The organism is Pseudomonas sp. 13B_3.2_Bac1 (assembly GCF_025466205.1).
Lineage (GTDB): Bacteria > Pseudomonadota > Gammaproteobacteria > Pseudomonadales > Pseudomonadaceae > Aquipseudomonas > Aquipseudomonas fluorescens_H.
Genome location: NZ_JANLOG010000108.1, coordinates 1 through 52,163, shown reverse-complemented (window position 1 = coordinate 52,163; position 52,163 = coordinate 1). Strand labels below are relative to the sequence as shown.

48 protein-coding genes are annotated in these 52,163 nt (G+C 60.3%); 19 read left to right on the top strand and 29 right to left on the bottom strand.

Features of this window, described 5'->3' with window-relative positions; genetic code table 11:
• Positions 1 to 56: 56 nt before the first annotated feature.
• The 5 genes from NTD85_RS17500 to NTD85_RS17480 all read right to left on the bottom strand — a co-directional run bounded on the left by NTD85_RS17500 (position 57) and on the right by NTD85_RS17480 (position 5,596).
• Complete coding sequence (locus tag NTD85_RS17500) at positions 57 to 1,199, bottom strand: HlyD family secretion protein (RefSeq protein ID WP_103484665.1); 1,143 nt, start codon at positions 1,197 to 1,199, stop codon at positions 57 to 59.
• Complete coding sequence (locus NTD85_RS17495) at positions 1,196 to 2,851, bottom strand: MFS transporter (RefSeq protein WP_003224008.1); 1,656 nt, start codon at positions 2,849 to 2,851, stop codon at positions 1,196 to 1,198. The genes NTD85_RS17500 and NTD85_RS17495 overlap by 4 nt, the downstream gene beginning before the upstream one ends.
• A gap of 180 nt (positions 2,852 to 3,031) precedes the next feature.
• On the bottom strand, positions 3,032 to 3,832 hold the full coding sequence (locus NTD85_RS17490; RefSeq protein ID WP_262142792.1) for a sulfite exporter TauE/SafE family protein: 801 nt from the start codon (positions 3,830 to 3,832) through the stop codon (positions 3,032 to 3,034).
• 9 nt (positions 3,833 to 3,841) lie between these two features.
• The gene (locus NTD85_RS17485) at positions 3,842 to 5,086 is read right to left on the bottom strand and encodes an FAD/NAD(P)-binding oxidoreductase (RefSeq protein ID WP_262142791.1); all 1,245 of its coding nucleotides are present in this window, start codon (positions 5,084 to 5,086) and stop codon (positions 3,842 to 3,844) included.
• 168 nt (positions 5,087 to 5,254) lie between these two features.
• On the bottom strand, positions 5,255 to 5,596 hold the full coding sequence (locus NTD85_RS17480; protein ID WP_003224002.1) for an ArsR/SmtB family transcription factor: 342 nt from the start codon (positions 5,594 to 5,596) through the stop codon (positions 5,255 to 5,257).
• Between the two features lie 91 nt (positions 5,597 to 5,687).
• Here NTD85_RS17480 and NTD85_RS17475 point away from each other — a divergent pair, with 91 nt between their 5' ends.
• Complete coding sequence (locus tag NTD85_RS17475) at positions 5,688 to 6,551, top strand: MBL fold metallo-hydrolase (RefSeq protein WP_262142790.1); 864 nt, start codon at positions 5,688 to 5,690, stop codon at positions 6,549 to 6,551.
• Positions 6,552 to 6,677: 126 nt separating this feature from the next.
• Positions 6,678 to 7,535, top strand: a complete 858-nt coding sequence (locus NTD85_RS17470) for a tyrosinase family protein (RefSeq protein WP_262142789.1) — start codon at positions 6,678 to 6,680, stop codon at positions 7,533 to 7,535.
• A 3-nt stretch (positions 7,536 to 7,538) separates the two neighbouring features.
• On the opposite strand, the gene bkdR is transcribed toward NTD85_RS17470, so the two are convergent.
• Positions 7,539 to 8,027, bottom strand: a complete 489-nt coding sequence (gene bkdR / locus NTD85_RS17465; protein ID WP_016985245.1) for a Bkd operon transcriptional regulator BkdR — start codon at positions 8,025 to 8,027, stop codon at positions 7,539 to 7,541.
• A gap of 185 nt (positions 8,028 to 8,212) precedes the next feature.
• On the opposite strand from bkdR, the gene NTD85_RS17460 reads away from it, so the two are divergent.
• From NTD85_RS17460 to NTD85_RS17440, 5 genes are all read left to right on the top strand, one after another.
• A complete protein-coding gene (locus NTD85_RS17460; protein WP_003224001.1) occupies positions 8,213 to 9,448 on the top strand; it encodes a 3-methyl-2-oxobutanoate dehydrogenase (2-methylpropanoyl-transferring) subunit alpha in 1,236 nt (411 codons plus the stop codon).
• A gap of 1 nt (position 9,449) precedes the next feature.
• Positions 9,450 to 10,508, top strand: a complete 1,059-nt coding sequence (locus NTD85_RS17455; RefSeq protein WP_003224000.1) for an alpha-ketoacid dehydrogenase subunit beta — start codon at positions 9,450 to 9,452, stop codon at positions 10,506 to 10,508.
• Complete coding sequence (locus NTD85_RS17450; protein ID WP_262142788.1) at positions 10,509 to 11,789, top strand: dihydrolipoamide acetyltransferase family protein; 1,281 nt, start codon at positions 10,509 to 10,511, stop codon at positions 11,787 to 11,789. It abuts the gene before it with no gap.
• Between the two features lie 4 nt (positions 11,790 to 11,793).
• A complete protein-coding gene (gene lpdA, locus NTD85_RS17445; RefSeq protein WP_262142787.1) occupies positions 11,794 to 13,167 on the top strand; it encodes a dihydrolipoyl dehydrogenase in 1,374 nt (457 codons plus the stop codon).
• Between the two features lie 319 nt (positions 13,168 to 13,486).
• Positions 13,487 to 14,506, top strand: a complete 1,020-nt coding sequence (locus NTD85_RS17440; protein WP_003223996.1) for a branched-chain amino acid aminotransferase — start codon at positions 13,487 to 13,489, stop codon at positions 14,504 to 14,506.
• A gap of 160 nt (positions 14,507 to 14,666) precedes the next feature.
• Here NTD85_RS17440 and NTD85_RS17435 read toward each other — a convergent pair whose 3' ends face one another.
• The 3 genes from NTD85_RS17435 to NTD85_RS17425 all read right to left on the bottom strand — a co-directional run bounded on the left by NTD85_RS17435 (position 14,667) and on the right by NTD85_RS17425 (position 17,611).
• Positions 14,667 to 15,488, bottom strand: a complete 822-nt coding sequence (locus NTD85_RS17435; protein WP_262142786.1) for a TIGR03915 family putative DNA repair protein — start codon at positions 15,486 to 15,488, stop codon at positions 14,667 to 14,669.
• Positions 15,485 to 16,705 (bottom strand): putative DNA modification/repair radical SAM protein, encoded by a 1,221-nt coding sequence (locus tag NTD85_RS17430; protein ID WP_262142785.1) that lies wholly within the window; start codon positions 16,703 to 16,705, stop codon positions 15,485 to 15,487. Before NTD85_RS17430 ends, NTD85_RS17435 begins: the two co-directional genes overlap by 4 nt.
• Before the next feature lie 147 nt (positions 16,706 to 16,852).
• The gene (locus tag NTD85_RS17425; RefSeq protein WP_262142784.1) at positions 16,853 to 17,611 is read right to left on the bottom strand and encodes an ArsR/SmtB family transcription factor; all 759 of its coding nucleotides are present in this window, start codon (positions 17,609 to 17,611) and stop codon (positions 16,853 to 16,855) included.
• Positions 17,612 to 17,689: 78 nt separating this feature from the next.
• Between NTD85_RS17425 and NTD85_RS17420 the strand changes: the two genes are divergently transcribed.
• Positions 17,690 to 18,793: a cytochrome P450 gene (locus NTD85_RS17420; RefSeq protein WP_262142783.1), complete on the top strand. Its 1,104-nt coding sequence runs from the start codon at positions 17,690 to 17,692 to the stop codon at positions 18,791 to 18,793.
• Here the strand turns inward: NTD85_RS17420 and dmeF are convergent.
• Together dmeF and NTD85_RS17410 are read right to left on the bottom strand one after the other, a co-directional pair.
• A complete protein-coding gene (gene dmeF / locus NTD85_RS17415; protein WP_262142782.1) occupies positions 18,790 to 19,725 on the bottom strand; it encodes a CDF family Co(II)/Ni(II) efflux transporter DmeF in 936 nt (311 codons plus the stop codon). The genes NTD85_RS17420 and dmeF overlap by 4 nt on opposite strands.
• 12 nt (positions 19,726 to 19,737) lie before the next feature.
• Positions 19,738 to 20,013: a metal/formaldehyde-sensitive transcriptional repressor gene (locus tag NTD85_RS17410; RefSeq protein WP_003223990.1), complete on the bottom strand. Its 276-nt coding sequence runs from the start codon at positions 20,011 to 20,013 to the stop codon at positions 19,738 to 19,740.
• Positions 20,014 to 20,302: 289 nt separating this feature from the next.
• Here NTD85_RS17410 and NTD85_RS17405 point away from each other — a divergent pair, with 289 nt between their 5' ends.
• On the top strand, positions 20,303 to 20,626 hold the full coding sequence (locus NTD85_RS17405; protein ID WP_262142781.1) for a type II toxin-antitoxin system RelE/ParE family toxin: 324 nt from the start codon (positions 20,303 to 20,305) through the stop codon (positions 20,624 to 20,626).
• A gap of 3 nt (positions 20,627 to 20,629) precedes the next feature.
• Complete coding sequence (locus tag NTD85_RS17400) at positions 20,630 to 20,941, top strand: helix-turn-helix domain-containing protein (RefSeq protein ID WP_103484680.1); 312 nt, start codon at positions 20,630 to 20,632, stop codon at positions 20,939 to 20,941.
• Positions 20,942 to 20,994: 53 nt separating this feature from the next.
• Here NTD85_RS17400 and NTD85_RS17395 read toward each other — a convergent pair whose 3' ends face one another.
• On the bottom strand, positions 20,995 to 21,333 hold the full coding sequence (locus tag NTD85_RS17395) for an FKBP-type peptidyl-prolyl cis-trans isomerase (protein WP_003223982.1): 339 nt from the start codon (positions 21,331 to 21,333) through the stop codon (positions 20,995 to 20,997).
• A gap of 163 nt (positions 21,334 to 21,496) precedes the next feature.
• Between NTD85_RS17395 and NTD85_RS17390 the strand changes: the two genes are divergently transcribed.
• Positions 21,497 to 22,576 carry a sensor domain-containing diguanylate cyclase gene (locus NTD85_RS17390; protein ID WP_226501653.1) on the top strand — a complete coding sequence of 360 codons (1,080 nt, stop codon included), beginning with the start codon at positions 21,497 to 21,499 and terminating at the stop codon, positions 22,574 to 22,576.
• A gap of 9 nt (positions 22,577 to 22,585) precedes the next feature.
• On the opposite strand, the gene NTD85_RS17385 is transcribed toward NTD85_RS17390, so the two are convergent.
• Positions 22,586 to 22,894 (bottom strand): RcnB family protein, encoded by a 309-nt coding sequence (locus tag NTD85_RS17385; RefSeq protein WP_003223974.1) that lies wholly within the window; start codon positions 22,892 to 22,894, stop codon positions 22,586 to 22,588.
• A 211-nt stretch (positions 22,895 to 23,105) separates the two neighbouring features.
• On the opposite strand from NTD85_RS17385, the gene NTD85_RS17380 reads away from it, so the two are divergent.
• The 5 genes from NTD85_RS17380 to NTD85_RS17360 all read left to right on the top strand — a co-directional run bounded on the left by NTD85_RS17380 (position 23,106) and on the right by NTD85_RS17360 (position 29,168).
• Complete coding sequence (locus tag NTD85_RS17380) at positions 23,106 to 23,702, top strand: LemA family protein (protein WP_410017541.1); 597 nt, start codon at positions 23,106 to 23,108, stop codon at positions 23,700 to 23,702.
• A 24-nt stretch (positions 23,703 to 23,726) separates the two neighbouring features.
• Positions 23,727 to 24,740, top strand: coding sequence for a M48 family metallopeptidase (locus tag NTD85_RS17375; protein WP_262142780.1), 1,014 nt, complete (start codon positions 23,727 to 23,729; stop codon positions 24,738 to 24,740).
• A 58-nt stretch (positions 24,741 to 24,798) separates the two neighbouring features.
• Entirely contained in the window at positions 24,799 to 26,739 is a 1,941-nt protein-coding gene (locus NTD85_RS17370; RefSeq protein WP_262142779.1) for a M48 family metallopeptidase, read from the top strand.
• 356 nt (positions 26,740 to 27,095) lie between these two features.
• Positions 27,096 to 28,388 carry an MFS transporter gene (locus tag NTD85_RS17365; RefSeq protein WP_103520240.1) on the top strand — a complete coding sequence of 431 codons (1,293 nt, stop codon included), beginning with the start codon at positions 27,096 to 27,098 and terminating at the stop codon, positions 28,386 to 28,388.
• A 12-nt stretch (positions 28,389 to 28,400) separates the two neighbouring features.
• On the top strand, positions 28,401 to 29,168 hold the full coding sequence (locus NTD85_RS17360) for a substrate-binding domain-containing protein (RefSeq protein ID WP_262142778.1): 768 nt from the start codon (positions 28,401 to 28,403) through the stop codon (positions 29,166 to 29,168).
• On the opposite strand, the gene NTD85_RS17355 is transcribed toward NTD85_RS17360, so the two are convergent.
• The 11 genes from NTD85_RS17355 to NTD85_RS17305 form a co-directional block, all read right to left on the bottom strand.
• A complete protein-coding gene (locus NTD85_RS17355) occupies positions 29,158 to 30,072 on the bottom strand; it encodes a LysR family transcriptional regulator (protein ID WP_262142777.1) in 915 nt (304 codons plus the stop codon). The genes NTD85_RS17360 and NTD85_RS17355 overlap by 11 nt on opposite strands.
• A 60-nt stretch (positions 30,073 to 30,132) precedes the next feature.
• On the bottom strand, positions 30,133 to 30,756 hold the full coding sequence (locus NTD85_RS17350) for a hypothetical protein (RefSeq protein ID WP_262142776.1): 624 nt from the start codon (positions 30,754 to 30,756) through the stop codon (positions 30,133 to 30,135).
• 97 nt (positions 30,757 to 30,853) lie between these two features.
• Positions 30,854 to 31,909, bottom strand: coding sequence for a ketoacyl-ACP synthase III (locus tag NTD85_RS17345; protein WP_262142775.1), 1,056 nt, complete (start codon positions 31,907 to 31,909; stop codon positions 30,854 to 30,856).
• Complete coding sequence (locus tag NTD85_RS17340; protein WP_262142774.1) at positions 31,906 to 32,148, bottom strand: acyl carrier protein; 243 nt, start codon at positions 32,146 to 32,148, stop codon at positions 31,906 to 31,908. Before NTD85_RS17340 ends, NTD85_RS17345 begins: the two co-directional genes overlap by 4 nt.
• Before the next feature lie 36 nt (positions 32,149 to 32,184).
• A complete protein-coding gene (locus tag NTD85_RS17335) occupies positions 32,185 to 33,540 on the bottom strand; it encodes a long-chain fatty acid--CoA ligase (RefSeq protein ID WP_262142773.1) in 1,356 nt (451 codons plus the stop codon).
• A gap of 18 nt (positions 33,541 to 33,558) precedes the next feature.
• Positions 33,559 to 33,873: a hypothetical protein gene (locus NTD85_RS17330; RefSeq protein ID WP_103484689.1), complete on the bottom strand. Its 315-nt coding sequence runs from the start codon at positions 33,871 to 33,873 to the stop codon at positions 33,559 to 33,561.
• 41 nt (positions 33,874 to 33,914) lie between these two features.
• Positions 33,915 to 34,733, bottom strand: coding sequence for an SDR family oxidoreductase (locus tag NTD85_RS17325; RefSeq protein WP_003223960.1), 819 nt, complete (start codon positions 34,731 to 34,733; stop codon positions 33,915 to 33,917).
• The gene (locus tag NTD85_RS17320; RefSeq protein ID WP_003223958.1) at positions 34,733 to 35,506 is read right to left on the bottom strand and encodes an SDR family NAD(P)-dependent oxidoreductase; all 774 of its coding nucleotides are present in this window, start codon (positions 35,504 to 35,506) and stop codon (positions 34,733 to 34,735) included. Before NTD85_RS17320 ends, NTD85_RS17325 begins: the two co-directional genes overlap by 1 nt.
• A complete protein-coding gene (locus NTD85_RS17315) occupies positions 35,503 to 36,684 on the bottom strand; it encodes a tRNA-dihydrouridine synthase (RefSeq protein ID WP_262142772.1) in 1,182 nt (393 codons plus the stop codon). The genes NTD85_RS17320 and NTD85_RS17315 overlap by 4 nt, the downstream gene beginning before the upstream one ends.
• Complete coding sequence (locus NTD85_RS17310) at positions 36,681 to 37,757, bottom strand: AfsA-related hotdog domain-containing protein (protein ID WP_262142771.1); 1,077 nt, start codon at positions 37,755 to 37,757, stop codon at positions 36,681 to 36,683. The genes NTD85_RS17315 and NTD85_RS17310 overlap by 4 nt, the downstream gene beginning before the upstream one ends.
• A gap of 60 nt (positions 37,758 to 37,817) precedes the next feature.
• The gene (locus NTD85_RS17305; RefSeq protein WP_262142770.1) at positions 37,818 to 41,465 is read right to left on the bottom strand and encodes an indolepyruvate ferredoxin oxidoreductase family protein; all 3,648 of its coding nucleotides are present in this window, start codon (positions 41,463 to 41,465) and stop codon (positions 37,818 to 37,820) included.
• Between the two features lie 1,264 nt (positions 41,466 to 42,729).
• On the opposite strand from NTD85_RS17305, the gene NTD85_RS17300 reads away from it, so the two are divergent.
• Positions 42,730 to 44,538: a monovalent cation:proton antiporter-2 (CPA2) family protein gene (locus NTD85_RS17300; RefSeq protein WP_003223951.1), complete on the top strand. Its 1,809-nt coding sequence runs from the start codon at positions 42,730 to 42,732 to the stop codon at positions 44,536 to 44,538.
• Between the two features lie 150 nt (positions 44,539 to 44,688).
• Here NTD85_RS17300 and hcnC read toward each other — a convergent pair whose 3' ends face one another.
• The 5 genes from hcnC to NTD85_RS17275 form a co-directional block, all read right to left on the bottom strand.
• Positions 44,689 to 45,948 carry a cyanide-forming glycine dehydrogenase subunit HcnC gene (hcnC, locus tag NTD85_RS17295; RefSeq protein WP_262142769.1) on the bottom strand — a complete coding sequence of 420 codons (1,260 nt, stop codon included), beginning with the start codon at positions 45,946 to 45,948 and terminating at the stop codon, positions 44,689 to 44,691.
• Complete coding sequence (hcnB, locus tag NTD85_RS17290) at positions 45,941 to 47,350, bottom strand: cyanide-forming glycine dehydrogenase subunit HcnB (RefSeq protein ID WP_262142768.1); 1,410 nt, start codon at positions 47,348 to 47,350, stop codon at positions 45,941 to 45,943. The genes hcnC and hcnB overlap by 8 nt, the downstream gene beginning before the upstream one ends.
• The gene (hcnA, locus tag NTD85_RS17285) at positions 47,347 to 47,661 is read right to left on the bottom strand and encodes a cyanide-forming glycine dehydrogenase subunit HcnA (RefSeq protein WP_047602019.1); all 315 of its coding nucleotides are present in this window, start codon (positions 47,659 to 47,661) and stop codon (positions 47,347 to 47,349) included. The genes hcnB and hcnA overlap by 4 nt, the downstream gene beginning before the upstream one ends.
• 244 nt (positions 47,662 to 47,905) lie before the next feature.
• On the bottom strand, positions 47,906 to 48,445 hold the full coding sequence (locus NTD85_RS17280; protein WP_003223943.1) for a hypothetical protein: 540 nt from the start codon (positions 48,443 to 48,445) through the stop codon (positions 47,906 to 47,908).
• 237 nt (positions 48,446 to 48,682) lie between these two features.
• Positions 48,683 to 49,624: a hypothetical protein gene (locus NTD85_RS17275; protein WP_262142767.1), complete on the bottom strand. Its 942-nt coding sequence runs from the start codon at positions 49,622 to 49,624 to the stop codon at positions 48,683 to 48,685.
• Between the two features lie 306 nt (positions 49,625 to 49,930).
• Here NTD85_RS17275 and NTD85_RS17270 point away from each other — a divergent pair, with 306 nt between their 5' ends.
• Positions 49,931 to 50,614: a response regulator transcription factor gene (locus NTD85_RS17270; protein ID WP_003223938.1), complete on the top strand. Its 684-nt coding sequence runs from the start codon at positions 49,931 to 49,933 to the stop codon at positions 50,612 to 50,614.
• Positions 50,592 to 51,986 (top strand): sensor histidine kinase, encoded by a 1,395-nt coding sequence (locus NTD85_RS17265; protein ID WP_045122392.1) that lies wholly within the window; start codon positions 50,592 to 50,594, stop codon positions 51,984 to 51,986. The genes NTD85_RS17270 and NTD85_RS17265 overlap by 23 nt, the downstream gene beginning before the upstream one ends.
• The last annotated feature ends 177 nt before the right edge of the window (positions 51,987 to 52,163 follow it).

The following is a 52,163-nucleotide window of genomic DNA, read 5'->3' as shown; positions in this document are numbered from 1 at the left end:
CCCCCCCCCGGCGCCGCGCCCCCCCCCCCCCGCTCCCACATTTTGATCTGTGGAGGTCAATGCGGTTGGGTGTCGCCCGCTGCAGTATCGATGCTGACCACCACCGACATCCCCGGTCGCAGGCGTTCCTCTTCCTGCTGGCCCTCATCAATGGTGATCCGCACCGGCACTCGCTGGGCGATTTTCACGAAGTTGCCGGTGGCATTGTCTGCCTGCAACAACGCGAATTCAGAGCCTGTGGCCGGTGAGATGTGCTGCACATGGCCGGTGAATCTGCGGTGGTTCAGTGCATCGACGGTGAAGCGCACCGGCTGCCCGACCCGCACGTTGTCCATCTGGGTTTCCTTCATGTTGGCGATCACCCATTTCTGGTTCGGCACCAACGCCATCAACTGCGCCCCGGAGTTGACGTAAGCGCCCAGGCGCACGCCGATCTGCCCGAGCTGGCCGTCACGCGGGGCGACGATGCGGGTGTTCGACAAATCGATTCGCGCCAGTTGCACCGCCGCTTCAGCGCTGGCAACTGCCGCTTCCAGCGAGCCGCGATTGACGATCACCGTTTGCAGATCCTGCCGGGCGATTTCCAGATTGGCCTTGGCCTGCGCCACCGCCGCTATGCCCTGCGCGTTGGCCGCCAGGGCCACGTCCATTTCGCGCTTGGACACCGAACCGTCGCTCACCAGCTCCTTGTTACGGCGCAGATCCGCCTCGCTTTTGCGCAACTGCGCTTCGCTGTCGGCCACCACGGCCTGCCGCAGCTTGATCGTCGCTTCGGCGCTGTTGCGTTGCTGCACCACATTGGCCAGCGAGGCTTTCTGCACTGCCAGTTGCGCCAGTGCCTGGTCGAGGTGCTGCTGATAAATCCGGTCGTCCAGGCGCACCAGCAAATCGCCGGCCTTCACGTACTGGAAGTCCTGCACCGGCACTTCAAACACGTAACCGCTGAGTTGCGGGCCGATGATCGTCACTTGGCCGCGCACCAAAGCGTTTTCGGTGGTCTCGACCGCGCTGCTGAACGGCGGCAACTGCCAGGCGTACAGCACGATCAGCACGCCGACGATGGCAATCGCGGCAAAGCCCAGCGACGAGATGACCCGCACCCGCAACGAGCGTGGCTCGGTGTTCGGCGAGGACGGCGGCGCCACGCCTTCCGGGGTGGCGGCGATGGCATTGGTGGTTGTGGTGGTCGGTTCGGTCATGAATTGGAGGCACCGCTAGGAGGTACGGAAGGCGCTGGGTCGACGGCTTTGGTGGTGCTCATCAGCCACAGCGCACGAATGGACAGCCAGATCATGGTCAGCACCGCAATCACGGCGATCAGCATGAACACATCGTTATAGGCCAGTACATTGGCTTCGCGGGTCGCCGCGTTGGACAGACTACGAATCCCGGCCAGATTGCGCAGGCTCGGGTCGGCCAGCAAGGAGCCATAGGCCGAACCGCCGCTCTGCACGCGGGCAGCCACCAGCGGATCGGACAACGTCAGGTGCTCGACCAGATGACTGGAGTGGAATTTCTCGCGCACGATCTGGAACGTGCCCAACAACGCCGCGCCGAGCAAGCCGCCGAGGTTGTTGCAGATCCCGAACAACACCGAAAAACTCACCAGGTTGCGCGGGTTGGTCAGCACGTTGCGCGTGCCGAAAACCATGGTCGGGCCAAGGAAAAACGTGCTGCCGAAGGCCAGCAGGAACTGACTGAAATACAGGTTCGCCGGGCGGGTCAGGTTATTGGAAAAACTGTCCATCACCGAACCGGTCGCCATCAGCGCCAGCGAGATGATCAGCGGCATCAGCAGGTGCTTGGGATCGATGGTCAGCGCGCTGGTCGCCAGCCCGGCAACGCTGCCGATCAGCATCACCACGTACAGGCTGTGCAACTGCTCATAACCCATGTTGAGGTTCTGCATGAAACCGACGGCGCCGGTGGACTGCTCCGAGGTCACCATGCGAATCAGGGTCACCGCCAGCGCCAGGCGGATCATCGTGCCACTGCCGAGCCAACGGGTCATCAGCATCGGGTTGCTGCGATTGTGCTCGATCGCCAGGCCCGCGAGGATCAGGGCAATCGAGGCCGCCAGCGCATAACCGATCCAGTTGGCCTCCAGCCACCAATCGATCCGCCCCAGCGACAACACCGCGCAAAGCAGTGCCACGCCGCTGGCGAGAATCGCGAAGGTGAGAAAATCCAGCGGTTCGAAGGTCTTGAAGCGGTCACCGGGCGGCAACTTGAGCAACAGCACGCAGCCCAGCGACAGCAAAGCCATGCCCAATTCGAACAGGTACAAGCCGCGCCATTCGGCAATCTGCAGCAAGTCCTCGGAGAACAAGCGCGCCAGCGGCAAAGCCAGTTGCGAGGCGCCGAGCCCGAGCACCAACGCCTTCAGCCGCCACTTGGCCGGAAACGCCTGGATCATGTAATACAGACCCAGCGAACTCAGTGCCGCACCGACCATCCCGTGCGCCGCACGCACCGCGATGGCCGAGCTCAAGTCGTTGACGAACAGGTGGCCGAAGGTCACCAGCGCATACAGCACCAGAAACACTTCAGTGAATGCACGCAGGCCGAACTGCTGACGAAACTTCACCAGCAGCAGGTTCATCGACACGTTGGTCATCACGTAGGCGGCCGGCAGCCAGGCCATCTCCGCCGTAGTCGCGCCCAGCGCGCCTTGCAGGTAAGGCAGGTTGGCGACCACCAGCGAGTTGCCCAGACCACCGGTCACCGCCACCAGCAACCCGACCAGCGCATAGGCCAGGCGCTTGGGGTTGGAGTGCAGCGGCGTCGAGGGGGAACCGGGCAGACTGGGCTTCTCGTGTGGCTGCCAGTTGCGCGGGGCGTATCGATCCATTGAAAGGCCTTGTTTGGGGATGTCTGAGTTTGCCGCAATCAACGACAAAACACACATCCCCTGTAGGAGTGAGCCTGCTCGCGATAGCGCAGTGTCAGTCAGCATCAATGTTGAATACTAAACCGCGATCGCGAGCAGGCTCACTCCTACAGGGTCAAATGTCGGGCCGGGAGTTTTGTGTCAGGCGCGCAGCATCATGTAAGCCGCGACCACCAGGCACACACTGGCAAAGCCCACCTGCAACGCCCGCGCCGGAACCCGGGCGCAGAGTTTGCGGCCGATGATCATGCCGACAATACTGGCGATGATGAACGCCACGCCAAGGCTGTCGATGCGCACTCCGGCATGAAACGCGCCGATCACCCCGATCGCCGAAATCAGGCTGATCACCATTAACGACGTCGCAACGATGCCGCGCATCTGCACGTCGGTCAGTTGCTTGAACGCCGGGACGATCAGGAAGCCACCGCCGACGCCGAGCAGTCCCGACACCACGCCCGTGACCGCGCCCAATGCCGCCAGTGTCGCGGTGCATTTGGCGGTCCAGTCGAAACGCCCGGTCTCTTCATTCAGCATGCAGTTTTTCTGGCCCCAGCTCGCGTGGCCGTGATCGCTCAGCCCTTCGTGCTGACGCTCACGGCGCAGCATGCGCCAAGCGACCATGACCATCAGCAGGCTGAAGAGGATCATCAGAATCTTCTCAGGCAACTGGTGCGCGAAATAAATCCCCACCGGCGAAAACACCGCACCGAGCGCCGCAATCAGCAGCGCTGCGCGATAGCGCACCAGCCCATGGCGCAAGCCATCAATCGCCCCGACCGCCGCCGCACTGCCGACCGCAAACAATGCGACCGGCGCCGCTTGCGTCATCGTCCAGCCAAGGCCCAGCACCAGCGCCGGCACCGCGAGAATCCCGCCGCCCGCCCCGGTGAGCCCGAGAATCAACCCCATCAACACGCCAAACAGACTTGCCAGCAACATAGGATTTACTCAGTCAACCTTGGACAGACCGGTCAGCCACTCGCGGCCCTTGAGCATGCCGTTCCAGTAGAACCACGGCAGCAGCGTCGCCTTGAGAAACCACGCCGAGCGGCGCGGTACGGTCGCATCGAGCGCGAAGGTCGGCAGCAACTTCCCGCCGTAGCCGAACTCGGCGAGGATCACCTTGCCCTTCTCCACCGTCAGCGGGCAGGAACCGTAGCCGTCGTACTTCAGCGGCATAGGCTTTTGCTTGCGCAGCGCCAAGAGGTTTTCCGCGACCACCACAACCTGCTTGCGCACGGCCGCCGCGGTTTTCGCGTTGCTGGTGCCGCAGATGTCGCCAATGGCGAACACTTCCGGGTAACGCAGATGCTGCAGGCTGTGCGGGTTCACTTCGCACCAGCCGCCAGCGTCGGCCAACAAGCTCTGAGCGATGAAATCCGGCGAGACCTGCGGCGGCACGACATGCAGCAGATCGAAGCTTTTCGCCTGTGTGGTGACGTTGCCGTCAGCGTCCTTGATCTCGAACCACGCGGTTTTCGCCGGGCCGTCGACCTTGACCAGATTGCTGTTGAAGGCCAGTTGCGCGTTGTACTTTTCGATGTACTTCATCAGTGGCGGCACGAAGGTCGCGACACCGAACAGCGCCGCGCCGGCCAGGTTGAATTCGACGTCAATGTTGTTCAGCACGCCGGTTTTGCGCCAGTGATCGCACGACAGGTACAACGCCTTCTGCGGTGCCCCGGCGCATTTGATCGGCATAGCCGGCTGGGTGAACAGTGCTTTACCGCCGCGCAGTTTCTGCACCTGATCCCAGGTGTACTGCGAATGCTGATAGCTGTAGTTGGACGTCACGCCGTGCTGGCCGAGGCTTTCCTGCAAGCCTTCGATCTTCTCCCAGGCCAGACGCAAGCCGGGACAGACGATCAGGTTCTGGTAGCTGACGCGGCGTTGATCGTTGAGGGTGAGTTGACGTGTGTCGGGATCAACCGCAGTCACCGCCGCTTGAATCCAGGTGGCCTGACGCGGCATCACCTGGCCCATCGGTCGTGCGGTGTCCTTGACGTCATAGGCGCCACCGCCGACCAGCGTCCACGCCGGTTGATAGTAATGCTGGGCGCTTGGCTCGATCACGGTAATTTTCAGAGTGGGATCACGCTTGAGCAGACTGGCGACGAAGCCGATGCCGGCGGTGCCGCCGCCGATGACCACGATATCGGCACTGATGGATGGGCCCCAGTGTTGATCGTTCATTGCTTGTTCCTTATTGCTGCACGCAAGGATTTCTTGGCCTTCACATAAAACCAATGTGGGAGCGGGCTTGCTCGCGAAAACGGTAGATCATTCAACATTAATGTCGACTGATACGACGCCTTCGCGAGCAAGCCCGCTCCCACAGGGGATGGAGGTGTTAGCTGACATTTATGGATGACCCCAGCTCTTGAGCACCGCCCCGCAATACAGCCCGGAGAGGGTTTTCATCACCTGAATCACTTCAGGACTGGCCAGACCGTAAAAGATGTATTTGCCTTCGCGACGAGTCGCCACCAGGCCTTCATCGCGCAGGATGCCCAGTTGCTGGGACAGCGTCGGTTGGCGCACGCCGGTCATTTTTTCCAGCTCGCCGACGTTGCGCTCGCCCTGAGTCAACTGGCACAGGATCAACAGGCGATCCTCATTGGCCAGCGCCTTGAGCAGCGCACAGGCCTTGGAGGCGGACGCCCGCAATTGGGCGACTTCACATTCGGTCAGACTGGATTGCATTTGCACGATGCCTTCAACGTCACTTAAGCTGCGAACATTATGTTTTTAGATAAAGTGTTGCAACCCATTTCCCTTGTTCAGGTTGGTGTCCATGCCCGCGCAGATTGAAGCTTTCCTCGACCCCGCCTCCTCGACCTACAGCTATGTGGTCTATGAAGCCGATGGCGGGCAGTGTGCAATCGTCGATCCGGTACTCGATTACGACGGCGCCGCCGGGCGCACCTGCACGGTGCAGGCCGACAAAATCATCGCTTTCGTCCGTGAACACCGCTTGCAGGTGCAATGGCTGCTGGAAACCCACGCCCACGCCGATCACCTGTCCGCCGCGCCGTACCTGCGCCGCGAACTCGGCGGCAGGATCGCGATCGGCCAGTCGATCAGCAAAGTGCAGAACGTGTTCAAGGCGCTATTCAATCTGGAACCGGAATTCTGCGTCGACGGCTCGCAGTTCGATCACCTGTTTGCGCCGAACGAGTCGTTCATGATCGGCAACCTCAAGGCCACCGCCCTGCACGTCCCCGGCCACACCCCGGCGGACATGGCCTACCTGATCGATGGCGAACAGATTCTGGTCGGCGACACGCTGTTCATGCCTGACGTCGGCACCGCCCGCTGCGACTTCCCCGGCGGCAACGCGCATCAACTGTTCAATTCGATCCACAAACTGCTGGCCTTCCCCGCCAGCGTCAAACTCTACGTCTGCCACGACTACCCGCCCGAAGGCCGCGCCGTGCAATGCCAGACCACCGTCGGTGAGCAGCGCAGGAGCAATATTCATGTGCATGACGGAATCGATGAGGCGGCGTTTGTCGAGATGCGTACCAAACGCGATGCCGGGCTAGGCATGCCGACACTGTTGCTGCCGGCGATTCAGGTGAATGTACGGGCGGGGAATTTTCCGGCGGCCGAGGACAATGGTGTGGTTTACCTGAAGATTCCGATCAATTCCCTATAGGAAAAAATCCCTCGCACGGCTACAGGATTATTTTTCCTACGAACGCTGGCGATAGCGATGAACTGGTGAAAATCCTGCCAGCGATCAAACTCCATTGGGCAAACATTCAATGGAGCTTTTCGCAATATGGATATTCGTCGCAATCACCGAGACATGACCCCGCAACAGAAATCCGCGTTCATCAACGCCATCCTGATCCTGAAAAACAACGTCGACAGCGTGCTGCGACCCGGCGAGCAAAGCCGTTACGATGATTTTGTCCAGATCCACAAACATTCGATGGGGCTCGGCAATCCGCTCATTCCCAATCCGCATCAAAGTCCCCTGTTCTATCCGTGGCATCGAATCCTGCTCCGTCAGTTCGAGCGGGCTCTGCAGCTCGCCGCCAATGATCCGGGCATCACCCTGCCTTACTGGAACTGGCAACTGACCGGGGCCGACAACCCTTTCACCTCGAATTTCATGGGTTCAAACGGCGACGGCCTGCAAGAACAGCGCGTCACCAGTGGCCCGTTTTCCAATGAGCAGTCCCAATTTGTTGTAAAGGTCTGGGACGAAGGCACGGGTAACCCCGGCATTCTCCGCAACCTTGGAGCATCCGGCGCGCTGCCCACGCCGCTGCAGGTCATCGCCACGCTCAACAGGACGCCTTACTGGCTGGAACAAAATGGCTGGGAGAACGTCTCGGAAAGCGAACTGCACAATCCGGTACATGCCTGGATAGGTGGCAGCATGGCGCAAGCTACCTCTCCCAACGACCCGATATTCTTCCTGCACCACTGTTATCTCGACCTGTTGTGGGAGCGCTGGAAACATCAACATCCCACCACACCGGGGTTTACCAGCGCGGCTGGCTTGCCGGACATGAGCGACACGCTGCTGGTTTTCCACCCAGTCAATGAACCGCCGCCCTGGGCAGAAACCTATACCGTTCAACAAACCCTCTACACCAGTGAACTCGACTACCGTTACGACGAGATATGACGCTCAACTGCCCAACGTCAACCCATTCGCCGGCAACGGCAGTGCCGTCTTGTAGCGCACCTGCTTGAGCGCAAAGCTTGAGCGGATGTTCGCCACCCCCGGCACCTTGGTCAGAAAGTCCATCATGAACCGCTCCAGCGACTGAATGGTCGGCACCAGCACCCGGATCAGATAGTCCGGGTCGCCGGCCATCAGGTAACACTCCATGACCTCGGGGCGGTCGGAGATCGCCTCTTCGAAATGCTGCAACGCTTCCTCGACCTGTTTCTCCAGGCTCACATGAATGAACACGTTCACGTGCAGGCCCAGCAGATCGGCATCCAGCAGCGTCACCTGCTCGCGAATCAGGCCTAATTCTTCCATCGCCTTGACCCGGTTGAAACACGGTGTTGGCGACAGATTCACCGAGCGCGCGAGGTCGGCGTTGGTGATGCGCGCGTTCTCCTGAAGGCTGTTGAGAATGCCGATGTCGGTACGGTCCAGTTTGCGCATGAGACAAAACCACCTGTTTTTTATGTTTATGCAGAATTTCTATCTGCAAATCGTCTCCAGCGCAACGAAACAGAGAGAAATATTCTTCTTGGCCGGGCCTATGATTGTTGTAGGACAAGATTTCTTTCACCCAAGAATGATTGCCAGCTCACTACAAGAAATTCACAAGATCGAGCGTAGAAGCCATGACCCAAGCGTATGAACCGCTGCGTCTGCACGTCCCTGAACCCTCGGGCCGCCCAGGCTGCAAAACCGACTTCTCCTACCTGCATCTGACCGATGCCGGCACGGTGCGCAAACCTTCCATTGATGTAGAACCCGCCGACACCGCCGACCTGGCGCGTGGGCTGATTCGTGTGCTCGACGATCAGGGCAACGCCCTCGGCCCCTGGGCTGAAAACGTGCCGGTCGAGATCCTGCGCAAGGGCATGCGCGCCATGCTCAAGACGCGGATTTACGACAACCGCATGGTGGTCGCCCAGCGGCAGAAAAAAATGTCGTTCTACATGCAGAGCCTCGGCGAGGAAGCCATCGGCAGCGCCCAGGCCCTGGCCTTGAACATCGACGACATGTGCTTCCCGACCTACCGTCAGCAAAGCATTCTGATGGCCCGCGAAGTGCCGCTGGTCGACCTGATCTGCCAACTGCTGTCCAACGAGCGTGATCCGCTCAAGGGCCGGCAGTTGCCGATCATGTACTCGGTCAAGGACGCCGGTTTCTTCACCATCTCCGGCAACCTCGCGACCCAATTCATTCAGGCCGTCGGCTGGGGCATGGCTTCGGCGATCAAAGGCGATACCAAAATCGCCTCGGCGTGGATCGGTGACGGCGCCACCGCCGAATCGGACTTCCACACCGCCCTCACCTTCGCTCACGTTTACCGCGCGCCAGTGATCCTCAACGTGGTCAACAACCAGTGGGCGATCTCGACCTTCCAGGCCATCGCCGGCGGTGAAGCCACCACTTTCGCCGGACGCGGCGTCGGTTGCGGCATCGCCTCGCTGCGGGTCGACGGCAACGACTTTTACGCGGTCTACGCCGCTTCCGCCTGGGCTGCCGAGCGCGCCCGACGCAACCTCGGTCCGACCATGATCGAATGGGTCACCTACCGCGCCGGCCCGCACTCGACCTCCGACGATCCGTCGAAATACCGTCCTGCCGATGACTGGAGCCACTTCCCGCTGGGCGACCCGATTGCCCGCCTGAAGCAGCACCTGATCAAGGTCGGCCACTGGTCGGAAGAAGAGCACGCCGCCGTCAGCGCCGAACTCGAAGCCGAAGTGATTGCCGCGCAGAAACAGGCCGAACAGTACGGCACCCTCGCCGGCGGGCAGATTCCAAGCGCCGCGACCATGTTCGAAGACGTCTACAAAGAGATGCCGGAGCACTTGAAGCGCCAGCGTCAGCAGTTGGGGATCTGACATGAACGATCACAACAACAATATTCAGTTGGAAACCGCCATGACCACGACCACCATGACCATGATCCAGGCCCTGCGCTCGGCCATGGATGTGATGCTTGAGCGTGACGACAATGTGGTGGTGTTCGGTCAGGACGTCGGCTACTTCGGCGGCGTGTTCCGTTGCACCGAAGGCCTGCAGACCAAGTACGGCACCTCGCGGGTGTTCGACGCGCCAATCTCCGAAAGCGGCATCGTCGGCGTGGCCGTGGGCATGGGTGCCTATGGCCTGCGTCCGGTCGCCGAGATTCAGTTCGCCGACTACGTCTACCCGGCTTCCGACCAGATCATTTCCGAAGCGGCGCGTCTGCGTTATCGCTCGGCCGGCGAGTTCACCGCGCCGATGACCCTGCGCATGCCCTGCGGCGGCGGGATCTACGGCGGCCAGACCCACAGCCAGAGCATTGAGGCGATGTTCACTCAGGTCTGCGGTCTGCGCACCGTCATGCCATCCAATCCGTATGACGCCAAAGGCCTGCTGATCGCCTCCATCGAAAACGATGACCCGGTGATCTTCCTTGAGCCGAAACGCCTTTACAACGGCCCGTTCGACGGCCACCACGACCGTCCGGTAACCCCGTGGTCGAAACACCCGCAGGCCCAGGTGCCGGACGGGTACTACACCGTGCCGCTGGACGTTGCCGCAATCACCCGTCCGGGCAAGGACGTGACCGTGCTGACCTACGGCACCACCGTGTACGTCTCGCAAGTCGCCGCTGAAGAATCCGGTGTTGACGCCGAAGTCATCGACCTGCGCAGCCTGTGGCCGCTGGACCTGGAAACCATCGTCAAGTCGGTGAAGAAAACCGGTCGCTGCGTGGTGGTCCACGAAGCCACCCGTACCTGCGGTTTCGGCGCCGAACTGGTGTCGCTGGTGCAAGAGCATTGCTTCCATCACCTGGAAGCGCCAATCGAACGCGTCACCGGTTGGGACACCCCCTACCCGCACGCGCAAGAGTGGGCGTATTTCCCAGGGCCGTCCCGAGTGGGCGCGGCGTTGAAACGGGTCATGGAGGTCTGAATGGGCACGCACGTTATCAAGATGCCGGACATCGGCGAAGGCATCGCAGAAGTAGAACTGTCGCAGTGGCACGTCAAGGTCGGCGACCTGGTGGTTGAAGATCAGGTGCTGGCGGATGTGATGACCGACAAGGCGATGGTCGATATTCCATCGCCGGTACACGGCAAGGTGATTGCGCTCGGCGGTCAGCCGGGTGAAGTGATGGCGGTCGGCAGTGTGCTGATCAGCATCGAAGTAGAAGGTGCCGGCAACTTGAAAGAGTCCGCCGCGCCAGCACCTGTTGCCGCGAAAGAGCCCCCTGTTGCAGCGAAAGTTGAAGCGGTAGTCGAGAGCAAACCTGCTGCCGCTGCTGCACCGCGCTCCGCACCGGTTTGTCAGGGCCCGATGGTTGCCCGTGAAGCCGATGAACGTCCGCTGGCCTCGCCGGCCGTGCGCAAACATGCGCTGGATCTGGGCATTCAATTACGTCTGGTACGCGGCACCGGCCCGGCCGGTCGCGTGCTGCACGAAGACCTCGACGCTTATCTGGCCCAGGGTCAAACGAACGCTTCGGCGCCGGCAGCTGCCGCGTACGCCCAGCGTCACGATGAGGAGCAGATTCCGGTAATCGGCATGCGCCGCAAGATCGCCCAGCGTATGCAGGACGCCACGCAGCGTGCCGCGCATTTCAGCTACGTCGAGGAAATCGACGTCACCGCGATTGAAGAACTGCGCGCGCACCTCAATGAAAAACACGGCGCCAGCCGTGGCAAGTTGACCCTGCTGCCGTTCCTCGTCCGCGCACTGGTCGTGGCCCTGCGCGACTTCCCGCAGATGAACGCGCGTTACGACGACGAAGCCCAGGTGATTACCCGCCTCGGCGCGGTGCATGTCGGCGTCGCCACACAAAGCGATGTTGGCCTGATGGTACCGGTGGTGCGTCACGCCGAAGCGCGAAGCCTGTGGGACAGCGCCGCCGAGATCTCGCGTCTGGCTAACGCCGCACGCAATGGCAAGGCCAGCCGCGACGAACTGTCCGGCTCGACCATCACCCTGACCAGCCTCGGAGCTCTGGGCGGCATCGTCAGCACGCCAGTGCTGAACCTGCCGGAAGTGGCGATCGTCGGCGTAAACAAAATCGTCGAACGCCCAATGGTCGTCAAAGGCCAGGTGGTGATCCGCAAGATGATGAACCTCTCCAGCTCCTTCGATCACCGCGTGGTCGACGGCATGGACGCGGCGCTCTTCATCCAGGCCATCCGTGGTCTGCTCGAACAACCCGCGACTCTGTTTGTGGAGTGATGCCATGCAAACCTTGAACACCACGCTGCTGATCATCGGCGGTGGTCCCGGCGGTTACGTCACGGCAATACGCGCCGGACAACTGGGCATTTCGACGATTCTGGTCGAAGGCCAATCGCTGGGCGGCACTTGCCTGAACATCGGCTGCATTCCATCGAAAGCGTTGATTCACGTGGCCGAGCAGTTCCACCAGACCCGCCATCACAGCGAACATTCGGCGCTGGGGATCAGCGTCTCGGCACCAACCCTCGACATCAGCAAGAGCGTCGAGTGGAAGGACGGCATCGTTGATCGCCTGACCACCGGCGTCGCCGCGTTGCTGAAAAAGAACAAGGTTCAGGTCATCCATGGCTGGGCCAAGGTGGTTGACGGCAAAACCGTCGAGGTCGGCGACACGCGCATCCAGTGTGAGCATCTGGTGCTGGCCACCGGTTCGACCAGCGTCAACCTGCCGATCCTGCCGATCGGCGGGCCGATCATTTCCTCCACCGAAGCACTGGCGCCGAAGTCCGTGCCAAAACGCCTGGTGGTGGTGGGCGGCGGTTATATCGGTCTGGAGCTGGGCATTGCTTACCGCAAGCTCGGCGCCGAGGTCAGTGTGGTCGAGGCGCAGGATCGTATCCTGCCGGCCTACGACGCCGAACTGACCCAGCCAGTACACGAAGCACTGAAGCAACTGGGCGTGAAGCTTTATCTCAAGCACAGCGTGCTGGGTTTCGACGGCACCTTGCAGGTGCGTGAGCCGAACGGCGACATCCTGAATCTGGAAACCGATCAGGTGCTGGTGGCGGTGGGGCGCAAACCCAATACGCAGGGCTGGAACCTTGAAGCGCTGAACCTGGACATGAACGGCTCGGCGATCAAGGTCGACAGCCGCTGCCAGACCAGCATGCGCAACGTCTACGCCATCGGCGACCTGAGCGGCGAACCGATGCTCGCGCACCGCGCCATGGCTCAGGGTGAAATGGTCGCCGAGCTGATCAGCGGCAAGCACCGCGAATTCAACCCGACCGCCATCGCCGCCGTGTGCTTCACCGACCCGGAACTGGTGGTGGTCGGCCAGACCCCGGACGAGGCCAAGGCTGCGGGGCTGGACTGCATCGTCTCAAGCTTCCCGTTCGCCGCCAATGGCCGGGCGATGACCCTGGAATCGAAAAGCGGCTTCGTGCGCGTGGTCGCGCGTCGCGACAATCATGTGATTGTCGGCTGGCAGGCGGTCGGGGTTGGCGTATCAGAGTTGTCGACCGCGTTCGCGCAAAGCCTGGAAATGGGCGCGCGGCTGGAAGACATCGGCGGCACCATTCATGCGCATCCAACCTTGGGTGAAGCGGTGCAGGAAGCAGCGCTGCGTGCTTTGGGGCATGCGTTGCACCTGTAAACGCTGAACCCCTGTGGCGAGGGAGCTTGCTCCCGCTGGGCTGCGAAGCGGCCCCAAACCCAGTCACCCCTGTGCACCTGAAGCACCGCGGTGTCCGGTTTTACCAGTGCTGCGCACTGGAGCGGGAGCAAGCTCCCTCGCCACAAAAGAGGTGAAACATGCAGGAATGAAGGGGGTTTAGTAAGCAAGCTACTATTTTTGCCATCCCTCCATCGTCCGGGCTGCGAAACCGCTCAAGAATGAAGTATTGTTGTGCCCATCCAAAAAAACGTCAGAAGCCTTGAACCGTTTCGACGGTTGTTCAGTGATAGAGGGTGTCATGGGTAACGAAAGCATCAATTGGGACAAGCTGGGTTTTGACTACATCAAGACCGACAAACGCTATCTGTCGTACTTTCGCAATGGCGAGTGGGACAAAGGCACCCTGACCGAAGACAACGTGCTGCACATCAGCGAAGGCTCGACTGCCCTTCACTATGGCCAGCAGTGCTTCGAAGGTCTGAAGGCTTATCGTTGCAAGGACGGCTCGATCAACCTGTTCCGTCCCGACCAGAACGCCGCTCGCATGCAACGCAGCTGCGCTCGCCTGCTGATGCCGCACGTGTCGACCGAGCAGTTCATCGAAGCGTGCAAGGAAGTGGTTCGCGCCAACGAGCGCTTCATCCCGCCATACGGCACCGGCGGCGCGCTGTACCTGCGTCCGTTCGTGATCGGTGTGGGTGACAACATCGGTGTGCGTACCGCGCCGGAGTTCATCTTCTCGGTGTTCGCGATTCCGGTCGGCGCCTACTTCAAGGGCGGCCTGACGCCGCACAACTTCCAGATTTCCAGCTTCGACCGCGCCGCCCCACAAGGCACCGGTGCGGCCAAGGTCGGTGGCAACTACGCCGCCAGCCTGATGCCGGGCTCCCAAGCCAAGAAAGCGCACTTCGCTGACGCCATCTACCTGGATCCGCTGACCCACAAGAAGATCGAGGAAGTCGGTTCCGCCAACTTCTTCGGGATCACCCACGACAACAAGTTCATCACTCCGAACTCGCCATCCGTGCTGCCGGGCATCACCCGCCTGTCGCTGATCGAACTGGCGAAAACCCGTCTGGGCCTGGAAGTGGTGGAAGGCGACGTGCTGATCGACAAGCTGTCGGACTTCAAGGAGGCCGGTGCTTGCGGTACCGCTGCGGTGATCACGCCGATCGGCGGGATCAGCTACAACGACCACCTGCACGTGTTCCACAGCGAAACCGAAGTCGGCCCGGTCACCCAGAAGCTCTACAAAGAGCTGACTGGCGTGCAGACCGGCGACATCGAAGCGCCTGCGGGCTGGATCGTCAAGGTTTGATCTGACGGCCGCTGATGCACAAAAGCCCCCCATCAAGTGATTGATGGGGGGCTTTTTCGTAGTGATGATAAAGATCAAAAGATCGCAGCCTTCGGCAGCTCCTACAGATGGAATGCGATACCCATGTAGGAGCTGCCGAAGGCTGCGATCTTTTGATTTTCTATTTCAACGCAATTCGCTTGCCGGCTCGCGCGGCAATCCCGCTAGCCTGTCCGTTCTGCTGCTTGCCCGTGCGCGCCTGGGTAATCAGCCCGGGAATCAACTCCCCTTCCGGCAGATTCTTCCAGAACCGTACCGGCAAGTGTCCCTGCATGACTTTCTCGTTCAAGCGCGCCGGGTTGAAGATGTGGCTGTAATAGGTCAGCCACAACTCGCCGTGCGGGTCATCAATGTTCTGCGCCAGTTGCTGCCATTCCACCGGGCATTGGCGCTGATGGAGTAGTTGTTCGCCGTCGTAATACACGCCATCGCGCGGCGTGGCGATCAACCAGCGATGCCGGCCCATGCGCCCGATGAAATGTTCGCTGGCGCTGTGCAGGATGTCGTGGGCCGGTTCGTGCCACGCCACATATTGCGGGCCTGGCTGATCCTGCGGGCGTTCGATGAAACGCACGAACGCATGCAAATGGTGGGCTTCGCGCTGCACTTGCTTGATCCGCCGCTGCAGCTCGCTGCCGAGTTTGTCGCCAGCCATCATCGCCGTGCGATCACCATGGCTGACTCGCCACAGCACTTCATACAACAGACTCCAGCGCTGGTCGCCCCGGTAGCGTGCAGCTTGTTCCAGGGTGTCGAGCAATGCACGGGGGATGCGTGCCTGAAACGGCCCCTGCCCCTCCGGGACATGTACGTCACTGGCAAACAGATCGCTCACCCCTTCCGACGCCCAACTCACCAGACTCGGGTCGACTTCATGGCTGAGCAGCCAGCGCGCCTGCTGGCGCCAGGTGTCGAACAGGTCGTCGCAATCGAGATTGATCATCCCCACAACCCCATCTGCTGTGGCTGCGGCCGGTCGCGCAATTGCTGGTAGAGCATCTGGCTGGTGACTTCGGCCTGTTGTGGGTGGTAGTCGCTGGTGATGATGAACGGCTTGGCTTTGGCCAACACACAGCGCATGCGCGCCACGTCCTCATAGCGGATGCGCCGTTGCTGGCGCAATTGCACCAAACGCTCGGTGGTGCGCAGGCCGATGCCGGGAATGCGCGCGATCAGCGCCGGTTCGGCGCGATTCAGATCCAGCGGAAACACTTCGCGATTCTGCAGTGCCCAGGCCAGCTTCGGATCGATATCCAGCGCCAGATTACCAGGGCCTTTGAGCAGCTCATCGGCGCTGTAGCCGTAACTGCGCAAAAGGAAGTCGGCCTGATACAAACGGTGCTCGCGCATCAGCGGTGGCGCGGCCAATGGCACGCTTTTCGGGCTGTCGGGAATCGGGCTGAATGCCGAATAGTAAACCCGGCGCAGGCGGAAATTGCCGTACAAGGCCTGGGCGCCATGCAGGATCGTGCTGTCGTCGGTGTCATCGGCGCCGACGATCATCTGCGTGCTCTGCCCGGCCGGGGCAAATTTCGCCGAGCGTGGCTCGTTGAGCACGGTCTGCTCGCCGGTGTAGATGGTGTGCATCGCCTGCTTGATCGAGCCGATGTGTTTCTCCGGGGCCAGGGTTTGCAGGCTGGCATCGGTAGGCAGTTCGATATTGACGCTGAGGCGATCGGCGTACCGTCCGGCCTCCTCGATCAATGCCGGATCGGCCTCGGGAATGGTCTTGAGGTGAATGTAGCCGCGAAACTCATGCTCTTCGCGCAGCAGCTTCGCCACACGCACCAGTTGCTCCATGGTGTAGTCCGCCGAGCGGATGATCCCGGAGCTGAGAAACAGTCCGCTGACGCAGTTGCGTCGGTAGAAATCCATGGTCAACGTCACCACTTCCTCGGGGGTGAAGCGTGCACGCGGTACATCGCTGGAGCGGCGGTTGACGCAATACTGGCAGTCGTAGAGGCAGAAGTTGGTCAGGAGGATTTTCAGCAACGATACGCAACGGCCGTCCGGCGTATAGCTGTGGCAGATGCCCATGCCGTCGGTCGAGCCCAACCCGCTCTTGCCCTCGGAGCTGCGCTTGGGCGCACCGCTGCTGGCGCAGGAGGCGTCGTACTTGGCGGCGTCGGCGAGAATGCTGAGCTTGTCGATGATTTGCATGGCGCGGGCTCTTTACTGTGTGGATATACAGTATAGGTCCAAGCTCGGGGTTACAAGGTGGTAGAAGCGCACCTCGTCGGGCAGAAGCTTAAGATCAAAGGATCGCAGCCTGCGGCAGCTCCTACAGGGATTGGGCAGGGTCGAGAATTATCGGGTGTACGCGATTACTGTAGGAGCTGCCGCAGGCTGCGATCTTTTGATCTTCGCGTCTAAAGGCAACTCAAGACCAAACCGCTTACCCATTTCCTTTCGCCCCGCCACGGTGAGCGCCAGCGCCCGACTGTCCAGATCCTGCGTCACCCACTTGCGCTTCAACGCCATTTGCAACAGCGCCGCCCCTAGTGAACCACCCAGATGCGGCCGGCGCATGCTCCAGTCCAGGCACGGGCAGGCAAACTTGCGGCGCAAGGTGCTCAAGTCCTGCACCTCAATCCCCAAGCCCGCAAACAACGCCTCGCCACTGTCGCTCAAGCGATAAGCCCGCTCATCGGTTTCCACCAGCCACCCCGCCTCAAGCATACGGTCGTGCAGCAACACCGCGAGCGTCCCGGCCATGTGGTCGTAGCAGGTGCGAGCGAATTGCAGGCGATCCGGGGTGTGCGGTTTGAAGATCGGCGCGGCGTTCTGGCCGATCACCATCAACGCTTCCAGCGCCTGGGCCACGCGCTGATCGGCGAGGCTGTAATAGCGATGGCGGCCCTGCACATGCAAGCGCACCAGTGCCAGATCCTTGAGCTTGGCCAAGTGCGCACTGGCGGTGGAGGCGCTGACCTCGGCGACGGCTGCCAATTCCGTGCTGGTGCGGGCGTGGCCGTCCATCAGCGAGCAGAGAATTTTCGTGCGTGCCGGTTCGGCGATAGCGGCGGCCACCTGCGAGACGCCGATGTCTTGATGTTCTGCGTGCATATTTCGCTCCCCGACGAATCGTCGTCGCTGCGAACTGAAGATACTCGCATCACTTTCCCGACGACAAGGCTGTGAACCATGGACCCGATCATCGCTGCGACGCATGCCGATCCCTATCCCTACTACGCCAAACTGCGCGCCGAGGGCGGACTGACCTTTGATCACGGATTGAAACTGTGGGTCGCCAGCAGCGCCCGAGCGGTGAGCGCAGTGCTGACGCATGCCGACTGTCGGGTGCGACCGCTGCAAGAGCCGGTGCCCAAGGCGATTGCCTCGGGGATGGCCGGCAAGGTGTTCGGGCAGTTGATGCGGATGAACGATGGCGAACGTCAGCGCTGCCCACGCTCTGCGGTGGAACCAGCGCTGCAGCTGATCGATGACAACCTGGTACGCACGCTGGTGGCGGCGCGATTGATGACGGCGGACGCCGATGGCTTATATAAGGCAATGTTTCGCGGCCCGGTGTGCGTGGTCGCGGCGCTGCTCGGCTTCACCCCGGCGCAGGGCCGCGCCATCAGTGAGCTGACCGCGGATTTCGTCGCCTGCCTGTCGTCGCTGAGCAATGACCTGCAACTGGCGGCGGCGCATGCGGCGGCGGAGCAATTGCACGGCTATTTCATCGAGTTGCTGGCCGAAGCCGATAGCGTTTTGCTCAAGGCTATCGAGCAGCGATTTGCAGGAGACGAAGAAACCCTGATCGCCAACCTGATCGGTCTCTGTTCGCAGACGTTTGAAGCGACTGCCGGGCTGATCGGCAATGCGCTGATTGCGCTGCGACGTCAGCCCGAATTGCGCGATGCTTCAGTGGACGCACTGTTGGCCGAGGTTCAGCGCTTTGATTCGCCGGTGCAGAACACACGGCGCTTTGTCGCGCAGACTTTCGAGATCGACGGCGTGCGGCTCGAGGCTGGCGAGGTGATTCTGGTGCTGCTGGCCTCGGCCAACCGCGATCCTTTGTTGAATGCAGAGCCCGAGCGGTTTCTGCTGGATCGTCCTGACCGGCGCAGTTTCAGCTTTGGCAGCGGGCGGCATCAGTGTCCGGGGCAGACGCTGGCGTTGAGCATTGCCGCTGCGACTGTCAGAGAAATCCTTGATCAGGGTGTGAATCTGCAACAACTGACGTGGCATTACCGCCCATCCCTCAATGGGCGGATTCCACTGTTCAGCGCGGTGCAGCCTTAAGCGTTGCGCAGCTCGATGGTCAGGTGCGACAGCTCATGCACCGGCGCCAGCCGTTCGCGAATAGCCTCCACCGTCACGCCCGCCGCCGCGACCACACTGACAATCGCCGCCCGCGCCTGCGGGCCGACCTGCCAGACATGCAGATCGCTGATGCGCACATCGTCCGAGGTTTCCAGCAGCTCGCGGATCTCCGCTGCCACCGGCTCGTCGGTGGTGTCGAGCAGCACCGCGGCGCTGTCGCGCATCAGGTTGTAGGCCCATTTCGCGATAACAATCGAGCCGACAATACCCATTACCGGATCCAGCCATACCCAATCGAGATAGCGCCCGGCCAGCAACGCGGCAATCGCCAGCACCGAGGTCAGGGCATCGGCCAGTACATGGACGTAGGCCGAGCGCAGGTTGTTGTCGTGATGGTGGTGATGATCGTGGCCGTGCGCGTGATCATGCTGATGGCCATGGTCGTGGCCATGATGGCCCATCAGCAGGAAGGCGCTGAGGACGTTTACGCCCAACCCGACAATCGCGATCACGGTTGCTTCGCCAAACGCCACAGTGGTCGGTTCGAACAATCGAAAAATCGATTCGCCGGCAATGCCCAGCGACACCAGCCCCAGCACCATCGCCGAGGCAAAACCGGCCAGATCGCCGACCTTACCGGTGCCGAAACTGTAGCGACGGTTGTTGGCGTTGCGCCGGGCGAAACCATACGCTGCGGCGGCGATGCCCAACGCCCCGGCATGCGTTGCCATGTGAAAACCGTCGGCCAGCAAAGCCATGGAACCGGTGAGGTAACCGGCGGCGATCTCGCCGATCATCATCACAAACGTCAGCGCCACCACCCACAAGGTGCGGCGGGCGTTTTCATCGTGGGACGCGCCGAGAAACTGGTGATCGTGGCTGAAACGCTCAGCGCTTGGGGTCAGGCTCATGATGCTGGTGCTCTATTTGGAATAACGGCGGATGGCTTGCAGCAGATCTTCGGCGCCCTGGGCACGCTGTTCGTCAGTGAGGTCGGGATGCGCCACATGTTCACGGGTGTGGGCCTCGATGAACTGCTCCATCAAACCGTTGACCGCCCCACGAATCGCCGCCACCAGATGCAAGGTCTTGGCGCAATCGGCATCGCCCTCCAGCGCTTTTTCAACGGCCTGCACCTGCCCGGCAATGCGCCGCACGCGGTTCAGCAGTTCGTCTTTATGTTCATGAATGTGCGACATACCTATACCCCCTACCCCTATATGGCACGCATAGTCGCTGATGGCTTGGGCAATCGCAAGTTCGGTGAGTATTCAGGGGATGAACGGGATGCTGAAAGCGGCGTCAATCCCCTGTGGGAGCCAATTGGTGAAGGCGATACCGGATATCAGATAAAGAAAATCAAGCTTGATTTATATCGGTTTCGATATAGCCTGCTGATAGGTGACTTCTGCGATTATTTGCAACACACCGCCGCAACACGTTTCCGTCGGAGCTATTACGCTTCTCCTTCCAACACAGGAGAAGTCGATGCCAAGACTCAAGGATGTGGTGTTTGTCGGAAGTGCGCTCAAGGATCTGAGAGCTTTTCCTTTGGATGCTCGCAGAGCTGCGGGATTTCAATTGGATCTCTTGCAACAGGGCGACGAGCCTTTTGATTGGCGCCCCATGAAAACCGTAGGACGGGGCGTCAATGAAATCAGAATCACCGAAGACTCAGGAGCGTTTCGAGTGTTTTACGTGGTCAACCGGCCTGACGCGATTTATGTACTGCACGCCATGCAAAAGACCAATCGCAAAACTGAAACGCGAGATATCGAACTGGCACGCGCCAGATACCAGGAAATAGGTTAAGCCATGAAGGATCATCATCACCCTTCCCAGCATTTCTCAAGCGTCTGGGACGCACTGGAAGACACGCCGCAGGACGCCGCCAACATGCGCCTGCGGGCCAAACTAATGCGCACACTTTGCGAGACAATCCGTACCTGGGAGCTTCCCCAGAAGGATGCCGCCAAGCGCTTGGGAATTACTCAGCCACGCCTCAATGATGTGCTCAACGGGAAAATCGACAAATTTTCTCTGGATGCGCTGGTCAATCTGTCCGCCGCAGCGAAACTGGAAGTAGACATCTGCTTCCCCTTGGCCCCACCACTGCACTGGGCTTGAACGCAGCTCGGACACTTAGGGCTACGAGAGGCGGTGTCGTTATTACATCCGCCTCAATCCTCCCGCGTCAAAACCTCCAACAACTCAATCTCGAACACCAGATTCGAATGTGGCGGAATCTTGCCCATCGTCCGCTCGCCATAGCCCAGATGCGCCGGCACCAGCAGTTTGCGCTTGCCGCCCACTTGCATGCCCATCAGTCCCTGATCCCAGCCCTTGATCACACGGCCGGTGCCAATCACGCACTGGAAAGGTTTGCCTCGGCTGTGGGAAGAGTCGAACTCGCTGCCGTCTTCCAGCCAGCCGGTGTAGTGGGTGGTGATCAGCGCGCCTTTGACGGCAGCCTTGCCCTCGCCCACCTGAAGATCGATTACCTGCAGTTCATCATTCATGACATTCACTCTATTGTTCAGCTGGCCGCAGTTTTCCCAGAAATGTCGGCTGTTCGCAACTCATTGACGAAAATTGGCGCTGTATCTGAAGTGACTGACAACCCATTAAGATAGCCAACCGCCATTACTTCACGGATCGATTCTTCATGCTGGCAGTTCCCGAATGACTTACCTCTGGATCAGCCTTGCCCTTGGCGTTGTCATGATTGGATTGATCGTCGTCTTGATCTGGCGAGCGCGCGGTTTGCGCAAGCAACTGGACGAATACCGCGAGCTGCTGACCCGCGCCGCCGAACGCCAGAACATCCACCAGGACGGTGACGCCGAGCGTTTCAAACGCAGCCAATATTTCGCGCGGATCGGCACCTGGGACTGGGAAGTCGACACCGATCGGCTGTACTGGTCAGACGCGATCTACGGCATGTTCGGGTTCAAGATCGGCGAGATCACGCCGTCTTATGCGCTGTTCTGCTCCTGCGTACACCCGGACGACCGCGTCAGAGTGCGCGACGGTGAATTGCGTTGCCTGGAGACCGGTGAAAACCACGATGAGGAATACCGCGTGGTCTGGCCCGACGGCACGATTCGCTGGCTGCGCGAGACTGGTAATGTGGTGCGCAACGACCACGACGCCGTCATCAAAATGATGGGCGTGGTGCGCGACATTACCGAGGAGAAAGCCTCGGCGAGTTACCTCCAGCACCTCGCCCACTTCGACCCGTTGACCGGACTGCCCAATCGTCTGGTGCTCGAAGAGCGTTTATCCGAAGCACTGGAACAGGCGCGCCGCAGCCTGACCCGGGTGGCACTGGTGTTTATCGACCTCAACGGTTTCAAGGCGATCAACGACCACTACGGTCATGCCGCCGGCGACCGCGTGCTGATCACCACTGCGACTCGTCTGAAACGCATCCTGCGCGCCACCGACACCGTCGCGCGGATTGGCGGCGACGAATTCGTGGTGATTCTGCAAGGCCTGGCCCCGAGCCTCAACCTGCAGGACGAAGCCCGCAGCATCTGTCAGAAAATTTTCATCGAACTGTCCCCACCGATCAGCATCGGCAACGACCAGCGCCATGTCGGTACCAGCCTTGGGGTCGCGGTGTTTCCGGACCATGCGCCAACCATGGATCGGCTGCTGCACATTGCCGATCTGGCGATGTATGAAGCCAAGCGCAGTGGGAATAATCAGTATCGTTTGGGGGGCGAGAGCCCTGCACGGATGCATGCGCAGGGCCTTTGAGTCCGGGGATTAACGCTCGACAGGCTGCATCTCAACGATGGTGCCGTTGGTGATCATGACCATCACGTACTTGTCGTTGATCTGCACCCACTGCGCCTGATCGACCGGGGCTTTCAAGCCTTTCTGTTTCCAGTTTTTCAATGCTTTGTCGCTGCGCTGATAAATGTCTGGTGCCCGGTCGTTGACCTTCAACTCACGGTCGCTGGTCGGCGACTGGACAGCCTGTTCGCTTGAGGTTTGCGCCGCTTGAACAAGTGGGCTGATCCCGGCAATGCCGGCAACGAGGGCCAGACTGGCGATTAGGGTTTTGCTGTTCATCGGTGAACCTCCTTCAGATGGGTTTTGCCTGTACTCCGACTGCTGAGTCAGGGAATCATTCCTTGTTTTTTTGCCTGGGCTGGTTGGGGGATTGTAGTTAGTAGACAGCCGCCTTCGCGAGCAAGCGCACTCCCAAAGGATCCGGGCTCAACAGCGCGCTTTTGCGCTAACATGCCGCGCAAAATCCCGCCGAGTGAATAAGGACATCACCGTGAACACCTATCTTGTCGTCAATCTGGTTTTGCTTGGACTCTGCGCTTTCTACTGCATGTACTTGTTCAACTCGCTGGTTGCCCGACGCAATGAAATCAAAAATGCCTTCGCTCAGGTTGAAGTCCAGCTAAAGCGCCGCTACGACCTGATCCCCAATCTGGTGGCCATTGCCAAAGGCTACCTTGCCCATGAGCAGGAAACCCTCGAGGCCGTGATTGCTGCGCGCAATGCCGCAGTGGCCGGGCTTGAAGCCGCAAAGGCGCAACCGGGCAGTGCAAAAAATATCGAACAGCTAGGCCTGGTCGACAGCAAATTCTGCAACGCGGTGGAGCGACTGACTCTGACGATGGAGGCATATCCCGAACTCAAGTCTTCGCAAAACATGCAGCAACTCAGCGAAGAATTAAGCAGCACTGAAAACAGAGTCAGTTTTGCGCGTCAGGCCTACAACGATGCGGTGTTGAACTACAACACGCTCAAGCAGAGTTTTCCGGCGCTGCTGCTGGCCCCCAGCTTCGGCCACGGCAGCGACGCGGCGCCGCTGAAATTCGCTGACACGCTGGCGATCAAGGTTGCTCCGAAAATCTCCTTCTGATCCTCTCAGTCCACGGATGGCTTCATGAATTTCTTTGAACAACAACGCCGGGCGCGCCACCAGACTGCCTTGCTCATCGTGCTGATGATCATCGCAGTGCTCTGCCTGATCGCTCTTACCAGCATGCCGTTTATCATTGGCGTGTTTGATGGCCAGCATGACAGCGAGGCCAAGTCCAAAGCCCTGCACACCACAGGTGTAGTCGCCATGATCGTTTCGGGCATCGTATTGCTCGGCAGTCTGTTCAAGTTTTTTCAACTGTTGGGCGGCGGCAAGGTGATCGCGGAAAAGCTTGGCGGGCGTCCGGTCAACGACAACATGCGCACACCGGATGAGCGCCAACTGATGAACGTGGTCGAGGAAATGGCGCTGGCCTCCGGCGTCACCGTGCCAGCGGTGTATCTGCTACCCGACGAAACCATCAATGCGTTCGCGGCGGGTTTCAACCCCAAGGATGCGGTGATCGGTGTCACCCAAGGCGCTATGTCACTGCTGACGCGCGAGGAGCTGCAAGGGGTGATCGCTCATGAGTTCAGCCATATTTACAACGGCGACATGTTGCTCAACACCCGATTGGTGGCAACTGTGCACGGAATTCTGGTGGTAGGTCTGACCGGTGCTTATTTACTATTTGGCCTGACCAAGTCGAAGAAAAGTAAGAAGAAAGATGACGAGTATTTTTGGCTTTTGGTGGGCATGAGCATGGGCGTGGTGTTGTGCGTGGCCGGTTTTATCGGCAGCTTCTTTGCCAACGTGATCAAGGCTGCCGTGAGTCGACAACGCGAATTCCTCGCTGACGCCAGCGCTGTGCAATTCACCCGCAACCCGCAAGGCATTGCCGGCGCTCTGAAAAAGATCGGCAGCCAGGGGTCTACCCTGAGTTCGCCACGGGCCAAGGAGTTCAGCCATCTGTATTTCAGCGCCGGCTCGAAAACATTCTTCAAGAGCCTGTTCGCTACGCATCCTGACCTGAGTGAACGCATACGGCGGATTGATCCGCAGTGGGACGGCCAATTTACTGAGCCGCCCGCGCAGTAACCGCCAGCACGCCTGAACACGATGCGACAGGCGCACCCGACATCTTCCGGACTTTACGATGAATTTCTTCCAGCAACAGCGCCAGGCCAAGCGCCGCTCGGTGCTGCTCGTTATTTTGATGGGCCTCGCTGTACTCAGTCTGATCCTCATGTCGTGCTTGCTGATGACGCTGCCGGTTTCCGACGGCGACGGCAATACGGTCATGGACCTTGAGTTAAGCTGGGAAATGTTCACCGCCGTTTCGGTGGTGGTGACAAGCATTGTGCTGGTCGGCGGCCTGGTCAAATACGCCGAATTATCGGCCGGCGGCAAAGTGGTCGCACGTCGGCTGGGTGGACGTCTGATCAATCACAGCGCGCAAACTCTGGAAGAGCAGCGCCTGGTCAATGTGGTAGAGGAAATGGCCCTCGCGTCCGGCACCGTCGTGCCTTCGGTATACCTGTTGCCGGACTTGGCTATCAATGCATTTGCCGCAGGTTTCACTCCGCAAGACGCGGTCATTGGCGTGACGCAGGGCGCGATCAACCTACTGTCGCGCGATGAGCTGCAAGGTGTGATCGCCCACGAGTTCAGTCACATCTACAACGGTGACATGCGTTTGAACACGCGCCTGGTAGCAGTTGTCCACGGCATCCTGGTGATCGGCCTGACTGGCAGCTTCATTTTGCGCGGCATGGATGATGTGCGTCGCTCCCCAGTCAATCGCACTCAACCGGCCATCCTCACCGTGATGTTTGGCACCGTGCTGTGCATCGTCGGGTATGGCGGAACCGTATTCGGCAATCTCATTAAGGCGGCAGTCAGCCGGCAGCGCGAATTCCTTGCCGATGCAACGGCGGTGCAGTACACCCGCGATCCACAAAGCATTGCCGGTGCACTGAAGAAGATCGGCGGCTACGCGTTGGGCGCGAAGATCAACGCGGCGCGCGCCGCCGAGTTCAGCCATCTGTATTTCGGTTCGGGCACTTCAAGCTTTGACTTGATGTCCAGTCATCCGGATCTGAGCGAGCGTATTCGTCGCATCGATGCCAGTTGGGATGGCACGTTCGTGAAAATTGCCGCGCCGCCGCAGGACTCAATGGTGGCCAGAGCCGTGCTGCCGGTACCGGATGCCTTCAGCGGCGTGCCGGACACAGCGATGTCTGTGGTGTACGACATGAACGCCGTGCAGGCATCCGTGGCCGCTATCGGTGCGCCACGCGCCGAACATCTGATCGAAGCGCGCCGGGTGCTGGAGCATATTCCACAAAAGCTCAAACTTGCGGCACGCAGTACCGATAGCGCTCAAGCGCTGGTCTACGGCCTATTGTTATCGCGCTCCGACTCGCTGCGGGCGCTGCAATTATCTCTGCTGGAGTCGAGCCTCGACCGCACGCTGTTCAACACCCTCAATGCCATGCGCGAGCAATTGTCACTACTCAATCCGGGCCTGCGCCTGCCGTTGCTGGATCTGCTGATTCCCAGCCTGAAGCGCCTTGGCAAGAAACCTTTCGCGACGATGAAGCAGAACATGAACCTGCTGATTGACGCCGATAACGAAACCGAGCTGCTGGAGTGGACACTGCTGCGCATCGTCGAACGCAATGTCGAGGGCGCGCCAGCGGTTCAGTTCAAGTTCGGTTTGTTCCAGTGCGCCGAACAACTGCTGGTGCTGCTGAATGCGATGGCGCGCGCCGGTCAGCAGAATCAGCAAGTGGCGTTGCAGGCGCTGTACTTTGCCTGGGAGGGATTGCCGTTCGAGCGACCGTCGGAATTACCGGTCGAACTTGAGGATCTGCAAGGGCTCGAAGCCGCAATCAAACGCCTGCGCCACTTAATGCCAGAAGAACGGCCTGCCCTGCTCAATGCCATGACCCGCTGTGTGATGCATGACGGGGTGATCACTGTGGCGGAAGCCGAGTTGTTTCGTGCGGTGGCGGATCTGCTCGACTGCCCGCTGCCACCCTTTCTGATCACAGAGCCCGACACGGGAACGAGCAGGAATGAGAGTGCAAGCTAAACGGCCGGCACTTCCAGCATTCTCTTTATCTGACACAACGCTTTCGCGAGCAAGCTCGCTCCCACAGGGGCAGTTGGTGGTTACAAGGTTTGCAGTCAACCTGGAAACTTGTGGGAGCGGGCTTGCTCGCGAAGAGGTCGGCACATTCACTGTTTCATCGCCTGAGCCAGAGCCATCGCGAGCAGGCTCACTCCTACAGATTAGGCTGTGTTCCAAAGGATTGATCCGCTCTGCACATCAATCCATGCCAACAATGCAATTAACATCCTGTAACACCTGCGCGACCATCCGCCGCAATAACAACCGTGCGCCGCTTCCACGTCGCGCACGTCATAAAAGCGGTGGAGTTCTTTTCTATGACAGCCTCAATCCCACACGGCGGCTCGCGGGCCGGCGCCATTTTCCGGGTGACCTCGGGCAACTTCCTCGAACAGTTCGACTTCTTTCTGTTCGGCTTTTACGCCACGCAGATTGCGGCGGTGTTCTTCCCGGCGAGCAGTGAGTTCGCTTCCCTGATGATGACCTTTGCCGTATTCGGCGCAGGCTTTCTGATGCGTCCGCTGGGGGCGATTGTGCTCGGCGCGTACATCGATGATGTCGGTCGCCGCAAAGGTCTGATCGTCACCCTGTCGATCATGGCCAGCGGTACGATCCTGATCGTGCTGGTGCCCGGATACGAAACCATTGGTCTGTTCGCTCCCGCGCTGGTGTTGATCGGGCGGCTGTTGCAAGGCTTCTCCGCCGGTGCGGAATTGGGCGGTGTTTCGGTGTACTTGTCGGAAATCGCCACCCCTGGCCGCAAGGGCTTTTTCACTGCCTGGCAGTCGGCCAGTCAGCAAGTGGCGATCATCGTCGCGGCAGCCTTGGGCTTCGCCCTGAACGCGTGGATGGCGCCGGATGTGATTGCCGATTGGGGCTGGCGGATTCCGTTTTTCGTCGGCTGCATGATCGTGCCGTTCATCTTCCTGCTACGCCGTAACCTGGCGGAAACCGAAGAGTTCGCCGCGCGCAAACACCGTCCGAGCATGGGCGAAGTGTTCCGCACCCTCGGCCAGAACTGGGTGGTGGTGCTCGGCGGCATGCTGATGGTCGCGCTGACCACCACCGCGTTCTACCTGATCACCGTGTACGCGCCGACCTTCGGTAAAACCGTGCTGCACCTGAGCACTTCCGATGCGCTGCTGGTGACTTTGCTGGTGGGGGTTTCGAACTTCTTCTGGCTGCCGATTGGCGGCATGTTGTCCGACCGTATCGGCCGGCGTCCGGTGTTGATCGCCATGTCGCTGCTGGCCCTGGCCACGACTTATCCGGCGCTGTCGTACCTGGTGCAGGCGCCGAGCTTCAGTCACATGTTGCTGTCGCTGCTGTGGCTGTCGTTCATCTACGGCATGTACAACGGCGCGATGATTCCAGCGCTGACCGAGATCATGCCGGTGGAAGTGCGGGTAGCCGGCTTCTCCCTCGCCTACAGCCTGGCGACCGCGATTTTCGGCGGTTTCACCCCGGCGATGTCGACCTTCCTGATCCAGTACACCGGCGACAAAGCGGCGCCGGGTTACTGGATGAGCGTCGGCGCACTGTGTGCGTTGTGCGCCACGTTGTACCTCTATCGCCGCGCAGGCGGCCGTTTGCAACCGGTTGCCGCCTAAGGAGCAATCACCTTGAAAAAACTGATCAATCTCAGCGCCATCGCCCTCTTCGCTTTCAGCGCTTTGGCCCATGCTGAACAGCTGAACGTGATGACGTCGGGCGGCTTCACCGCCGCCTACAAAATCCTCGGCCCGAAATTCGCGGCCGCCACCGGCAATACCCTCGATACCCAGCTCGGGCCGTCGATGGGCAAAGCCCCGGAAGCGATCCCCAACCGCCTCGCCCGCGGTGAGCACGCCGACGTGGTGATCATGGTCGGCTACGCCCTCGATGACCTGATCAAACAAGGCAAGGTCGACCCGGCCTCGCGGGTCGAACTGGCGGATTCGCGGATCGGTCTGGTGGTGCGTGAAGGCGCGCCGAAGCCGGACATCAGCAACGTCGAAAGCCTGAAGAAAACCCTGCTCGACGCAAAATCGGTGGCCTACTCCGACAGCGCCAGCGGCGTGTACATCGAGAAGGAGCTGTTCAAGAAACTCGGCGTCGAGGATCAACTGAAACCGAAAGCGAAGATGATCCCGAAAATCCCGGTGGGTTCGGTGGTCGCCACGGGCGATTATCAACTGGGCTTCCAGCAGGTCAGCGAATTGCTGCCGGTGCCAGGGGTGAGTTTTGTCGGCAAGATTCCGGAGTCGGTGCAGTCGGTGACCCGCTTCGCCGCCGGCATCCCGGTCGGCGCGCAGCATCCAAAAGAAGCCAAGGCCTTGCTCGACTACCTCGCCGCACCTGCCGCCCAGGCTGACGTGCAAGCCACCGGACTGGATTCGGTCAAGCGCTGATCGGCGGCGGCTGGACTTTCATTTCCACCACCAGCCGTTCCAGCTCCAGTGCTGCCGGGGTCAACGTACGATCCCGGCGCTTGATGATGCCGACACTGCGCATCACCTGCGGATCGGTCAGCGGCACCCGGGTCAGGATCGGATGGTCCGGCCCGGGCATCGCCATCAGCGGCACCGCCGCCACCCCTAGCCCCGCCTCCACCAGCCCAATCATCGTCGTCACATGCCGTGTCTCGCAGATGCTCGGGCGTTGCGGCACGACGCCGCTCAAGGCCTGATCGAGCAGAAAGCGGTTGCCCGAAGTCTTGTCGAGCGAGATGTAATCCTGCTGATAGAACTCGTCCCAGGTCACGCTGCTGCGTCCGGCCAACGGGTGATCACGACGACAGGCGACCACGTAGCTTTCCTGCACCAGCGGTTCGAATTCGACTTTGGCCTCCTGGGTGCCCATGAAACTCAAACCGAAATCCGCCTCGCCGTTGACCACTGCGCTGAGCACGTCGTGGGCACTGGAATCGAGGACTTTGACTTTGATACGCGGGAATTGCTGGTGATAGCGGGCGACTACCCGCGGCATGAAGTAGTACGCCGCCGAAGGCACGCAGGCCACGGTGACATGACCGAGCCGGGTCGAAGCCACTTCGCTGATGCCCAGCAACGCCACGTCCAGGTCATCGAGTAAACGCTCGACGCTGGGCATGAAGCCGCGCCCGGCCTGGGTCAGGCTGACCTTGCGCGTGGTGCGTTCGAACAGTTTTACACCGAGGGCGTCTTCGAGCTTTTCGATACGTCGGCTCAGGGCCGGTTGAGACAGGCGCACAGTGTCGGCGGCCTTGCGGAAACTGCCCTGTTCGACCACAGCGCGAAAGGCTTGCAGGTCGTTGAGGTCGAAGTTGATGGCCATGGCGGGACTCGGGGAGACTGATTCGCAGAGGCTATCAATGTAACCAATTGATGCGGGTTTTTACACAACCCGTTTTGTCGAAAATTGCCGCTGGATGGCAGCAAGGTTGCGCCGCCGAATCCAGCCGCTGGCCAGACGAATCAACAGCCAGTAAGGGGTGAACAGCATTTTGCTGCGCGTGGTGGCGCAATACACGAAGGTTTCGGTGCGCAGCGTACGCATGCCTTGAGGATGTTCGACGACCTGAAAACGCAGCACCAGTTTGGCTACGTGTGGGTCATCCAGAACTTTGAATGCATGAGCGTCAGCGATGTGGCCGGTCTTCAGATCAGGGCGCCAGAAGCGTCCGGCCAGGCCTAGAGACACTTCAGTCGGAGTGCGTTCGAGCAAGGTGAAAGCGTCAAAGCCGAACGGCGCAGGTTCCTGCGGCATTGTTCGGTCGCCAAACTTGCGCAGTATTTTCCCCGGCAGTTCGCGCAGGGACAGCAGCGCATCGACGACGCGGTCATCGCGCATGTTCAGCGCGCAAACTGCGGCGATGATGGCCTCGGGTTGCGCACGAATCGGGCCTGACTCATGGCGCTCGTGAAACTGGAACAGCGGCAGAAACGGCGAAGGATATTCCCATAGCAGATTGTCCTTGCGCCCGATGATGCCCAGTGCGTTGAAAAAGGTGCGGCTCATGACAGCTGTCTCGTTCGATCAGTCGATTTGAACCCGGGCACGGCAACTTTGCGGGTGGATGCGAGCATCGCCGCGAAGCTGCCGTGTATTGCTTTATTCAGGCTTGCAAACGCTCACTGACTGCCTGAGCGTTTTTTTCCGGCACATCGCAAGGCGCCACGGCGACGGTCTGGCGCAGGTCCGCCTTCAACGCGCCCCACGACAACCCGGCACCGAAACCGCACAGCACAACGTGTTCAGCCTGCGGCGTACCCATCGCGGCGTGGCGCGACAACACGATCGGAATCGAGGTGGAGCTGGTGTTGCCAACGCCATCGATGTCGACCGGCATTTTCTCCGGCGCCACACCAATCATCCGCCGCAGGTAGTTGAGCATGAACTCGTTCGCCTGATGCAGCACCAGCAAGTCCAGCGTAGCCGGACTCAACCCCGTGGCATCGAGCAAGGCCTTGACGGTCTGCGGTACCCGGTTCAGGGCAAAGTTCATCACCGCCGTGCCGTCCATCTGCAAGCGCTGGATAGTCGCGCAGACCGGATTGCCCTCCTCTCTGGCGTAGGCAATGTCGGACTGCAGCGCAGTACCGCCGCTGCCGTCGGCGCCGCAGATGAATTCGAATTTGCCTTCACCCGCTTCCAGCAAGGTCGCCGAAGCGGCGTCACCAAACAGCATTTTCACGTGACGGTCGCGCTCGTCGAGGATCCGCGTGGTGACGTCACCCGTGCACAGCAGGATTTTCTTGCAGGCGCCGGAGGAGATCAGCGCACCCGCCTGGACCAGCGCACTGATGTAGCCGGAGCAGCCAGCGGCCACGTTCAGCACCAGACAATGCTGTGGCAGGCCGAGCGCCTGCTGCACCACGAAACCGACACCCGGCACCCAGGAATCCGGGGTCTGGGTCACCACGATCAAACCATCGATCTCCCGTGCCGCAGCATGCCCTTGATCGAGCAGGTTGCGGCACGCGGCGATGATCAGATCGGAGGTGTGCAGGGTTCTGGTTTCGCGGATCGAATGGATGCCGGTGCTCTTGGCGATGCGCTCAACTTCCTTGGCGCCGAACAGCTCGGCGAAGTCCGCCTCGGTCACCCGCCGCTCAGGCAGTGCCGCCGTGACCGCACGGATGGCGACGCCCTCAATGGTCAGCAGGCTCATGCGGCGTCCTTGATTTTCCCGTCGATCAAATCGAACAGATCCTGCAGCGTGATCACGCGCTCGATCTCCTCGCCCGACACGCTTACACCGACTTGTTCGAACACCAGCGCGATAATCCCGATTCGCGCCATCGAGTCCCAGTTCTCGCTGTTTTCCAGCCGAGTCTCACCGTGCAGTTTGTCCACCGGAATGGACAGGATTTCAGCGATGCTTTCGCGCATTTTTACCAGATCAACCATTTGTCATTTCCTTATAACGTGATGAGTAAACCGGTCTCACGACTGGGCGAGAACGCCGGGGTGACGCATTTTCTTGAAACGGCTGGTGTACAGCGGGGTCTCGGCAATGGAGACCACCCTGGGCAGTTGCTCCTGCGCCAGGACACCGCGAACGTGTTGATACAAGCGAACCTTGAACGCCTCCAGTGCCTCCGGCTCGATCAGCGTGAACCGCGCGGCAACGATCTGCCCGAGCAGCGGATTCGGCTGCGCGTAGACGACCACGTCGGAGACGTTTTCCAGGCCAATCAGCACGCTTTCCACATGCGACGGAAACACCTTCTTGCCGCCGACGTTGATCAGATCGACCGCCCGCCCGGTCACCCGAAAGTAGCCTTCATGTTCCTCGGCCAGATCGTGGGTGATCAGGTAGCCATCGCTCGACAGGTCACCGGCACTGGCCAGGTAGCCGAGCATGTTGGTCGCCCCGCGCACCTGCAAAATGCCGTCGACCACTCGCAGGCTGTAGTTCGGATCGTCGATCTTCATCCACGCGCTGTCACCGTCCTTGCTGCGACATGGCAGCACGCCGATTTCCGACATCCCGTACAACTGCTGCAACTGCACTTGTGGCAGCAGGCTGGCAATGCGCTGAATCGCTTGCGGTGAACTCGGCTCCGAGCCGAAATAGATACGCTCCAGGCTACGGGTGTCCCACTTCTGGAAGACGCCGGTGACCGTCGCCAGATTGAGCAGCGTCGGCGATACATGCAGGGTCTGCACATTGAACGATTCGATGCAGCGACCGACCTCTTGCGGCGAGCGCTCCTTGGGCAGGATCAACGTGCCGTGGGTAGCCAGCGCCTGCAGAACCGTGACCAGACCGCCGATGTGATCGAACAGTAAAAACGCCAGAATCGCGCCGCAACGCTCGGCACTCAGGTAGCGTTCGAAGAACGGCGAAATGGCATGCACCACGCCTTTGGCCGGACCTGTCGAGCCTGAGGAAAATACGATGAAACCGGCCTGACGGCGCGACAGCAGGCCGTCGACGGTCGGCGGCACCCGACTGTTGTCGTGACGGATAACCGCAAACTCCGGCGCCCCGCCGATCACGGAAAACCGTGCCCCCGCAGCGCCCGCCAGATTCGCCAGTTGCTCCTCGTCCTTGGGTACGGAAAGCGCGACCACGTTGTTGTGCAGCCACAGCGCGAACAGCATGCACACGCTGTTGAAGCTGTAGTTGTCGACCAGCAACACACTCGAATCGCGCACGGATGTTGCCGCCAGCTCTTCGCCGTAGGCGGTTATCTGCTGATGCAACTGATCATAGGTAAAGCGGCCCTCATCGCTGACAATCGCCGCTTGGTGGCCGGCGCTTTGCAGATGAGCCAAAAATTCTTCAACTTGCATACACACCCCGTCGTTCGATCAAACCGCTTGAGCTTGTGCTTGCGCCGCCGACAGCCGATCCATGATGTAGGCGATCAGCGTGCCCAGCGTGGCAAACGGTGTGGCGGTGTCGGGCAGGTCGGTGGTATCGGCCAGACGCACGTCGACGCCCAGCTGGCTGCGCAGTTTTTCCTCGACATCGACGATGATCGAAACCAGGGTCAGGGAGTCGATGCTGCCGTCCACTCCATAGAGACGGCTGTCTTCCCCACGGGACAAATCGATCGGGGTGCTCAACAACAGATCCTGTTGCCGAACGGCTGACTCGGTCAGCGCTTTGACTTGATTGAACATTCCAACATTCCTTTATTGGCTGATGCAGGTCCCTGCGTTCACTACGCTTGGGACAATGGCGGGTGCACTTTCTGGTGATCGGCCAGCGCCGTGCGCATGTCGACGAAGATTCCGCTCTTGATCCCGTAAGCCTCGGGCGCGTCAATCACCGCCAGGATGTCTTTCGCACGTTGCGCCGGCGACACCATGTAGCCGGGCGCCAGGGCGCGTTGTTGCAGCGACTTGAGGTCGGCGAAGTCAGCGGTGCGCTGGCTGAAACTCACCTGCCGCGACAAACCGGTGTCGACGTTGCACAGGCCGAGTACGGCAAAAAAGATCTCCGGGTTTTCTTCGGCGTAGACGCCGGCCAATGCCGCCAGCGCGGCTTTCGACAGGCTGTATGGCAGCGTACCCGCGCGAAAGCGCACGCCAGCCATCGAGGCCGACAGCACGCAGGTCGCCGGCCGCTGGGCCGAAGACAACATCAGATCGAGAATGGCCTTGTTGGCCAGCACATTGACGTTGAGCACATGCTGCAGCTCGTCCAGGGTGAAGTCACCGCCACGTCCCGGCACGTTGCCGCTGACCCCGGCATTGAGGAAAAACCGGTCGACGCCTTGCTCCAGAACCTCGGCAAAGTTGTCCTTGAACAGCTCGCCCATCTCACTTGGCCGCGAGAGATCGAACGGCCGAAAACGGAAATTCGGATGGTCCATCAGTGCATAGGGCTGACGCCGTGCGGTGCCAAAAACCGTATGGCCGTTTTGCAAATGCAGCTGCGCCAGCGCCTCGCCGATACCGCTGCTCACACCGGTGATGAACACCCGGTGTTTGCCCTTCTCGCGCGAGCCAGCGCCGGGATTGCGTTTGACCGTGTGCATCAGAATTTACCGGCGGAGAAGCCGCCGTCTACCGGCATTACGGTGCCAGTGACAAACGAAGAGGCATCACTGAGCAGCCACAGGATCGCGGCAGAGATTTCACCGGGATTGGCGAAGCGCTTCATCGCCGTGACCTGCAACTTGTGCCTGGTGGATTCCGGATTGGCTTTCAGGCGTTCCTCGGAGTTCATGCCGCCCAGCGTCGGGCCCGGGCACACGGCGTTGACGCGAATCGAATGCCGCTCAGGCAAAGCCTCTTCAGCGCACTCAATCGCGCAGACCTGGGTCAGCATGTTCAGCGCAGCCTTGCTGGTGGAATAGGCGCTTTGCCTGGCAACCCCCAGCAGACCGGCGCAGGAGGAGACGTTCACGATCGAGCCACCCGCATGCTTCGAGATCAGATTGGTCTCGTGCTTGAGCAACAGCAGCGGGCCCAGCAGGTTGATCTCCAGCACGCGTTTCCAGTCAGGGAAATCCATGTCGCGGATCGGTGCATGTCTGGAGGTGACGCCGGCATTGTTCACGGCCAGATCGAGTCGGCCGTGTTTGTCATTGATGATGCGGAACAGCTCGATGACCGAGGCTTCGTCGGTGACGTCACTTTTGATAAACGTGCAGTTGTCGCCGAGGCGACTTTGCGCCGTCAGGCCGTCGTCTTCGTTGCGTCCGGTGATGTAGCAGATGCAGCCGGCTTCGATGAGTTTCTGGCTGACATCGAAACCGATCCCGCGTGTGCCCCCGACAACAAGGGCGATCTTGGCGGTGAAGTTCATTTCAGGTTTTCCTCGTAGTGCTGTTGTAGTTGTTCTGGCCGTCGATAGTCAGGATTGACGCAGCAGTAGACGCGCTCGGCCATCGGTTCTTTTTTGTCGCGAAAACAAAAGGCATCGCCTCGACAGCGGTTGACCTGATCCGCTCGCCCCGCCAGTTGCTTGGCGACAAAGTGGTTGTCGGCGAGCATGGCGCGGCCGAAGCCGACAAAATCGGCATCGCCGCTGGCGATGATTTCGTTGGCTTGCGCCACGTCTGCCACCGAGCCGGTAAACCCCAGCGGAATGCGCACGAAGCGTTTCAGATAGCGGCAGCCCTCCCGCGACATGGCCAAGGCTTGTTCGGTGTTCTTGAAAAAGAAGCGGAAGGTCTCGCTGATACCCAGCGAGCAGGTAATCGCTGCGACCCCGCTGGCTTCCAGCGCCGCGACGACGTCACCCAACAGCGCCGCGTGCTGGCCTTCTTCACCGAGGCCGTCGTCCATGCCCAGGCGCACAGTGACGGCCACTTTGTGGTCGGTGGCCTGGCGAATGCCTTCGACAATCGCCAGCAGCAACCTGGCGCGCTTGAGCGGCGTACCGCCCCAGTCGTCCTCGCGTTGATTGGTCTTTGGCGAGAGAAAGCTGCTGATCAAATAACCGTTGGACGCCTGCAACTGAATCAGCGTGGCGCCGGCCTGTTGCGCGTAACGGGCGGCAGCGCAGAACTGCTCGATGCAGCGCTGAATCTGCGCCTCTGACATCGCCACTGCCCGTGCCTGGGGATGGGCACTGAGCACTGTCGGCGAGGCGATACCGCTGGGCGTCAGAATGATCCCTTGCTTCGACGGCAAAGATTGCGGCCCGTAATGCTGCAATTGCACCCCCAGCGGAAAACCACGCTCCCGTGCCGCTTCAAACAGCGGCCGCAGGGCCTGCGCGTGGGCTGCCGAAGTCAGGCGCAGACCGCGGCTGTTGTACCGCGCATCGGCGTCCACACTGGCATTGCCGAGAAAACCGAAGCCGGCGCCGCCGTCCATCAAGGCTTGATAAACCGAAAAAAACGCCGGCAGCGGGAAGCCGTGTTCGTCACACAGATCCATGCCGAGCGAAGAAAAATACAGTCGGTTTTTCGCCACTGCATGCACGCCGAAATGCAGCGCCTGGGTGGCCGCCTGCAAGCTTGGGTGTTCTTTGCTCATTGCTTCAGCGCCGCCAGCGCCGGCTCATCGAGGTGAACAAAGCCGCGCTTGATCATGTCGCTGATCACCTGCAGGCCGCTGAAATCGACCTCGGCAAACTCCCACGATGCATGCTCGCCCTGTCCGGCACGACGGATGCTGGCGGTGAAGCTCAGCTTGCCTTCGTAGACGATGTGCAGAGTGACCGGGTCGGGCAGATCCGCCGTGGTCGTTACGCAACCGGTCTTGCCCAGGCCCAACAATTGCACCTGAGCCTTGCGCCCCTGCTGGTCGCTGACCGTGCAGGCAAGCTTCGACGCCTGCAGCGGTGCAAACCAGTCATTGGAGTAGATGAAGATATTGCGGGTCTTTTCGAACAGCGGCATATCGATCACCGTGGCCTTGGTATCGACCGTGGCGAACAGCGTCTGGCGCTGATAGAACGCAACCCGCAGATGGATTTTCTTCGGTGAGGTGGCATCGCTCGGGGTCATGTTGTCGACCACCAGTTCGATCGGGTACATCAGCTCGGCGTAGGCGAAAAAGCTCGCGTTCAGCTCATTGACGCTGACGGTGACGGCGCCGCGTGCATGATCGGTGTGATGGTACAAATGGTGATAGACCGCCTGACGCGCCGCTTCGATGAACATCGTCCCCGGCACATGTTCGTGCGCCTTGCGATAGAAGAAGTAGTTGTCGGCGTTATTGATCAAGCGAAACGAACTGGCGCGGCGGATCGGCGCGATCGATTCGCACAGGGCAGCGACGGCAAACTCCAGGCTGTCGATCCTTGCTTCAGCCGATTCCAGTAGCGCGGCGACGATCTGGTAAGGCAGCGCTCGCACCTGGTTCCATTCATCATCGGCACCGACGCCGTCCATCCGGCTCTTCTTCTGCAACACGGGCGCAATCTCGAAGCGCCGCTGCTGGTTGGCGCCCGCGACGTAATTGCGCACCAACGGGTTGTGCCCATTGGCCTCGATCAGTGCTTCGTTCACATACAGCGGCAATGCGTCTCTCGGTGCACAAATCAAAACGTCGTCAGCCGAACCCTTGTGCAGAAGGTCGGGGGAAATGCTGTCGTTATTCATCATGGTCAGCTCATCTCGGTAGTTGTTGTATTTTTTCTTGTGCGGGGCTGGCGCCAGCCTCCGTCAGGAGGCTTCCATCACGTCGCGTTCCTCTTCTGCGCTCAGTTGCCTGGCGATGACGGTGGATGGCTGCCACGACTCGACACCGTGAATGACCGGTTTGTCCGCCAGAATCTGTTCAATGAGTTGTTGCTCGCGCAGACGTGCTGCCGCGATCGAACGCTCCTTGACGTGGCCGTAACCGCGAATCGAATCCGGCAGGTTCGCCCATGCGACGAACGCCGACAGATTGTCCGAGTTCAGTTTCGGTAACAGGCGTTGCAGGGTTTGCTCGTAGTCACTCAGCAAGCGGCGTTCTTCGCGGCGCTCGGCGGAAAAGCCCAGCGGATCGAACCGGGTGTGACGCAACACTCGGCCCTTGGCCAGCACCTTCAGCAGCGGCAGAATCCAGCCGGAGAAAGCGACCTTTTTCGGCTCACCGGTGCTTTCTTGCTTCTTTCGCAGCAGCGGCAAGGCAAAGTGGAATTTCAGGCGAATGCCACCGTCGAACCGGGCTTTGAGCGAGTCGGTGAAACTGCGGGTGGTGAGCAGCCGCGCAACTTCGTACTCGTCCTTGTAGGCCATCAACTTGAACAGGTTGCGTGCCACCGCTTCGGTCAGGGCACTCTCATCACCGGCCGCCGGCAGCGCCCGCAGCTGCTCGATGACGTTGCGATAACGCGCCGCATACGCTGCGTTCTGATAGTTCGTCAGGAACTCGCTGCGGTTGTCGATCAGTTGCTCAAGGCTTTCGCGGCGACCGCGCATGTCGCTGATGTCGCGGATCGCAATCGTCGACACGGCATCCACTGGCTGATCGAGATAAGGTGCGGCAAACGCCGGGTCCTGCGCCCACAACCGTCCCCAGGCGAAAGCCAGATGGTTGGCAGCGGCGCTGCCGGCCAGATCGATGGCTTTCTGCAGTGCCGGCAGCGACACCGGCACCGTGCCCTTCTGCCAGGCGTAACCGAGCAACAACATGTTGGCCTGCAGCGGGCTGACCAGCGAGTTCGCCAATTGCCCGGCATCCAGACTGTGGAACTGCTCGGCGCCGACCTTCTCTTTCAAAAACGCTTGTATCGCGTCGGTTTCAATATTCAGTTGCGTGTTACGCAGCATCGCACCGGTCTGGGTCAGCGCACTGTTGGCGATGACCACGGTTTTTTTCCGCCGCAGCGTTGCCAGTGCATCGTCTTCGCTGGCCACCACCAGATCGGCCGCGAGCAGCAGGTCGGCGCCGCCGATATCGATGCGATGCTGGTGCAGCGCATCGGCATGACCGGCCAGACGCACATGGCTCAACACCGCACCGCCCTTCTGCGCGAACCCGGTGAAATCGAGCACGCTGACGGCGCGGCCGTCGAGGTGGGCCGCCATGGCAATAGCCCGCGCCACGGTCACGACGCCGGTACCGCCGACACCGGCCAAAAGCATTTCATACGGCTTATCGAGCGACCGTAGTGCCTGCGGCAGCGCCAGCGCTTCGGCCCGGGCCAGCACTTCGGCGCTGTCGGCCAGTTTGCGCGGACGTTGCCGCGGCTTGCCGGTCACCGTCACGAAGCTTGGGCAGAACCCCTTGATGCACGACAGATCGGTATTGCACGAGTGCGGATCGATGCGGCGTTTGGCGCCGAACGGTGTTTGCACCGGGATCACCGACAGGCAGTTGGATTTGACCTGGCAATCGCCACAGCCTTCACAGACCGCTTCGTTGATCACCACTTCGGTCTTCACCAACGGCGCCGGCAATTGCTTCTTGCGTCGACGCCCTTCGACCGCACAGACCTGATCGAAAATCAGCACGCTGACGCCACGGGTGTCGCGCAACTGCTGCTGCACTTGCTCGAGCTTTTCCCGGTGAAACACTTCGATGCCCTGAGGCAGGCTGTCATGCGCCTGATAGCGTTGCAGGTCGTCCGCCACCACCACGATTCGCTGGGCGCCTTCGGCCTTGAGCAGCTCGACGGCTTTTTTCACCGTCAGCTTGCCGTCGATAGGCTGGCCGCCGGTCATGGCTACCGCGTCGTTGTAGAGCAGTTTGTAGGTGATGGTCGCGCCGGCTGCGATAGCCTGACGTACCGCGAGGAATCCGGAGTGGAAAAAGGTGCCGTCGCCAATGTTCTGAAAGATGTGCGGGGTCTGCACAAACGGCGCCTGCCCCAGCCAGTCGACCCCTTCCCCGCCCATCTGCACGCTGCCGGTGGTCGAGCGTTCGGGCATGCGTGCGGCCATGGCATGGCAGCCGATACCGAGCCGCGCTTCACTGCCCTTGGGCACTTGGGTCGAGGTGTTGTGCGGGCAACCCGAACACAGATAAGGCGTGCGGCGGATCCAGTCTTCAACCCGCGAAACGCAGGGCGTAAGCCAGAAATCCGGAAGGCTCGGCTCGATGCCCAGAGCTGGCAGGCGCTGCTGCAGCAGCGCGGCGATGCGCGACGGGCGCAGCTCTTCGTGATCGGAGATCAGCGCTGCGCCGTTTTCATCGGTCTTGCCGATGATCACCGCACGCTGGTCGTGGGCAGCGTTGTAATACTTCTGTTTGAGCTGCTCTTCGACGATTGCTTGCTTCTCTTCGATGATCAGCACCTTGCCGGCCCGCTGGGTCCAGGCGTCAAGCACCGGCGACAGCGGATAAACCAGGTTGATCTTGAGCAATGCGACGCCGGCATTTTCCAGCTGTTCGAGGGAAATGCCGCATTGCTGCAAGGCCTGGCGTACATCGCCATAGGCCTTGCCGACCGCAGCGATGACCAGCGTCGGTTGTGCCGGCGCGGTGACCGCCGTGTCAATCGGGTTGGCCAGGGCAAAGGCCCGGGCGGCATCGAGCTTGAAAGCGGTGCGGCGTTCGATCTGCATGCCCGGCAGATCCGGCCAGCGCCAGTGCAGACCGTCCGGTCCCGGATTGATCTCAGGGGTGACGAATTCCGGCAGCGGCGAGGACTCAACCGAAGTCGTTGCCTCGACCGTCTCGGTGATTGCCTTGAAACCCACCCACAAACCTGAGACACGTGACAGCGCCCAGCCCCACAGGCCGCAGCGTTCGTAGTCAGCCAGTCCCGCCGGGTGAATCACCGGCAAGCCCCAAGCCATCAGCGTGCGATCGGATTGGTGGGACATCGACGACGACACGCAACCGTGATCGTCGCCGGTAACCACCAGTACCCCGCCGTTGGGCGACGAGCCATAGGAACTGCCGTGTTTGATCGCGTCGCCGGATCGATCGACGCCCGGGCCCTTGCCGTACCACATGCCAAACACGCCGTCATACAGACGCTGCGGATCGGTTTCGACGCGCTGGGTGCCGATCAGGGCCGTTGCCGCCAGATCCTCATTGATCGCCGGCAGAAAGCGGATGTTCGCGTTTTCCAGAACGCTCTTGGCCTTGACCAGCTCCCGGTCCACGCCCCCCAGCGGCGAGCCGCGATAACCGCTGACGAATCCCGCGGTGCGAATGCCGTTGGATCGATCAAGGGCAGCCTGGGACAGCAACAATCTCACCAGGGCCTGCTGGCCGCTGAGAAAGATGCGCTCGTTGGGCTGCGCGTGTTCCCGGCAGTACATCGAGCGGCTGTCATAGTTTTCGATCCGCGACAAGGTGGTTTGCGCCTCATCAGCGGCGAGTTTGTCGGGTTGCAGGCGTTGACGTTCTGAATCAATGGAATCCAAGTACACAGTTTCAAATCCTTATGAAAACTTCACATTGAATGTGCTTATTTGCGCACTACAGCAGAGGGTTGCATCAAAACTTTCGACCGCAACACGACGGTGATTCGGGCGATATGAATACCTGATCAGACGCACAGAAAGACGCACTCGCACGGTTCCGCGACATCTCGGGAACACATCGAGTTATTTCAATCTTTCTTAATAGCCAGCGCATAACCCGGTACTAATCTTCAATTCCTTATGAAAAATTTACTTTAAACGTACTTGTACTCTCACCAATGCGAGCACAACTCAGCCTCGCCATTTTGCACAGGCGATAATTATGGAAAACACGCAAACAGTTGTTCACCACAAAATGATTGACTTGAGTTACTGCCCCATCAAATACAAGTAAAAAGTCTCAAATCCTTGTGAAAACCTTACTTTCAACGCACAGACCCGCACGGCCGAATGCGTCACCTGCGGCTTGGAAAACAAGCGAGTGCACAGGGGCTTTTCGGCTTTTTGAAAAGGAGATGTTCTCGGCTGAACCCACGAATTCCCGGGGCTCTATCGAATGATTGTCATGATTTTGACGACGTGACAATGACGTCGCGATTTCAGCCGCTGCACGATCCTGAGCTGCTCCCGGGCAAATGCCGGGGACGAGCTGATCGAGCCGAAATCGAAGCGGTTCCGATCCAATGGAATCCAGATACAAAGTTTCATTCCTTATGAAAACTTCACACGACCGTCCTGGTCGCTTTATTACGGCCGTTATAAAACGGCCAGCATCTCGGGCAAAAAATAGTAGGTTCGGAGCGCTCATCTTGTCAATCGTTGTAACAAACATTTAATGGTAAATCTCAAACTATGAACTATCTGGTTCACGCAATCATCACAGTGCTTTGCCCATGGCATGGCGCTCCAGGTTTTACATTATCGAATCAGCTGTCCAACTTTTGAATTAACACACGGTCACTCTTCAATCGATTGCTCAATGCAAAACTTCGTCCATCGCCAGCAATTATCGGTTAGTCACGCAATGGCTCGGCAATATCATGCCCGCGCACTCTAAGACCAAAGTATTACTTTACATAAGCGGATAACAGGAAAAGCGCCTTTGCCCGTGCAACAACTTTCAAGGCGCCTGATGCTCACCGATGCCAAGCCGTTCTAGCGCAAAAAAAGACATTGATTACAGAATCGCTGCCCGACAGTGCTTGTGGTGTGGCAGGAAGTCAGCCTTTATCCTTGTCACCCCCGCCGTATCGCTGTCAGGAGTCAGTCCATGCCCCATGAAGGCAACCTGTTACAAGCCGCTGTCGTGTTTCTCTTCGCAGCCGTGCTCACCGTGCCTTTGGCCAAGCGTCTGCAATTGGGCGCGGTGCTCGGTTATCTGTTGGCGGGGGTGATCATCGGCCCGTCGGTGCTCGGCCTGATCGGCAATCCGCAGAGCGTTGCGCATATCTCGGAACTGGGCGTGGTGTTGCTGTTGTTCATCATCGGCCTTGAGCTGTCGCCACGCCGCTTGTGGGTGATGCGCAAGTCGGTGTTCGGCGTGGGCCTGGCGCAGGTACTGCTGACGGCGGCGGTGATCGGCGTGCTGGCGTTGTACGTGTTCGGTCAGCCACTGAACAGTGCGATTGTGTTGGGTCTTGGCCTGGCGCTGTCGTCCACGGCTTTCGGCCTGCAAAGCCTGGCCGAGCGCAAGGAACTGACCAGCCCGCATGGGCGGCTGGCGTTTGCGATTCTGCTGTTTCAGGACATCGCCGCGATCCCGTTGATCGCACTGGTGCCAATGCTCGCTGGCGGCGGCCACGAAACCAGCAGCGCGGGAAGCCTCAATCATGGTTTGCAGGTGCTCGGCGGGATCGCCGTGGTGGTGGTCGGCGGACGTTATCTGTTGCGCCCGGTGTTTCGCGTGGTGGCAAAAACCGGTCTGCCGGAAGTCTCCACCGCCACCGCATTGCTGGTGGTGATCGGCACGGCGTGGCTGATGGATCTGGTCGGCGTGTCGATGGCGCTCGGGGCTTTCCTCGCCGGCCTGCTGCTGGCGGATTCGGAATATCGGCATGAACTGGAAGCGCAGATCGAGCCGTTCAAGGGCCTGCTGCTCGGGTTGTTTTTCATCAGCGTCGGCATGGGCGCCAACCTCAGTCTGCTGCTCAGCGCACCGATCACCGTGTTGGGCCTGACGCTGCTGCTGATCGGTTTGAAGTTGCCGCTGCTGTTTGTGGTCGGGCGTCTGGCCGGCGGGCTGACCAAGGTCAGTGCGATTCGCCTCGGTATCGTGCTCGCGGCGGGTGGTGAATTTGCCTTTGTGGTGTTCAAGATCGGGCGCGATCAGGGCCTGTTCGAGCCGCGCCTGTATGACCTGCTGGTGCTGACCATCACCCTGTCGATGGCGTTGACGCCGTTGCTGCTGTTGATCTGTGCGCGACTGGTCAGCCCCAAGGTGCAGCCGGTGGAGGTGCCGGAGAAATTCCGCGAGATCGACACCGAGGCTCCGCGCGTGGTGATCGCCGGCATGGGTCGGATGGGCCAGATCGTGGCGCGGATTCTGCGCGCGCAGAACATCAAGTTCGTAGCGCTGGACACGTCGGTGGAAACCATCGAGCTGTCGCGCAGTTTTGGCGGTGTGCCGGTGTTCTATGGCGACCCGATGCGCCCGGAAATCCTCCATGCGGCGAAGGTCGGCGAGGCGGAGTATTTCGTGATTGCCACGGACGATCCGGAGACCAACATCAAGACGGCCGAGATCGTGCGCAAACTGTATCCGCACATGAAGATCATCGCCCGCGCACGTAACCGTCAGCACGTACATCGCTTGGTCGATGTCGGCGCCGAGCCGATTCGGGAAACCTACTATTCGAGTCTGGAGATGAGCCGCCGCACGCTGGTCGGCCTCGGTCTGACCCAGGCCCAGGCCGATGCGCGGATCAAGCGATTCAAGCACCACGACGAACAGGTGCTGGAAGCCCAGCACGCGGTCTACGACGATGCGGCCAAAGTCCTGCAGACCGCCCAGGAAGCCCGGGCGGAGCTGGCGCGGTTGTTCGAATCGGATCAACTGGAAGAGGAAGCGCGCAAGGCCTGATCTCCTTGCACAGATCCAAGCTTCAGGCCTACAGCACTGACGCCTTCGCGGGCAAGCCCGCTCCCACAGGTTTTGTGAACGACCGAAAACCCTGTGGGAGCTGGCTTGCCAGCGAAGAGGCCTGCACATTCAACATCAATGTCACTGGGATCAGGCCAGCTCTAATTCACGCTCTTGCTTGACCGGCGCCACCTCAAACCGGTCCGCCAGGAACGGTGTGATATCCAGCGGCAGCGCTTCGTGGTTGACCAGTTTGTCCAGCAGCACCCCGGTAATCGCCGAAGTCAGGATGCCGGTGCGGAAGTGTCCGCAGGCATTCAGGTAACCCTCCACCCCACGCATCGGCCCGAGGATCGGCAGCTCATCCGGCGAACCCGGACGCAACCCGGCCCAGGTGCGCTTGAGATTGACGTCCTTGAGTTCCGGCAGGCAACGCACCGCGCCCTGCACCAGCCCGGCGATTTCCGGGTAGGTGGTGGTGACGTCGAAACCTTTGTCTTCGGTGGTGCTGCCGATCAGGATTTCGCCGTTGTCCTTCTGCGCCACGTAGCAGTCGCTGGTGGTCAGGCAGCCGTTGAGGATCTTCGGCATGCGCTCGGTCAGCAGGATCTGGCCCTTGACCGGTTTCACCGGGATACGAATCCCCGTCGCCCACTCACTCAAGTCCGCCGCCCAGGCACCAGCAGCGTTGATCAGGGTCTTGCAGTGGAACACGCCCTCTTCGGCCGTCTGCACGCCAGTCACGCGGTTGCCATGGTGCAACACGCCGGTGACGTTGGTGTTGACGTAAATGTCGACGCCATTCTGCCGCGCGCCTTCCATGTAGGCATCGGCGAGTCGGAACGGGCTGACCTGGTGATCGCAGAGAAACTCCAGCGCCCCCCGCGCCTCGTGGCTGACACTTGGTTCGGCTTCGCGCAATGCAGCCTGATCGAGCCAGCGCACCTGATCGGCCAGATGCGGAATACAGCTGACAATGTGCTCGGCGTAGAGCCGGTCTTCGTCGTCATAGATGACGAACTTCAGCCCGGTCTTTTCGAATTTGAAATCCATCCCGTGCTTGTCGATCAACTCACGGTGCAGTTGCGGGTACAGCGCGTTGGACTGCAAGGCGAAATCGAAGAACGACTCCGGCAGGATGTGCGGCGTGCTGGCGTCCACCGCCACCGCCGCACCCTGGGTTTCGCGCTTGCGGTTGGCCGACATCATGCGGAAGAAAATCACCCCGCAGCCCAGCCCCACTGACTCGCCGATGGCCCACAAGCCACCGGCCGAAGCGCGGGTCGCGTTACCCGGGCGCTTGGCGTCGATCAGCGCGACCTTGAGACCTTCGCGCTTGGACAATTGATAGGCGCAGGACGCCCCGATCACGCCGCCGCCGGCAATGATCACGTCGTAGAACTTACTCATGGGAAGTGGCCTCCGTGCCGACGGACTGGAACGCGGAAAAAGGAATCGGATCGATCGGGAAGCGCGGGCGCAGCCAGCCGACGTCCTTGCGCCCGGTGGCCTGGCGCAGGCGGTCGCTGCAGTAGCCGACGCACATCCGTCCCTGACAATCGCCCATGCTGACGCGAGTGCGCATTTTCAGGCTGGCGATGTCCTGCACGCCCTGCTCCAGCGCCAGATCGATGTCGGCGCGGGTCGCGTGTTCACAGCGGCAGATCACCGTATCGGCGGCCGGCAAAGCGGTCTGGCCGACGCCACGTTCGGTGTAGCGGTCGACGGCCGCACGGAAGCGCACGATGGATTTGAGTTTGCCCAGATAACGGTCGCGGCGTACCCGCGCCAGTTCTTCTTCGATCACCCCGCGTTGCAGCAGGATCGAGGTCGCCGCGATCTTGCCGGCGAGCATCGCCGCTTCACCGCCACGAATCCCGCCCATGTCACCGGCGAGGTGCACGTGCGGCTCGTTGCTTTGCTGCCAGTTGTTCGAGTTGGCGCGCAGGTAGCCGTCATCGCTGAAACCGTGATCGAGGCCCATCTGCTGACTGAGTTGCGTGCGCGGGATGAAGCCGTAACCGACCGCCAGGGTCTGGGCTTCGAAGCGCTCGATCTGAGTCAGATCAGGTTCCCAACTGGCTGAATACGGCGCAACAGTGACGCTCTTCAGCTCGCCTTCGCCGTGCGCTTCGACCACGCCCCAGCCGTAGTTCATCGGGATACCGTGCAGTTTCAGATACGCGAGCATGCTCAGGCCGTCGAGGAACAGCTGCGGTTTGTTCAGCAGCGCCAGGCTTTCGCGGGCGATCTTGCCGAAAGCGCAGGCTTCATACACGCCCGCGACCTTGACCCCGGACGCGTGCAACTGCGTCGCCACCAGCGGCAGCAGCGGCCCGGTGCCGGCGATGATCACCGGCCCTTGCGGCTTGACCACGCCACTTTTGATTTGCAGCTGCAGGCCGCCGAGCATGATCACCCCCGGCAGGGTCCAGCCGGGAAACGGCACGCTGCGCTCATGGCAACCGGCAGCCAGGAGCAATTGCGGGTACGCGATCTCGTGCAGTTGCTCATCGCCGTCGAGCACCACCAGCGCACGGGTGCCTTCGGCGCCGACCACGCGGTGATTGAGGCGCACATCGATAAGCCCGGATTGCTCCTGGAAATCACCGTGCAGTTTGTTAAGGGCTTCGGAATAGCGCGGCCCCAGATAATCCAGTTGCACGCCGTCACGCAGCGGCCCGCGATAGACCACGCCGCCAAGGCGCGAGGCTTCTTCGAGCAAGGTGCAGCGCACACCGTGGCGTGCCAGTTCAATGGCCGCCGCCATCCCCGCCGGACCACCGCCGACGATCACCGGTTGCAGGCTCATACGACCTCCTGCTCGTTGATGCGGTTGACCTGGGTTTCAATCTGCATACCGTCGCGCACCACGGTCTGACAGGCGCGGCGCTTGTGGCGACCGTTGATTTTCACCAGGCAGCACTGACACACGCCCATGCCGCAGTAGGCGCCGCTGATCTGGTTGTGATCGTTGCGTGCGACCTGACGCACGCCGAGGGACTGAATGACGCTGAGGACGGTTTCGCCGATGGCCGCGGTAACTGGTTGGCCGTTGATGTGGACGGTCATATCCGCCTGGGTCAGGGGCTGGATATCGAAGGTGCGTTCTAGGCAGTGCATTACGATGTTCATCCGTGAAAAGGTTCAGGGGTAAGTGTTACGTCAGCTCCTTGCTGCTCTACACCGTGCGGCCCGTTTAATTGTTGGTTCGGGGCGGGCTCGCGGGTACTTCGTCAGCGCAGCAAAGTGCGCGTGAAGCACTGTAGTTCATACCTCAGCAAAGGCCTGGATCATTTACGTTAGGCGAAGTTGCCGGCGCAAATATTGATCCAGGCCAGTGAAAGTGGTCGGATTGTTCAACGATTCAGTTGGAGAAGACAAACTGGCCCTTGATCTTCTTCGACCCCATGAAACCGAGGTCGGGAAACAGCAGGTTTTTCACCCAGGCCACGAAAAACACCATGGCCAGCGTCGTCACCACGCCGATGATCACCGACACCGGGTCTTCGGCGTAATCCTTGAACATCTGTGGCACCTGGCTGATCGACAGCAACGTGTACACGGTGTAGGTCTGCGCCGAGTTGCGATAAAAACCCCAGGCGAACAATAGTGAAATCCCCCCGGCGAGCAATCCGAGGAAGATTGCAAAACCGGCGCTGATCGTCAGTCCCAGAAAATAACCGCCCACCAGCCCGAACAACGCCTGCGCGTAGATCAACCCGAGCAGTATTTTGATCTTGCCGGCATGCCGCTCGAGCAATTGCGGATCCGGGCGCGAGCCGATCCAGTAGGCCAGCACCTTGTCCTTGACCACACCACCAGACAACGCCTTGAAGGTCTCGGTTTTCGAGCGCCCTGCCTCCAGCATCTGCATTGCCTGACGTTTGATTTCCTTCTTGTCCAACGTGCTTTTCCTTAAGTAGAGAGATCCCGGGATGAAGCGTTGAGCTCCAGCCGCCAATTCTCGCCTTGTTGAACCCCGGAAAGCAAAAAGCCGCTTTCACCGTGAAGTGAAAGCGGCCGAGGCATGAACCTCAATAGAGCATCTGGATCAGTGTACGAACAGGGCGATCAGGATGATGATCGGGATCGGCACACCGAGGAAAAACAGTAGTAGAGAGCGCATGGTGATTCTCCTTGTTTAACGAACTGGAGGCAGTGTGGTGGTGGCGGTGTAGGTCTCGACTTCGACGTACTCCACCGCATCCCGACGACGACCGCCGTAAGTGGCGGCGAGGCTGGCGAAGAACGCACCGGCCAACAGCGCGATGAATGTCCACAACGAAGTCCAGGCAGCGACTTTGGCGGCGGTATCGGCAGCTTGCTGAGCCTTGACCTTGGCATCGGCGATGGCTTTCTGAGTACGGGCATACACGTCATCGACACGTTTCTCGGCGTCGGCCTGACTCAGGTTGGTCCGTTGAGCTACCAGTTGTGCGAGGTAGGTACGGTCTTCAGGGCTGAGCTGACCATTGGCCAGGCTCTGAGCGAAGATCCGGGCCACAGCGCCATGGGCGGCGTCATCGCTGACGGACGCCGGACGATCATCGCGGAACAGGCTGTCGATGAAATACCCGTACTGATTGCTGTCGGTGTTGGCCGCTGCGGTACCGGCAGCCTGAGTCATCGCGCTAGCTGCCCCACCGGCGACACTGGCACCGGCCTGAACGCCACCGCTGATCACACTGCTGACCGAGCCGATCACCAGCACTGCAGTGACCAATGTGGCTACACACCAGGAGAGGAAGCCATGAGCGGTATCACGGAAATACACTTCATCACCGTGCATGTTGGCCCACTTCACGCGCAAGCGACCGGCGATGTAACCACCGAGACCCGAGGCAATGATTTGCGTCGCCGCCAGCCAGACAATCGTGGAAATCCCCAGGCTCTTGGCGCTGACGCCCTCTCCGGCCCAAGGTGAAACGGCAGAGAATCCCAAACCGAAACCAAGCAGCACCAAAATCATCGACAGTGCTGCGGCCGCCGCTGCGCCCGCGAAAATCGCGCCCCAGGACACGCCTGACACGTTGCTCGACTCTCCTTCGAAGGCAGTATAAAACCCATCAGAGGATCTATTCATTGTTGTAGTGCTCCAGGCATGAAAAATGGTGTTACAACTCGTCATCGGAGGAATTGCAGCGACCGTGCCATTTGCCAACTTTAAATAAATCGTTAGATTTCAATCAGTTAAAAAGAATGAACTTCCTAAGACCATGCAATTTGCAACAATCCAGGCAATTCGGCGGGTTTTCTGCATTGCTGCCATATCGCGCAGACGTCCGGATTTGCGTTTGTGACAGGCTATACATGAAAGTTAATTTAAAGCGCGCCGGAAAATACTTGGCAAAATGCTGCCATTCCGTTTGAACCGATCAAGGCCTGCTCTATGACTCGTATTTTGACCATCGAAGACGACGCCGTGACTGCCCGTGAAATCGTTGCCGAACTCAGCAGCCACGGCCTGGAAGTGGATTGGGTCGACAATGGCCGCGAAGGCCTGGACCGTGCCGTCAGCGGCAACTACGACCTGATCACCCTCGACCGCATGCTGCCGGAACTCGATGGCCTGGCCATCGTTACCACGCTGCGTACCATGGGCGTGGCCACGCCGATTCTGATGATCAGCGCGCTCTCCGATGTCGATGAACGTGTGCGCGGCTTGCGCGCCGGCGGCGATGACTACCTGACCAAGCCGTTCGCCACCGACGAGATGGCCGCGCGCGTAGAGGTGCTGCTGCGCCGCCAGAACAGCGTCGCCACTCAGGCCACCACATTGCAGGTCGCCGACCTCGAACTGGACTTGATCAGCCACGAAGCGCGCCGCGCCGAGCAAGTGCTGACGCTGCTGCCGACCGAGTACAAGCTGCTGGAATTCCTCATGCGCAACAGCGGCCAGATCCTGTCGCGAATGATGATTTTCGAAGAAGTCTGGGGTTATCACTTCGACCCGGGCACCAATCTGATCGACGTACACATCGGTCGTCTGCGCAAGAAGATCGACGCGGCCGGCAATGTCCCGCTGATTCGCACGGTACGGGGCTCGGGTTATGTCATTGCCGAACCCGTCTGACGGCTGGCGTTCCTCCAGCAGCCGCTTGCTGGCGCTGTACAGTTCGCTGTTCGTGGCCTGGAGCGCGATCCTCATGGGGGTCATGTATTTCGAGGTTTCCGGCTACCTCGACAACCTCGCCAAACATTCGCTGATGCAACGTCAGCATCTGTTTTCACACTTCCGCGGTGAGCAGCTGGAAGAAGCGCTCGCCGCCAGCATGACCTTCGACATCCGCGGCATCGACGCCTACGGCCTGTTCGACGCCCAGGGCGTGTACCTCGGCGGTGCCTTGCAACAGTTGCCCGAAGGCCTGCCGCTGGATGGCAAGATCCACACCCTGGATGACTGCGCCGATTCCGACGACCCGACCCTGCCCGCCGACAGCTGCGACGCGGTGGCAACCCAGACCCGCGACGGTCGCTGGCTGGTGTTGTTGCGCGATAACGGTTCGTTGTTCGCCGTGACGCGGATCATTCTGCACGCGTTGTTCTGGGGTGTGTCGCTGACGATCCTGCCGGGGATTGCCGGTTGGCATCTGCTGCGCCGTCGTCCGATGCGGCGAATTCGGGCGATTCAGGACAGCGCCCAGGCGATTGTGGCCGGCGACCTGACTCACCGCTTGCCGCTGTCCAATCGCCGCGACGAACTGGACATGCTCGCCGCCATCGTCAACGCCATGCTCGATCGCATCGAGCGGCTGATGCATGAAGTCAAAGGCGTGTGCGACAACATCGCCCACGACTTGCGCACCCCGCTGACGCGTTTGCGCGCGCAGTTGTATCGCATGCAGCAACAGGCCGGTGAAGGTTCACAGGAGGCGGCGCAACTGGATCTGGTGCTGGCCGAGGCGGATACGCTGATGGCAAGGTTTCGCGGGTTGCTGCGAATTTCCGAGCTCGAAGACCGTCAACGGCGCTCAGGATTTGTCGAGCTCGATCCGGTGCAACTGCTCGAAGAACTGCATGAATTCTACCTGCCACTGGCCGAGGAAGGCGAACTGCTGTTCGTACTGAATATGCCGGAAACCCTGCCGCCGTTGAATGGCGACCGGGCGTTGATGTTCGAGGCGCTGGCGAATCTGCTGAGCAACTCGATCAAGTTCACCCCGGCGGGCGGCACGGTGATTTTGCGTGGCGTGAATGATGGCGGGCATACGCGAATCGAGGTCCACGATTCCGGGCCGGGGATTCCCGAGGCCGAGCGTGAGGCGGTGTTTCAGCGTTTCTATCGGGCCGAGGGTGGGCAACCGCAGAGTGGTTTTGGCCTTGGTTTGTCGATTGTGGCGGCGATTGTCAGCCTGCATGGCTTCAGTCTTGAGGTCGGCAGCAGTGAGCTGGGGGGCGCGAAGCTGGTGCTGGATTGTCGGCAGAGTCTGATCTCGCAATCCTGAGAATCACCGCGATGCAATGTAGGAGTGAGCCTGCTCGCGATGCCGGTGAATCAGCCAACATATTTGTTGTATGACTCACCGTTATCGCGAGCAGGCTCACTCCTACAATCCGCTGCCAGAACACAATCCCTCTGTGGGAGCGGGGGGGGGGGGGGGGCGCGCGGGGGGGGGGGGCGG

What these genes read in the sequence shown, in the direction of transcription:
- lpdA (WP_262142787.1), top strand. Translation starts at nt 11,794, where the DNA reads ATGCAAACCTTGAACACCACGCTGCTGATCATCGGCGGTGGTCCCGGC.
- dmeF (WP_262142782.1), bottom strand. Translation starts at nt 19,725, where the DNA reads ATGAGCCTGACCCCAAGCGCTGAGCGTTTCAGCCACGATCACCAGTTT.
- NTD85_RS17315 (WP_262142772.1), bottom strand. Translation starts at nt 36,684, where the DNA reads ATGAGCAAAGAACACCCAAGCTTGCAGGCGGCCACCCAGGCGCTGCAT.
- NTD85_RS17335 (WP_262142773.1), bottom strand. Translation starts at nt 33,540, where the DNA reads ATGCAAGTTGAAGAATTTTTGGCTCATCTGCAAAGCGCCGGCCACCAA.
- NTD85_RS17475 (WP_262142790.1), top strand. Translation starts at nt 5,688, where the DNA reads ATGCCCGCGCAGATTGAAGCTTTCCTCGACCCCGCCTCCTCGACCTAC.
- hcnB (WP_262142768.1), bottom strand. Translation starts at nt 47,350, where the DNA reads ATGAGCCTGCAACCGGTGATCGTCGGCGGTGGTCCGGCGGGGATGGCG.
- NTD85_RS17420 (WP_262142783.1), top strand. Translation starts at nt 17,690, where the DNA reads ATGGACCCGATCATCGCTGCGACGCATGCCGATCCCTATCCCTACTAC.
- NTD85_RS17395 (WP_003223982.1), bottom strand. Translation starts at nt 21,333, where the DNA reads ATGAATGATGAACTGCAGGTAATCGATCTTCAGGTGGGCGAGGGCAAG.
- NTD85_RS17350 (WP_262142776.1), bottom strand. Translation starts at nt 30,756, where the DNA reads ATGAGCCGCACCTTTTTCAACGCACTGGGCATCATCGGGCGCAAGGAC.
- NTD85_RS17490 (WP_262142792.1), bottom strand. Translation starts at nt 3,832, where the DNA reads ATGTTGCTGGCAAGTCTGTTTGGCGTGTTGATGGGGTTGATTCTCGGG.
- NTD85_RS17275 (WP_262142767.1), bottom strand. Translation starts at nt 49,624, where the DNA reads ATGAATAGATCCTCTGATGGGTTTTATACTGCCTTCGAAGGAGAGTCG.
- NTD85_RS17385 (WP_003223974.1), bottom strand. Translation starts at nt 22,894, where the DNA reads ATGAACAGCAAAACCCTAATCGCCAGTCTGGCCCTCGTTGCCGGCATT.
- NTD85_RS17270 (WP_003223938.1), top strand. Translation starts at nt 49,931, where the DNA reads ATGACTCGTATTTTGACCATCGAAGACGACGCCGTGACTGCCCGTGAA.
- NTD85_RS17375 (WP_262142780.1), top strand. Translation starts at nt 23,727, where the DNA reads ATGAATTTCTTTGAACAACAACGCCGGGCGCGCCACCAGACTGCCTTG.
- NTD85_RS17425 (WP_262142784.1), bottom strand. Translation starts at nt 17,611, where the DNA reads ATGCACGCAGAACATCAAGACATCGGCGTCTCGCAGGTGGCCGCCGCT.
- NTD85_RS17320 (WP_003223958.1), bottom strand. Translation starts at nt 35,506, where the DNA reads ATGAACTTCACCGCCAAGATCGCCCTTGTTGTCGGGGGCACACGCGGG.
- NTD85_RS17500 (WP_103484665.1), bottom strand. Translation starts at nt 1,199, where the DNA reads ATGACCGAACCGACCACCACAACCACCAATGCCATCGCCGCCACCCCG.
- NTD85_RS17450 (WP_262142788.1), top strand. Translation starts at nt 10,509, where the DNA reads ATGGGCACGCACGTTATCAAGATGCCGGACATCGGCGAAGGCATCGCA.
- NTD85_RS17430 (WP_262142785.1), bottom strand. Translation starts at nt 16,705, where the DNA reads ATGCAAATCATCGACAAGCTCAGCATTCTCGCCGACGCCGCCAAGTAC.
- NTD85_RS17330 (WP_103484689.1), bottom strand. Translation starts at nt 33,873, where the DNA reads ATGTTCAATCAAGTCAAAGCGCTGACCGAGTCAGCCGTTCGGCAACAG.
- NTD85_RS17355 (WP_262142777.1), bottom strand. Translation starts at nt 30,072, where the DNA reads ATGGCCATCAACTTCGACCTCAACGACCTGCAAGCCTTTCGCGCTGTG.
- NTD85_RS17495 (WP_003224008.1), bottom strand. Translation starts at nt 2,851, where the DNA reads ATGGATCGATACGCCCCGCGCAACTGGCAGCCACACGAGAAGCCCAGT.
- NTD85_RS17470 (WP_262142789.1), top strand. Translation starts at nt 6,678, where the DNA reads ATGGATATTCGTCGCAATCACCGAGACATGACCCCGCAACAGAAATCC.
- NTD85_RS17480 (WP_003224002.1), bottom strand. Translation starts at nt 5,596, where the DNA reads ATGCAATCCAGTCTGACCGAATGTGAAGTCGCCCAATTGCGGGCGTCC.
- NTD85_RS17345 (WP_262142775.1), bottom strand. Translation starts at nt 31,909, where the DNA reads ATGAGCCTGCTGACCATTGAGGGCGTCGCCATCCGTGCGGTCACGGCG.
- NTD85_RS17325 (WP_003223960.1), bottom strand. Translation starts at nt 34,733, where the DNA reads ATGCACACGGTCAAACGCAATCCCGGCGCTGGCTCGCGCGAGAAGGGC.
- hcnA (WP_047602019.1), bottom strand. Translation starts at nt 47,661, where the DNA reads ATGCACTGCCTAGAACGCACCTTCGATATCCAGCCCCTGACCCAGGCG.
- NTD85_RS17410 (WP_003223990.1), bottom strand. Translation starts at nt 20,013, where the DNA reads ATGTCGCACATTCATGAACATAAAGACGAACTGCTGAACCGCGTGCGG.
- NTD85_RS17485 (WP_262142791.1), bottom strand. Translation starts at nt 5,086, where the DNA reads ATGAACGATCAACACTGGGGCCCATCCATCAGTGCCGATATCGTGGTC.
- NTD85_RS17435 (WP_262142786.1), bottom strand. Translation starts at nt 15,488, where the DNA reads ATGATCAATCTCGATTGCGACGACCTGTTCGACACCTGGCGCCAGCAG.
- NTD85_RS17390 (WP_226501653.1), top strand. Translation starts at nt 21,497, where the DNA reads ATGACTTACCTCTGGATCAGCCTTGCCCTTGGCGTTGTCATGATTGGA.
- NTD85_RS17440 (WP_003223996.1), top strand. Translation starts at nt 13,487, where the DNA reads ATGGGTAACGAAAGCATCAATTGGGACAAGCTGGGTTTTGACTACATC.
- hcnC (WP_262142769.1), bottom strand. Translation starts at nt 45,948, where the DNA reads ATGAGTAAGTTCTACGACGTGATCATTGCCGGCGGCGGCGTGATCGGG.
- NTD85_RS17340 (WP_262142774.1), bottom strand. Translation starts at nt 32,148, where the DNA reads ATGGTTGATCTGGTAAAAATGCGCGAAAGCATCGCTGAAATCCTGTCC.
- NTD85_RS17300 (WP_003223951.1), top strand. Translation starts at nt 42,730, where the DNA reads ATGCCCCATGAAGGCAACCTGTTACAAGCCGCTGTCGTGTTTCTCTTC.
- NTD85_RS17370 (WP_262142779.1), top strand. Translation starts at nt 24,799, where the DNA reads ATGAATTTCTTCCAGCAACAGCGCCAGGCCAAGCGCCGCTCGGTGCTG.
- NTD85_RS17365 (WP_103520240.1), top strand. Translation starts at nt 27,096, where the DNA reads ATGACAGCCTCAATCCCACACGGCGGCTCGCGGGCCGGCGCCATTTTC.
- bkdR (WP_016985245.1), bottom strand. Translation starts at nt 8,027, where the DNA reads ATGCGCAAACTGGACCGTACCGACATCGGCATTCTCAACAGCCTTCAG.
- NTD85_RS17400 (WP_103484680.1), top strand. Translation starts at nt 20,630, where the DNA reads ATGAAGGATCATCATCACCCTTCCCAGCATTTCTCAAGCGTCTGGGAC.
- NTD85_RS17265 (WP_045122392.1), top strand. Translation starts at nt 50,592, where the DNA reads ATGTCATTGCCGAACCCGTCTGACGGCTGGCGTTCCTCCAGCAGCCGC.
- NTD85_RS17310 (WP_262142771.1), bottom strand. Translation starts at nt 37,757, where the DNA reads ATGATGAATAACGACAGCATTTCCCCCGACCTTCTGCACAAGGGTTCG.
- NTD85_RS17460 (WP_003224001.1), top strand. Translation starts at nt 8,213, where the DNA reads ATGACCCAAGCGTATGAACCGCTGCGTCTGCACGTCCCTGAACCCTCG.
- NTD85_RS17455 (WP_003224000.1), top strand. Translation starts at nt 9,450, where the DNA reads ATGAACGATCACAACAACAATATTCAGTTGGAAACCGCCATGACCACG.
- NTD85_RS17405 (WP_262142781.1), top strand. Translation starts at nt 20,303, where the DNA reads ATGCCAAGACTCAAGGATGTGGTGTTTGTCGGAAGTGCGCTCAAGGAT.